A 56,015-nucleotide genomic window follows, 5' to 3' on the forward strand; every position below is an offset into this window, starting at 1 on the left:
CGGATAGTTTCCGCCGCGGATACGCTCGAGCAACTGGTCGAAGACGCGGTCGACCAGCTTCACGGCCTTGCCGCGTTCGGGCTTGCCCGGCGGGCCGGCTACCGCGTTCAAAGATTCGCCATTCACTTCAGCCACGTCATTCTCCCCGGCGGTATCTTACTATGCCGCCCGATTCCAAAGGACTAGTCTTAGCAAACTATCGGGCTTGCCGAAGCCCCCCGACTTCACCGCGCACCGAAAATGCCGTCCGTCGGCTGCCGTGACATCGAACCACGGCACGCCGGCTTCGATTTCACCCTGCGGCGCCAACACTCTCACCCCGAGCGCCTGGAAAACGGCAAGGGCCGTATCGCCGCCACCGACCATCAGCATATCAGGCCTGGTATCGTCGATAACCGATCTGACGCCCGCCGCAAAACGGCGGGCGACCAATGCCGCATCGGTTGCCATATCGCCGGAGCAGCGCAGCAGCGCCGGCAGCGCCATACCCTCCCCGACTTCGACCTGCCCCATCGGCGCGTCCACCACCATGCGCAGGACACCCGAGGCTTGGAGCCGCTCCATCTGGATAGCGGTAATCGGGTCGCGCGAGCCAAAGGCAAACAGGGTGCGCCGGGTCGCCGCAAATTCCGGCACCGGCTGCCGCCCCATTTCGCCGAGCTGGCGGGCAAGCGCGGCCCCGAGGCCCCTTGCGCCGACCGCAAGTGTCGTCAGCCAGTCATGCCCCTCTGCGATCTGGTCGAGATCGCCATCGTCCTCGGCATCGGCAATCACGACGCCTTCCGCGCTGATTTCGAACAGCTCAGCGATCGGCAGCGGCTGGTTGATGCCGCGGCCGACGACACACCCTCGGTAGGTCAACCGCTCCTGATCGGGAATGGCGGGCGCTACTAGGATGGTCTTCCGATCGAATGCCTTCGCCAGCGCAAGGCTCTCGGCCGCGACATTTCCCTTGAGCCGGGAATCGATCTTCTTCATGACGACCGCGGGCTTCTCGCCACGAAACACCGCCGCCGCCGACCGTACTCTTTCGGCGGCTTCGCGCTCATCCAGCGCGCGGGAGGCGGTGTTGATGACGACAACGTCACAGCCGGTGGCGATCGCATCCTCTGCTGCCTCGACATCGACGGCAACCGCAACCGAAAGACCGGCTTCGACGAAGGGTGTGCCGGTATCGAGCGCGCCCGTCAGATCATCGGCAATGATGGCGGCCTTCAGCGTCATGCGGTCTGTCCGGTGTTGACCGCATGACAGGCGACGAGATGGCCGGGTTTTGTTTCCTGCCACGCGGGGACGACCTTGCTGCAGACATCCATGGCGATTGGGCAGCGCGTATGGAAACGGCAGCCGGATGGCGGGTTCAGCGGGCTCGGCACATCGCCCTGCAGGATCTGGCGCTGGCGGGTGCGCTCATGCTCGGGATCGATCTCCGGAACAGCCGACAGCAGCGCCCTGGTATAGGGATGCAGCGGATTGTCGAAGAGTTCCTCGCGGGTGGCAAGCTCTGCGAGCCGCCCGAGATACATGACGCCGACACGGGTGCTGATATGGCGCACGACCGCGAGATCATGGGCGATGAACAGATAGGTCAGCCCGTATTTTTCCTGCAGATCGAGCAGCAAGTTTATGATCTGTGCCTGGATCGACACGTCGAGCGCCGAGATCGCCTCGTCGCAGACGATGAATTTCGGCTGGCAGGCAAGCGCGCGGGCGATGACGACGCGCTGGCGCTGACCGCCGGAAAGCTCGTGCGGATAACGTTGGGCAAACCGAGTCGGCAGGCCTACATCAGTCAAAAGTGTCGCGACCCTGTCCTTCAGCTCGGCCTTGGTGCAGAGCTTGTGGAAGAGGATCGGCTCACCGATCGCCTCGCCCACCGTCATGCGCGGATTGAGTGTCGAATAGGGATCCTGGAAGACGATCTGCAGGTCGCGGCGAAACGGCCGCATCTGCTTCTCGTCGAGCGCCGCGAGATCCTGGCCCTTGTAGACGACCTTGCCGCTGGTCGCCTTGTAGAGGTTGAGAATGGTGAAACCGGTCGTCGACTTGCCGCAGCCGGATTCGCCGACCAGGCTCAGCGTCTCGCCTTCCATGATGTCGAGATTGACATTGTCGAGGGCATAGACGGTTGCTGAGCGTTCGCCGAAGGCGCCGAGCTTGACGTGGAAATGCTTGACCAGATTTTCGATCTTGAGCAGTGGTTGAGCGCCCATCACGCGGCCTCCTGCATTCTCTGGACGACGAAACAGGCGGCGCGGTGGTTGGCGCTGCCGCTCAACGGTTCGAGCTGCGGCACCTTCTCGTGACAGATGTTCTCGGCAAGCGGGCAGCGCGGCGCAAATGGGCAACCCTTCGGCCGGCGGCCAGGCTCCGGCGGCGTGCCGCCAATCGAGCTCAGCCGGCTTGCCGGCGGGTCCGAGAGCTTCGGGATCGAAGAAAGCAGACCGCGTGTGTAGGGATGGCTCGGTCGGGCATAGAGCTCGTCGACCGGCGCATCCTCGACCACCGTGCCGGCATAAAGCACGGCGACGCGATCGACGAGGCCGGCGATCAGCGCCAGATCATGGGTGATCCAGACGACCGACATGCCGAGCTTGGTCCTGAGATCCTTCACCAGATCGACGATCTGGGCCTGAATAGTGACGTCCAGCGCCGTTGTCGGCTCGTCGGCAATCAAAAGCTTCGGATTGCAGGCAAGGCCGATCGCGATCATCACGCGCTGGCGCATGCCGCCGGAAAGCTCGTGCGGATAGGCCTGCAGCCGTTCTTCCGGACCGGGAATGCCGACGAGACGCAAGAGCTCGACGGCGCGGGTGCGGGCCGCCGCCTTTTTCATTCCGCGATGATAGACCAGCGGCTCGCAGATCTGGTCGCCGACGCGCATGACCGGATTGAGCGAAGTCATCGGATCCTGGAAGACGAAGCCGATTTCGCCGCCGCGCACCTTGCGCAGCTCGCGATTCGACATCGTCTGCAGATCGCGGCCGTCGAATGTCGCCGATCCCTTGGTGACCTTGATCTTGTTCGGCAGCAGCCGCATCAGGCTCAGCATCGTCAGGCTCTTGCCGCAGCCGGATTCGCCGACCACACCAAGCGTCTCACCCTTGTTGACATGCAGATCGATGCCATCGACGACCACGGCCGGGCCGTTGCGGCCATCGATCTCGACGGTGAGGTTCCTGACATCGAGCAGGCGGTCGGTGCTTTTCGTATCCATCATTTGCTGCCCCGCGGATTGAGCGCGTCGTTGAGGCCATCGCCAAGGAAGCTGAAGGCAACAGAGGCAAGGCCGAGCACGGCCGCCGGAGCGGCGAGAAGGTGGGGATAATGCTGCCAGACACGCAGGCCGTCGGAGATCATGTTGCCCCAGCTCGGCGTTGGCGGATTGACCCCGACGCCAAGGAAGCTGAAGGCGCTTTCCAGCACCATCGCCGTGCCGAGACCGGCGCTGACCGAGACGATCAGCGGTCCCAGCGCATTCGGAATGACATAACGCTTGATGATGATCCAGTTCGACAGGCCGAGCGCCTGGGCCGCGGTGATATAGGGTCGGCTGCGGATCGACAGCACCTGGGCGCGCACGAGACGGGCATAAGGCGGCCAGGAGATCAACGCCATCGAGCCGAAGACGAGGATGAAATCCACCCACATGGTTTCGCGGTAGAAGGGATTGAGGGTCGCGAGGTAACGCGCCTCCATCCATTTGCTGATCGGCGATTTCAGCGAGGCGTTGATGACGACGACGAGCAGCAGGTTGGGAACCGACATCGTCACGTCGGTCAGCCACATGATGGCGCGATCGAACGGATTGCCGAAGAAACCGGCAACGGCACCGAGCACGAGACCGATCAGCACGGCGAAGACGGTGACGATGACGGCGACGAGGAAAGCGGTACGCGTGCCGAAGACCACACGGCTGAAGACGTCGCGGCCGAGATCGTCGGTTCCGAAGAGGTGGCTCATCGACGGCAGGACGTTGCGGGCGTTGAGATCCTGGCTGAGATAATCATAGGGGGTAAGATAAGGCCCGAAGATCGCCGTGAAGGCGAGGATCACGACGATGACGAGGCCGAAGATGGCAAGCCTGTTGCGCTTCAGCCGATACCAGGCGTCGCGCCACAGACTGACCGGCTCTTCGTCGGCTTCGATGGTGGAAAGAGGGATGGCGGACATGGTCAGCGGCTCCTTCTTGAATCATTGGCGCGCGGATCGAGCAGCGGATAGAGCACATCCACCAGGAGGTTCGACACCATCACCAGGAACGATCCGATCAGCGTGATCGCCAGAATGACGGGATAATCGGAATTGATCAGCGCCTGCACCGTCAACCGGCCGAGGCCCGGCAGGCCGAAGACGAGTTCGACGAAGATCGCGCCGTTGACGATGGTGATCATGATCAGGCCGAGCTGCGTGACGACGGGAGTCAGCACCGGCCGCAGGATATGGCGCAATGCCACGATGATCTCGGGCACGCCCTTGGCGCGGGCGGTGCGAACGAAATCCTCCGACAATACCTCGATGACGGCAGCACGCGTCTGACGCACGATCAACGCGATCGGCTGGAAGGAAAGGACGGTGAGCGGCAGCAGGATGCGGACATCAAAGATGCCGCCCCAGCCATAGGGCACGCTCGCACCCGGCAGCAGCACGATGAGGCCGACCATCAGCAGTGGACCGGCGACATAGGCTGGGATCGCCCAGAGGAAGAGTGCGGAGCCCAGAATGGCATAGTCGATGCGCGAATTCTGGTTGAGCGCGGCGATCATGCCGAGCGGGATCGCGATGACGGCGGTCAGGATGATGGAACAGAGGGCAAGCTGGAAGGAGACGGGTGCGGCAGCCGAGACCATCGCCCAGACGGAGCGGCCCGATGTCAGCGAATTGCCGAACTGGCCGTGCAGCAGGTTCCAGATGTAAAGGCCGAACTGGACGATGAAGGGTTTGTTGAGGCCGGCACTTTCGCGAATGGCTTCGATGCGCTGCGGATTATAGGCGACGTCGCCAGGCGCGCGCAGGAAGATCAGCTTGATCGGATCGCCGGCGCCATAGAAGGCCAGCGCGTAAACCGCCAGCATCACCACCAGAACGGACGGAATCCAGATGGCAAATCGGGTTAGCACGTAGCGCAGCAAGGCCACCTCCCACCTGTTGTTCGATGCGTTCCCGCTTTTAGCTGCGATCGCATCTCTTGTTCTTGAAACTTGCGCGAAGGCCTTGCGGCCTCCGCGCGGTTTATCGCCGACAGGGACGGTTTCCACCGATCAACCGATGGAAATGTTCCAGGGTTCTACGACCTGCCAGTCAAGGTTCTTTTCCAGGCCCTTGACGTCCTTGGTGGCCCAGCGCGACATCGCCTGAGAATACCATGGAATGAAGGCCCAATCCTCGCGGAACGCCTTCTGGGCTTCCTGGGCGAGAGTGATGCGCTGCGGATCATCTGCAGCCTTGGTCGTGGCTTCGGCAAGGGCACTGTCGACCTTGTCGTTCTTGTAGCCGCCGAGCTTGTTCTGCGCGTTCGACGAGGTCGAGGCGATGCAGCCCGCCAGATAGGAGACGGCATCCGGTACGCGAGTGCCGACGTCGTCGCGGAAGATCTGGACCGAATTCTGATCCGGACCCGCATAGGAATCCTGCTGCGGCTTCATGTCGACGGCTGTGATACCGAGATTCTGACGCCACTGCTCGGCGATGAACTGGGCGGCGGCCTGAATGGCCGGCGCCGAAATGCCGACGAACAGGATCTTCGGCAGGCGCTCCGGACCGCCGTAGGTCGATTCCGCAAGCAGCTTCTTGGCAGCCTCCGGATCATAGGGATAGGGCTCGAAGCCGGAATTCTCCGCACCCGGGACCGCATTGAGGATCTGGTCCGCCTTCTTATGCGGCCCGTCGGGATAGGAAGCCTTGAACAGGCCATCGCGATCGACGGCCATGATCAGTGCCTGACGAACCTTGGGATCGTCCATCGGCGCACGAGAGATGTTGAACCAGAAGTGCTGGCTGGTCGGGATCAGCGGGCCGGCGGAAAATTCCTGGCCGAGATCCTGGATGATGGTCGAGGTGATCAGCTCGGTATGGGCGTTGAACTCGCCCGACTTGATCAGCGATGTCGCCGTGACATTGTCCTCGATCGAGGTGATATCGATACGGGCAAGCTTCGGCTTCGGCCCGAAGAAGTTCTCATTCGGCTCGAAAGAGAGTTTGCCGGCGTCGATGTCGATGCTCGTGAGTTTAAAGGGACCGGAGAAGACCGGCTTGCTCTCTGGCTTGTACCAGTCGATGATCTCCTCGCCGTCGCTGCCGCGCGACTGCGATGCCTTGGTGATCGGCGCGATGTGGTTTGCCAGGCGCATGAAGAAGATCGGGTCTGCGGCAGCCAGCGTCACGACGACCGTTCCCTCGTCGGGTGTCGCGACACCGGTCAACTCGTTGCCGGAGCCAGCGGCGATTTCGGCGTAACCCTTGACCCTGCTCAGCACCTGGTCGGCGCGCTGGTTCTTAGTGTTCGGCATCGAGGAGACTTCCCACGATCCCTTGACATCCGCCGAGGTGATCTTGCTGCCGTCGGAAAAGACGGCCTTCGGGTCGATCTTGAAGGTCCAGACTGTGTTGTCGGCCGATTCCCAGTTGGTGAAGACGTAGGGCTTGATATTGCCTTGGCTATCGAAATACATCGGCGATGCCCACCAGATCGAATTCCAGCGGAACGTCCTGCCGCCGCCGCGCAGCGGCGACCAATCCTGGTCGAAGGCCGGATTTGCGACCTTCAGGACCTGGCCTTCATCGGCCATAACGATGCGGGCATTCATTCCGAATACGGTGAGGCCGACGCCGGCTGCAAGGCCGAGCTTCAGCGCGTTACGACGTGATATATTGGTTTTATCCGATTGATCAGACATGGCATTCCTCCCAGAGTGAATTCGGCAGCGCTCTCCCTGCACCTGCCAGGCGCAGCACAATCCGTTCCGTATCGTTCTCTCGTTATTGTAAATATGTCAACAAAAAATCGCAATTTTCATTCGAACAAAATTTTCCACTGAAAATATATAAGTTATAACAAATAGATAACTTTTTGCGGCGACATCACGGCATTTTGTCTTCTTGACAAAAGCGCGGCAATATAAAAGTTCTTTGCACTCCATCGCGACAGACGGATGTCAATTGCAATGCGCAGCGCCCCGGTCGAACACGGATCGGCAAGGCAGGACGCGCCGAGGAGGGCGGAATGAGCCATCATAGGATTACCGGCGTTTTCAGCGCCTCCGCAACGCCGCTGACGGCAGACAACAGGCCGGATTTCGCCCTTTTCACCGATCATTGCCGGCAGTTGCTGGCCGAGGGGTGCCATGGCGTGGCGCTGCTCGGCACCACAGGCGAGGCCAATTCCTTCTCCGGCGCCGAGCGCCGCGGCATTCTGGAAGCAGCACTGAAGGCCGGCATTCCCGCCGACAGGCTTTTGCCGGGCACCGGCGTCGTCGCCATTCCCGAGACTGTGGAATTGACCCGGCACGCGCTGTCGCTTGGCGTCACCAAGGTGGTGATGCTGCCACCCTTCTACTACAAAGGCGTCTCCGACGACGGTCTCTTCGCCGCCTATTCGCAGGTGCTGGAGAAGGTCGCCGACACGCGCTTGCAGGTCATCCTCTATCATATTCCGCAGGTCTCAGGCGTTCCGCTATCCATTCCGCTGATCGGGCGGCTGATTGCGGCCTTCCCGGAAACGGTCGTCGGCATCAAGGAATCTGCTGGAGATTTCAACAACATGCAGGCGATCATCGCCGCCTATCCCGGCTTCTCGGTGCTGGCGGGCGCCGATCCGCTGCTGCTGCCGTTGCTGAAGGCGGGCGGTGCTGGCTGCATCACCGCCACCTCCAATCTCGTGGCGAATTCGCTGCGCACCGTCTACGACCATGTCCATGACGAGGCGCGCGCCGCCGATGTCGAGGCGGCGCAAGCGCGCATCAACGCCTATCGCACGCTTTCCAATTCCTACGTCCAGATCCCGACCATCAAGGCGATGGTGGGGCTGAAGACCGGCAATCCCGCCTGGAAGCGCACGCGCGCGCCGTTGATGCCGCTCGGCGATGCCGACTATGCCGCACTCGCCGAAAGCTATGCCAAGCTGCCCTGAGGAGATCCGTCATGAGTTTTACCGGCCTGCCTTCGGAAGCCGTTCCGGCCCTGATGACCGGGGCCATCGCCCCTCACCCCGCCCTCGAGGGTCGTGCGGACGCCTATCTGCCCTCCCCTTGCATCCAGAACCATGCCGCAAATCTCGCTTTTCTGCCCGACGGCACGCTAACCTGCGTCTGGTTCGGCGGCACGATGGAGGGCATGGGTGATATCTCGATTTACATGTCGCGGCTGGCGCCGGGCTCCGAGCGCTGGTCCGTGCCGGAAAAGATGAGCGACGATCCAGAGAAATCCGAACAGAACCCGTTGATTTTCAACGCTCCGGACGGAAAAGTATGGCTGCTCTATACCTCGCAGACCTCGGGCAATCAGGACGGCTCGGTTGTCAAATGCCGGATTTCAGGCGATGGCGGCCAGACCTTCGGCCCGGTTCGTATCCTCTGCGACAGCCCCGGCACATTCGTTCGCCAGCAGATCGTCGTCAACGGCAAAGGCGACTGGCTACTTCCGGTGTTCCGCTGCGTCGGCCTGAATGGCCGGCGCTGGAGCGGCGATGCCGATACGGCTGCTGTGCTGATGTCGCGTGATGGCGGCGCCAGCTGGGAAATGCGCGATATTCCAGACAGCATCGGCGCGGTGCACATGAACATTCTGCCGCTCGGCGGCGACGAGATGATCGCCTTCTACCGCAACCGTTTTGCCGAAAACATCCTGTCCAGCCGATCATCCGACGGCGGCGAGACATGGAGTGCGCCCGAGCCCGCCGAATTGCCGAACAACAACTCCTCGATCCAGGCAACGATCCTGAATGACGGAGCAATCGCAATGGTTTACAACCATTCGAACGCCGGCATGTCGGACGCACGGCGCCAGTCTCTCTATGACGAAATCGAGGGTGGCGAGGCTGGAGAGACAGCCGTCGTTGCCGATACCAGCGCACGTAAGGCCGTCTGGGGTGTCCCGCGTGCGCCGCTGAGCCTTGCGATATCAAGGGATGGCGGCAAGAGCTTTCCGCGTCGCATCGATCTCGATACCGGTGACGGCTTCTGTCTCAGCAACAATTCGAAGGAGTCGCTGAACCGCGAATTCTCCTATCCCTCGATCGTCCAGGGCGGCGACGGCACGCTCCATATCGCCTACACCTACTACCGGCGCGCCATCAAATATGTGCGCCTCGCCCCGCAATTCCTGCCGTAAACAAAGCGGCAGCCGGAAAATTGTCATCCTGCATCCGCTCGCATGCGAAAGCATGCAGGATGACAACGGCTGCGTGTTGACTGACGAACGATTTGACAACAGGGTCGGATAATTCACCGTCGCCACAAAGAGATGGCCAGCCGGTGTCTGACATGTAGTTTTCATCATGACGGATTTCATAACACACTGATATCTTTATCGATACGCGCAGGACAACGCCGCCTTGAAGCGCGCGACCGAGCGCATATCAGATGATAAAAAATTCCGCTCGCTGGAATGTCGGCTTGACATTGATCTTACAACTTTACATTAAAGAGGGCAACGATAGTGCCGCAAGATCTTGCAGGGAGGACCGGTTCATGGCCAGCTTGGATTCGCCGATCACGATAGTTCGGCCGCATCTGATCGAATTCGGGGTCGGTACGGCGGGAAAGCTCGGCCAATGGGCTGCCGAAAAGGGCTATCGGCGCACGCTCGTCATCTCCGATGCGTTCAACGCCTCGCGCATCGACGTGCTGGATCTCAAAGGCGAGGTATCCGTCTTTGCCGAAGTGACGCCCGAGCCGGATACCGCCAATCTCGAAAAGGTCCTGGCGGCGGCAAACGCCGCCGATGCCGAGCTGATCGTCGGCTTCGGCGGCGGCAGCGCCATGGATCTGGCAAAACTTGCCGCAGTGCTTGCCGGTTCCGCCCAGACGCTGCAGGAGGTCGTCGGTCCGAACAAGGTGCATGGGCCGCGCAAGGTGGCGCTCGCCCAGGTGCCGACGACATCGGGCACCGGCAGCGAGGCCGGCATCCGTGCGCTCGTCACCGATCCGGCGACGATGGCAAAGCTTGCCGTCGAAAGCCTGCATATGCTGGCCGATATCGCCGTCATCGATCCTGCTTTGACCTTCAGCGTCCCTGCCCGCACGACGGCCGCCACCGGCGTCGATGCCATGGCCCATTGCGTCGAGGCCTTCACCAACCGCAAGGCCCATCCGATGGTCGACATCTATGCGATCGAGGGAACGCGCCTGGTCGGCAAATATCTCGCCCGTGCGGTCAGGGACGGCAATGACGCCGAGGCGCGCGCCGGCCTCTCGCTCGCCTCGCTTTATGGCGGTTTATGCCTCGGGCCAGTCAACACAGCTGGCGGCCATGCGCTTGCCTATCCCCTCGGCACGCGCTGGCATGTCGCCCATGGCGCGGCCAATGCGCTGATTTTTCCGCATGTTCTCGCCTTCAATACGCCGTCCGCGCCTGAGAAAACCAGGGCGGTGATGGAAGCGCTTGGGCGCGAAACCTCCGGGAACATCACCTCCGTCTTCGATGCGGCTTACGCTTTCTGCGCCGAACTCGGTATCGAGATGAAGCTTTCCGGTCTCGGCGTGCCGGAAAGCGATCTCGACGCCATGGCCGAAGACGCCTTTGCCATTCGCCGTCTGCTCGATAACAATCCGCGCGATCTCACGCGCGCCGACATTCGCTCGATTTATGCGGCCGCTTTCTAGGCCAAAAAGTTTTCAGAAGGAATTCGATCGATGGACAGGAATGCGAAAGTCGCGGTAACGCTCGGCGATCCGGCCGGCGTCGGCCCCGAGGTGATCGTCAAGGCCTTGGCAGCCCTTCCAAGAGAAGAGCGCCGCGATTTCGTCATCGTCGGCAATGTCGAAGCGCTGGAGCGCGCCGACCGCGTCAGCGGCACCGGACTGCGGTTCGGGCCTGCCGATGCACCTGATGACGACAGGATCGCCGTCGACGAAGTCGCGCTCGGCGCGGCCCTCCCCGAAATCGGCAGGGTCAGCCCCGTCGCCGGCGATGCCTCGGTGCGCTATATCACCCGCGCTGTCGATCTCGCCATGTCTGGTCAAGCCGATGTCATCGTGACCGCGCCGATCAACAAGGAAGCGATGAACCTCGCCGGCCATCACCATGACGGCCATACCGGGCTGCTCGCGCATCTCACCGGCTCGAAGAGCTCCTTCATGCTGCTTGCCTCCGAGCGGCTGAACACCATCCACGTCTCCACCCATATCTCGCTTAAGGGCGCGATCGAGCGCGCCAAGACCGAGCGGGTGCTCGCAACCATCGAAGCCGGCCATAGGCACTTCCTGCGGCTCGGCCGCAAGGCGCGCATCGCCGTCGCCGGCCTCAATCCCCATTGCGGCGAAAACGGCCTGTTCGGCACCGAAGACATGGAATTCCTGGCGCCCGCCGTCGAGCAGGCGCAGGCAAAGGGCATCGACGTCGTCGGCCCGATCTCGGCCGATACGGTGTTTGCCCGCGCCTATAACGGCGCTTTCGATCTGGTCATCGCTCAGTATCACGACCAGGGCCATATCCCGATCAAGCTCGTCGCCTTCGACACGGCGGTCAACGTCTCGCTCGGCCTGCCGATCGACCGCGTCTCGGTCGACCACGGCACCGCCTTCGACATTGCCGGCACCGGCAAAGCCAACCACGTCAACATGCTCTCGGCCATCGCCTATGCCAGGCTGATGGCCCGCTCGCCGCGGCGAGAGGGGTGATCGCGGCTTTCCAGAAGGACCGACAGGCGCCGATCGCCGACACAACGATGTCGAGCTTCGTTATGACACCTAATAGCAGAACCGGACTCTGTCGTTCAGGAACGTCCCGCCGTTGACGCACGAGCATTCCGCGCGTACATAGCTAGACAGTCTAGCCAGGAGCGGATTCGATTGAATGGCAACTGCAGGACGCCAAAAACCAATTTTCGAAGGTCGTGCAGAAGGCCCGACAAGAAGGGCCGCAGGTGGTGACCGTACGTGGCGAGCGCACGGCCGTCGTTCTGTCCGCCCGCGACTACGACGCCTTGCGCGCCGGTAGGCCGACGCTCGTCGACGACCTGCTCGGTGGCCCCGCCTGGGACGATGAGTTCGCCGATGCGGTCGAAGCACGCAACAAGACTCCGAGCCGCGACGTTGCGTTCTGATGTATCTGGTCGACACCAACATGGTCTCGGAGGCGCGACGCGGCACGCCGCAGGCGGTCTCCTGGCTGCGCTCCGTCGATCCGCTCAGCATCCACCTGAGCGCGCTGACGCTTGGCGAGATCATGCGCGGCATTGCCCTCAAACAGAAGTCGGATCCGAAGACCGCGGCGCATCTCACCGAGTGGCTGCGCAAGCTGCGTTATGATCATGGCGACCGGATCCTGCCGGTGACCGACGAGATCGCCGTCGAATGGGGCCGCATCGCCGCCATCCCGCCGCGTGGCGATATCGACGGGCTGATCGCCGCAACCGCAATCGTCCATGATCTGATTGTCGTCACTCGCAATGTCGGCGATTTCGACGACACCGGTGCAGCGGTGATAAATCCATGGGAGACGGACGCGTGAGCAGTCGAGGCAGCCACCTCCTCGTTTAAAATGGCCTCCTGTGCAGTGTGACCAAGCCCCATCTGTCCGGCGTTTTGATTTGCTCTGCGAAAACGTTAATTGCACCGCCAACCCATCACATGCCGAACAAACGGCGATCCCAGAAAACCGGTTGGTGAAGGCTTGTCGTGATCGACGGGAATTCCGGGTGGGCCGGATTGATCAGCACGTTGCGGTCGACGCGGGCGACGACGCTTGGCACCAGCAGGATGGCGCTGCGCTTTTCCTGGCGCCACCGCTCGCCGAAAGCCTTGCTGACGTTTGCCGGCATGCTGTCCCAGCCGGGCAGCGCGGGCTCGGAGAAGACCTCGTAGCTTAGCCCCCGCGGTAGGGTGATCGTGACATAGTGCTGGTTGGGCGGCAGCCGCCCGCTGCCATGGACGAGCTTTTCGAGCAGCGCCGTCGAATAGTGCTCGCTCGTATAGATGATCGGGCTGCCCGAAGTGTTCCACCGCCCCGGCGCGATGGTCGAGCCGGTGGCGTCGAAGATCGGATAGGTTCCATGGGGATCTCCGATGCGGATGGATGTCAGCGTTCGGTCGAGATGCTGTGCGCTCACGCAGCACTGCCGTATTTCAGGCTTCCGAGGATATCGAGCACGAGCTCGCCACCGATCTCGCTCTGGATGACCACGTCGATCGGCCGCCTGTCCTCCAGCATTGCATGCGGGCGAAACAGGAAATCACGTGCCTCGGTCTCGGTCTGCCAGACATCGAGTGCCGATCCCCAGACACGCGCGAGGCGGGCGAGTTTTATGCCCTCGTCGGAAGAGAGCCGATGCTTGGATTTGCGCCGCTCATAGGTGGCCTTCGGAACGAGCCTATATTTGAACTGGGTATCATCAGGCGCCAGAAGCAGCGCCATGCGATCAAGCGCCTTGACCGGCAAGCCTTCCTCGATGCTGGAGAGCAGGCCAAAGGCGGAACGCGACGCCGGTTCCCTGGCGGGCAGTCCGAGAACGTCGGCGATGACTGCAAATCCCATCATGGCAAAGCTCCTTTTCACTTGAGGTTATATTTAGCCTCAAGTGAGCAAATGTTCAAGAGTGCCATTCAGACAACGCGGGAGGCCTTGTCATATCCTGGAAGCGTCAGCGTTTCGGTGCCCGCACTGAACGGCTTTCAGTTTCGCCCCAGCTGCAGCCGACGGAAAATCCGCTCGATCTGGGCAACAGCGGCAAAAAAGACGATGCCGGAGAAAGAGGCGAGCACGACGGCGGCAAAGAGCCTTTCCGCCTGATAGTTGAATGTCGACTGGATGATGACGGCCCCGAGCCCCTGGTTCGAACCGATCCACTCCCCGACGATCGCGCCGATCACACAGGTGGTTGCAGAAATGCGCAGCGACGCAAAAAGCAAGGGGGCAGATCGTGGCGCGCGCAGGCGCCAGAACGTCTCCCACCCGCTCGCCGAAAGCACATGCATCAGGTCAAGCTCGCTCGTCGTCGCCAGATTGAGGCCCCGGGCCGTATTCACCAGGGTTGGGAAGAAGCAGATGAGAGCGGCGATGATGACCTTTGGCAGCATACCGAGGCCGAAGATGAGGATGATGATCGGCGCAAGCGCCAGCACGGGGATGGTGTTGAAGAGCAGGACAACGGGAAAATAGGCGGCCTGGAACCGCGGATTATAGACAAAGGCAATTGCCATGATCACGGCGAGACTGTTGCCCAGGAGGAAGCCGAGGCCCGCCTCACCCCATGTCGGGATCGCATTCGACAGAAGGAAGCGCCATTCCGTTCCGAGCGTACGCAGGATCGCCAGCGGTGTTGGAACGATATAGCTGGGAATACCGAGAGCCGGCACCAGCCATTGCCAGGCGAGAAGCAGCGAAAGGGCGCCGATAACGGGAAGGCCGATTGCCTCGGTGAGGGATAGCCGACGATGCGTCATGCAGCCGAACTCCCCTGCTGCAGCAATTGGCGCAGATGGGCTGCGGTCTCCTGGACATCAAGGCTCTCGCGCCGACAGAGGCCACGCTCGTCTTTCAACGGTGCAAGGTCGATCAGTGCCTGGACGCGGCCCGGATTGGCCGCCAGAACCAGCACGCGTCCGCCGAGATAGATCGCCTCGATGACGCTGTGGGTCACGAAAAGGATGGTCGTGCCGGTCCGGCGCCAGACGTCCAGAAGCTCGTCGTTCAGTCGTTCGCGCGTGATCTCGTCGAGCGCACCGAAGGGTTCATCCATGAGCAGGATATCCGGCTCGCATTGAAGCGCGCGCGCTATGGCGACGCGTTGGCGCTGGCCCCCTGACAGTTGGTGCGGGTACCGATCGGCCAGATGCGACAGGCCGACCAGTTCAATCCAATGGTCGGGCCGCGGATCGACCGATCGCGAGACGCTGTTCTTCCCCACCTGCAGCGGCAGCGCGACATTCTCCCTCACGGTCCGCCAGGGCAACAGCGTCGCGTCCTGAAAGACGAAGGCGACCTCGCGGCGCCGGCGCGCCTCCGACGCCGTTCTGCCGAGCACCGCCAGCTGCCCGTCAAGCGGCGGGAGAAGATCCGCCACCGCCCGCAGCAAGGTCGACTTGCCGCAGCCGGAAGGGCCGAGAATGGTCAAAAACTCGCCCCTGCCGACGCTGAGGTCGACGCCGGACAGAATGCGGGTCGTCTCGCCGGCGCCGGCATAACCGACAGCCAGATCCTTGGTTTCGATGGCCGCTGCTTCAGGCAAATCCGCTCTCACGCAATCTTCGGACGGTCGTCCGCCGTCATGTCGAGGATCCTGGTCGTATAGCAGTCCTCCAGCTTCGGCGCGCCGCTCTTGAACTGACCGATCTTGTCGTAGACGGAAATCTGCTCGGCAAGCGCGGCCGGATCGAAGCTGCCCCAACCATCCTTGCCGGTCGCTGCGTCGAAGCTCAGCGACAGGATGCGCGGCACCGTCTTCAGCTCTACGGCAAGGTCGAGCTGCGGATAGGCTTCCACCGTCAGTTTGACCGCCTCTTCAGGATGTTCATGCGTCCAGGCCCAGCCCTTGGCGACGGCACGCAGCACCTTTGCCAGTGTCTCGGCATGGCCGCTCACGGCATCGTCGGTGGCAAAATAGACATTGGCGTAGGAGGGCAGGCCCGTGTCCTTCATCATCAGATCGATGCGGTCGGGACCGATGATGGAAAGCGCCTGCGTGTTGGTGATCCACCCGGTGACTGCATCGACCTGGCCGGTCATCAGCGGCGTCATGTCGAAGCCGATATTGGTGATGGTCAGGCTCGATGGATCGATATCGTTCTTCAGCAGGATGGCATCGAGCACATAACGGGCTGTCGGCTGGATGCCGATGCGCTTGCCGACCATATCCTTGACGGTGCGGATCGGCGCCTTCGGCAGCGAATAGAAGGCGAAAGGCGCCATGCGGAAACCGCAGGCGAAGATCCTGATCGGCACGCCGGATGAACGGGCTAGAAGAAGCTGTGCCGAATCCGAGAACTGTCCGAGCTGCGCATCACCCGTGATCACGGGCGGCACCGTCGCCGAATTGGGACCGCCTGGGGAAAACTCGACGTCGAGACCCTCGGCCTGGAACAGTCCCCGCTTGACTGCGACGATATCGCCGATCTGTCCGTTGCTCATCAGCCAGTCATATTTGATGACGACCTTGGATGCGGCGGCTTTCGAGTGACGCGGCACGAACACGCTGATCCCTGCCGTCGCTGCAGCAAGGGCAAAGGCTCCGCCCTTCAGGACGGTACGCCTGCCGACCACGATTTGTTTGTCATCCCCGCTCATTTGCTTGCCTTTCCCCTTGTTGGATTGTTGGACGACCGGCCGATTGCGCTCGCTATTGCGGATCGATGTCACCGATCGGGCCGCCTGCGGACCACGCATAGATTTCCCAGAGATTGTCGTCAGGATCGGCGAAATAGACGCATCGCGCGTTCCAGACATAATCCTGCGGCGGCGCGTGGAAGAGCACGCCCGCAGCTTTCAGCTCCGCATAGGCAGCATCGACCTGCTCTGGCGAGGCGAGCTCGATGGCCGCGCAGGCCTTGTGCGCACCTGGAGGGGCACGGCGGCTTGAGACACCGGTATTCTCGGCAATATGCTCGATCTCCCACAGCGCCAATGTCACGCCCGCCCCTTTGAAATCGGCAAAGCCGGGAGCCCGGCGGCGAGGTTTGAAGCCAAGACGCTCGACATAGAAAGCCGATGCTTTGTCGATATCCTCGACCAGGAAGCAAATGTCGGTAATCGGATTGGTTTGGGCAAAAGCGGTCATATGGGCCTCCTGATGGGAAAAGCCTCGCAGACCGCAGCCTCAAGAGATTTCAAATTCGTGCGGTTGTCTTTCGCAAAGCTGCTGATCTGTCATCGGCAAGAGCCGGCTCAAAGACGGACCGAACGCTGGTATTCTTTCGGCGTCGCCCCGATCAGACGACGAAAGACGCTGGAGAAATGCGCCTGGCTGGAAAAGCCCGTGGCATAAGCGATGTTTGCAAGCGTCTCCTTGCCATCGGCGAGGTAGAGCCGTGCTCGTTCGATCCTGCGTTCGAGAACGAAGCGATGCGGCGCCATGCCGGCCGCCCGTTTGAATTCCCGGCTGAAGTGAAAGGGGCTCATATGGGCCACGCCGGCCAGCTCCTCGACACTCAGATCGGATTTGCCAAGCAGGTTCTCGATGTAATCGATCACACGCCGGAGATTGTCCGATGTCAGCGGACGGTCGCCGGCTTCAGGTTTGGCGCCCAGCAGTTTTACGACGCAGCAGGCGAGCGCCATCCCCAGATGCTGCATCAAAAGCAGGTCGGCGCGCCCGCTCTTCTCGGCGGCAAATGCGAGGGAGAGTGCGACCTGCAGCGTTGTCGGATCAGTCGTCGCGCTGAGCGCGTCACTATCCCAATGTTCGGGATCGAAGCGAGAGCCGCCGATGCCGCTGTAAAGCGCAGGTGACTGGAAGATCGAGATATAATCCGCCGCATCGCCATCGACTTCAAGGACGGTGGCGGCCGGTTGAAATCCCAGGGTGAACGGCGGCCTCTCAACTTTGCGGAATGCCCCGCTTCCAAGCCGATAGGCATATTTGCCGTGCGCCGTGCGGTTGATCGAAATTCTATGAAGGGAGCCCCTCGAAACCATTTGCCCCGCGGCGCTACGATAGGTCTCGACGATCATGTCGCGTTGAACAAAGGCCTTGTAGCCTCCGAGGGATGGCCGGCTTATTGAGAAAATCTGCGGGTCGATGTCGGGCATTGTTTCATTCTCCCTAGCAGGAGAGAGGCAAGTTGCGCGCCAAGTGGCGCGAAGCTTCGCGCTAGATATCAACGTCGCAGCATAAAACCCGACGGTGCCCAGAAAATCGTCATTTTACGCCTGCTGTCGCGCCACACGGCACCGCGGCCTAGCAGAGTTCGCCTTCGGCAAATTTGGTCGCATGCGCAAGAATTATGCAGTGCATGTTTCTTGATCGGTGGCCGTAGACCATCTGACCGCTCTGAAGACCGCCGAGGCATCCGAAATCATTCCCGGTTGGAGGAAACCGCGGCCAGGGATGAGCTTTCGCTCCATCCACTCTTTTCCCCGGAGATGGTTCTTTTGGAAATTCGTTCCTATCCACCGGCATTAATCCATTTAATCTATAGACATAATAATTGGAGAGAAATTGCGATGAGTATCGAAAAGTCCGAGAACGGTCTCGGAAGACGAGATCTGCTGAAACTGTCTGCCGCAGCCGGGGTCGCCGTCGCCGGTGCTTCGCTCATCGGGCAGAAGCCGGCTTTTGCCGCCGGCGAAGAACTGTCGCTGAAAGGCAAGCGCATCGCCATCAGCGCAACCGGCACCGATCACTTCTTCGACCTGCAGGCCTATAATGCCCAGATCGAGGAGGTAAAGCGCCTCGGTGGCGAGCCGATCGCCGTCGATGCCGGACGCAATGATGGCAAGCTGGTCTCGCAGCTGCAGACGCTGATTGCCCAGAAGCCGGATGCGATCGTTCAAATCCTCGGTACGCTCAGTGTCATCGATCCCTGGCTGAAGAAGGCGCGCGATGCCGGAATCCCGGTTCTGACCGTCGACGTCGGTTCGACCAATTCGATCAACAACACCACCTCCGATAACTGGGGCATCGGCAAGGATCTGGCGCTGCAGCTCGTCTCCGATATCGGCGGCGAAGGCAATATCGTCGTTTTCAACGGCTTCTACGGCGTAACCCCCTGCGCGATCCGCTACGACCAGTTGGTCAATGTCGTCAAATATTTCCCGAAGGTGAAAATCCTCCAGCCGGAACTGCGCGACGTCATCCCGAACACCGTGCAGGACGCCTTCACGCAGATCACGGCCATCCTCAACAAATATCCCGAAAAAGGTTCGATCAAGGCGATCTGGTCGGCCTGGGACATTCCGCAGCTTGGTGCGACCCAGGCTTTGGCTGCCGCCGGACGCACGGAGATCCGCACCTACGGTGTCGATGGCAGCCCGGAAGTGCTGCAACTCATCGCCGATCCGAATTCGCCGGCCGGCGCCGATGTCGCCCAGCAGCCGGCGGAAATTGGCCGCACCGCCATCCGCAACGTCGCCAAGCTGCTCGCCGGCCAGACCCTGCCGCGCGAGACCTATGTTCCGGCCCTGCTCGCCAACAAGACCAATGTCGGCGAAGTCACCAAGAAGCTCGGCATCGGCTGACACCGAACACGAGCGATCCTGCCATGCCGGATCGCTCGGAATCTGCCCACCCGGAGAGATCGACATGACGGCCATTTCGTTGAAGCAGCCGGTGACGGCACGCGACGACATCATTCGCTTTGAAGGCATCGTCAAGCATTTCGGCGGCGCGCAGGCGCTTGCCGGTGCGTCGCTGATCGTCAGGCGCGGCACCATCCACGGTCTCGTCGGCCAGAACGGCGCCGGCAAATCGACGCTGATCAAGCTGCTGGCCGGTCTTCATCAGCCCGATGGCGGCCGGATCGAGATCGAAGGGCAAACATTCGACAGACTGACGCCGCATCTAGCCGAAGAGCTCGGTATCCACTTCATTCACCAGGATCGGCTGCTGGTGCCGACCTTCACTGTCGGCGAAGCCCTGTTCCTTGGCCGGGAACCGCGGATATCGGGCACGCCGTTCCTCGATCGCCGACTGATGCAGCGCCGGGCATCTGACATTCTCAACGACTATTTCGGTATCCGGTTGCCGAACGCCGCCTTGATCGGCGAATTGTCGACGGCCGAAAAGCAGATCGTGCAAATCACCCGCGCCCTCCTCAATCAGCCGAAGGTGCTCGTCTTCGACGAGCCGACGGCCGCATTGGTGCGCCGCGAGGCCGATATCCTTTTCCGGCTGATCCGCCGTCTGCGCGACGAGGGCGTCACCATCATCTATATCTCGCATTACCTGAACGAAATCGAAGAGCTCTGCGACCACGTCACCGTGCTGCGCAACGGGCTCGACGTGGCCTCCCTGCCGATCGGGGAGACTTCCGCCGGTGCGATTGCCCGGCTGATGGTCGAGCGCGACATCAAGGAAATGTTTCCGAAGCCGCAAGTGACGCCCGGCGAAGACATCCTCAAGGTCGAGCAGCTGTCGGCGCCGGGGAAATATAGCGACATCAGTTTCACGCTTCGCCGCGGCGAGGTGCTCGGCCTTACCGGCCTGCTCGGCTCCGGCGCAAAGGAGCTGGTCCGCGCGCTCTTCGGTCTGGAGACCCCGGCTTCCGGCCATATCGAGATCAACGGCAAGGCTGCCCGTTTCACCAATCCCACCCAGGCGGCCGGCCGCGAAATCGCCCTAGTGCCGGAAGATCGACGTCGCCATGGCGTCGCGCTCGACCTCAGCGTCGCGGAAAATATCAGCCTTTCGAGCCTTGGCCGCTTCACACGTTTCGGCTTTCTCGATCGCAGGCGCGAACAGAGAGAAGTCGACGCTCTGATTTCGCGGCTGCAGGTGAAGACCAATGGGCGAGATGCTCTGCTGCGTACGCTTTCGGGCGGCAACCAGCAGAAGGTGGCCATCGCCAAGTGGCTGAGCCGCCGTTCCGAGGTCTATCTGCTCGACGAGCCGACGGTCGGCGTTGATATCGGCTCCAAGGTCGAGATCTACACGCTGATCGGCGAACTCGCGTCGCGCGGCGCCGGCGTCATCGTGCTGTCTTCGGATCTGCCCGAACTGATCGGCATCACCGATCGCATCCTGGTGCTCTTCCGCGGCCGCGTGGCGCGGGAATTCATCTCGTCGGAGACCACGGCAGATGCGGTGCTGGCTCAATCGACCGGATCATCCGAGGGACAACGCCATGTCGGCTGAAGTGGAATTCGCGCCTTCCGGTTTTTCCGCTGCCGAACTGCCTCCCCGGCCGGCCGGCAATATTGCAGCTGCGGCATTGCGCTTCGGATCGCTGATCGCATTTGCCGCCATCCTGATCATTTTTTCGCTGACCGCACCCTATTTCCTCAGCATCGGCAATATCGGCAACGTGCTCGGCCAATCGGCCATCTCAGGTGTGCTTGCCATCGGTCTGACGATCGTGCTGATCGCCGGCGGCTCCAATGTCGTCACCGGCGGGATCGACCTGTCGCTCGCGGCCAATATGGGCCTGAGCGCCGCCGTCTACGCGAGCCTGACACAGTTCGGCTACGGCGATGCGACGGCGGTTGCCGCTGCGATCCTCACCGGCGCGTTGATCGGCACGGTCAATGCCATTGCCGTCGTCTATGCCGGCATCGTGCCGCTGCTGGCCACGCTGGCCGTCATGAACGTCGTCGCCGGCCTGGAATTGGTGCTGACCGGCAATACCGTCCTGCCGGCTTCGACGCCATTCCTGTCGGCGCTCTCGGCCTCGGACGCTTTCGGCATCCCGGTTCTCGCCTATGTGCTCCTCGCCTTCACGGCCATCACCACGGCGATCGTGCAATATACGCCGCTCGGCCTGCGTCTCTATGCCGTCGGTGAATTTCCGGATGCAGCGCGTGCCGCGGGTCTGCCGCTTCGACGGCTACTCGCCGGCGCCTTCGTCGCCAGCGGCGTCTCCGGCGGCATCGCCGGCATCCTGTGGGTTTCCTATCTGAGCGGCAGCACGACCGGCGCCGGCGAGATGCTGTTGCCGGTCGTCGTGACGGCCCTACTCGGCTCGGTCTTTTCGCGCCGGCTGGTTCCAACGGTCACCGGGACGCTGCTTTCGGCCCTTTTGGTCGGCTTCCTGGTTAACGGTTTCCAGCTGCTGAACATTTCGAGCACGCTGGTCAGCGGCGTCCAGGGTGTGCTCATTCTCATCGTCGTTTCCGCGACCACGCTGCTGCGCCGGCAGGAGGCCTGACCATGTCGCTCCAGACCCCTCCCCTCGCCACCATAGGCTTGCCGCGTCTGATCGCCGGCGGCCTGGTGCGCTATGGGCTGATCCTCGCCCTGATTGCGGTGTTTGCCGCCTTTTCCGCGGCAACGCCGACGTTCCTGACGCCCGCGAACTTGCAGAGCATCCTGGTCAACAATTTCACGCTGCTTGCCATCGTCTCCATCGCCATGACCTTCGCCGTCGCGTCGGGCGGCATCGATCTTTCGGTGGGAACGGCAATGGATTTTGCCAGCTTCGCCTTGGTTTCGCTCGTCCTCGCCGGACAGCCGGTGGCAGTCGCCGCACTCGCGGGACTGGCCGCCGGAGCGTTCGTCGGGGCCTTCAACGCGCTCTTGATTTCAGGGATCGGTGTGTCGCCGTTCCTCGCCACGCTCGGCACGCTGTTCATCGGCCGCAGCGTGCAGCAGCTGCTGACCAATGGCGGCAATCCGGTCTATCTGCCGCCGAACGGCGTGCCGGAAGCCTTCCGTTTCCTCGGCCATGGGACGATTGCCGGCTTTCCGGTACCGCTTGCCGCTGCCATCGTCGTCATCGCGGCGGCTGCCGTTGTCTTTGCCCGCACGCGCTTCGGCCGCGTCATCCTGTCGATCGGCATCCAGCCGGGCGTCGTGCGCTATTCCGGCATCGCCGCGCCGGCCCATGTCGCGGTGACTTTCATGCTGGTCGGGTTGATCGCGGCAATCGCCGGACTGATCCTGACCGCAACCGTCACCACCTACATCCCCTCCTCGGGCAATGCCTTCCTGCTGAATGCGATCGGCGCGACCTTCATCGGCACGACGCTCAGCCCGCTCGGACGGCCGAATGTGGGCGGGACCGTTCTCGGCGCGCTGCTGCTCAGCATCGTCGCCAATGGGCTGCTGCTGACCGATCTGAACTTCTATTGGCAGCAGGTCGGCACGGGAACGCTGATCTTCGCCGTGCTCGCCCTCAGCTTCATCAACAGAAAGGCCGCCGGCGCCGCTTAAGAGAAGTTGCGTCTCCTCGGAAGTGGTTCTATCCCGCCGAGGCGTCCGAAATCATTCTGGATACGGCATTCTTCCAGCCGATGATCTTGCCCTGCCGCTCGGTCTCATCCATCGAAGGGCTGAAGCGGCGGTCGCAGGCCCAGGCTTTCGCAAAATCCCGCTTGCCGGGCCAGATGCCGGCTTTCGAGCCGGCAAGCCAGGCTGCGCCGAGCGCCGTCGTCTCGCGGATCGCCGAGCGGTCGACAGGGTTTCCGGTCATGTCGGCTAGGCACTGCATCGTCCAATCCGAATCCGCCATGCCGCCATCAACGCGCAGCACCGTTTCCAGCTGGTTGGCGCCCCAGTCCTTCTTCATCGCCACCAGCAGATCGAGCGTCTGGTAGGCGACGGATTCAAGCACGGCGCGGGCAAATTCCGCCGGCCCGCTGTTTCGCGTCAGACCGAAGATCGCGCCCCGCGCCGCCGGATCCCAGTAAGGGGCGCCGAGGCCGGTGAAGGCCGGAACGATATAGACTTGCTGTCCGGGATCGGCCTTGGCGGCAAGCACCCCTGCATCGGATGCCCGACCGATGATGCCGAGGCCGTCGCGCAGCCATTGCACGGCAGCACCGGCGATGAAGATCGAGCCTTCGAGCGCATAGGTCGTCTCGCCGTCGAGCCGGCAGGCGATCGTCGTCAACATCCGGTTGGAGGAGGAAACACGATCCCGGCCGGTGTTCAACAGGGCAAAGCAGCCGGTGCCATAGGTGGATTTCATCATGCCGGGCTCGAAGCAGGCGTTGCCCAGCGCGGCCGCCTGCTGGTCACCGGCGACCCCGAGGATCGGAAGCTCCGCGCCGAACAGTGTCTTGTCGACGCGGCCGAAATCATCGGCACATTCCCTGACGTCAGGAAGCATGGCGGACGGAATGCGAAGAATGCCGAGAAGCTCCTCGTCCCAGGCACCGTCATCGATATTGTAGAGCAGCGTTCTCGACGCATTGGTCGCATCGGTGGCATGCAGGCGTCCATGAGTCAGATTGTAGATCAGCCAGCTGTCGATCGTGCCGAAGCAGACATCGCCGGCCTCGGCCTTCTCACGCAGGCCGTCGACATTGTCGAGCAGCCAGCGCAGCTTCGTCCCGGAGAAATAGGGGTCGAGCAGCAGCCCCGTCTTGGCGCTGAACAGCCTCTCGTAGCCGTCTGCCTTCAGGCTCTCGCACATTTCTGCGGTGCGCCTGTCCTGCCAGACGATCGCGCGGTGAAGCGGCTTTCCTGACCCGCGATCCCAGACGACCGCCGTCTCACGCTGGTTGGTGATGCCGATCGCGGTGATATCGGCCGCATCAAGTCCAGCATCGGCGATCGCCTTGCGCACCGTATCGACAACGGATCGCCAGATTTCGGCGGCGTCGTGCTCGACCCATCCGGGCTGCGGATAATATTGGGTGATCTCCGCCTGCGCCGAGCCGGCCATTTTCATGTCGCCATCGAAGATGATGGCGCGCGACGATGTCGTGCCCTGGTCGATTGAAAGAATATAGCCGCTCATATCCGTCTCCGGCTCGCACGAAACCGCTCCGCCTGCAGAAGACAGCAGGACGCGGACGTTTCATGAGAGAAAGATTGTGGGTGCCACCGGCTTGTTGCCGGTGGCAGGAAGTGATGGCCGGAAGCCTCGTCGCCTCCGGCCTGGTCCGCCTTACTACTTCTGCCAGCTCTTGACGAGTTCGTCGTAGTTGACAGTGACCGGCTTGTCCTTCTCGTTCTCGATCTTCAGCTGCGGGGCAAGGTTGCCGTTCTTCACCGCATCCGCGTTCCAATAGGCGAGATCATGCTCCTCGGCGAGCTTCGGGCCGATGTCACCCTGGACCTTGGCGCGTTCCAGTCGTTGCAGCACCTTTTCCTGTTCGGCGCAGAGCGAGTCCATCGCCCCCTGCGCCGTCTTGGCGCCGGAAGAGGCATCACCAATCGCCTGCCACCAAAGCTGAGCGAGCTTCGGATAGTCAGGAACGTTCGTACCGGTCGGCGACCACTGCAGGCGGGCCGGCGAACGATAGAACTCGATCAGACCGCCGAGTTTCGGCGCACGATCGGTGAAGGATTTGTGATCCAGCGTCGACTGGCGAATGAAGGTCAAGCCCATGTGGCTCTTCTTCACGTCGACGGTCTTCGAGGTGACGAACTGGGCATAGAGCCAGGCCGCCTTGGCGCGGTCGTCAGGCGTAGACTTCATCAGCGTCCACGAACCGGCATCCTGATAGCCGAGCTTCATGCCGTCCTTCCAGTAGACACCATGCGGGCTCGGTGCGAAACGCCATTTCGGCGTGCCGTCCGCATTGACGACCGGCAGGCCTTCCTTGACGAAATCGGCTGTGAAGGCCGTGTAGGTGAACATCTGCTGGGCGACTTCGCCCTGCGATGGGACCGGGCCGGACTCGGAGAAGGTCATGCCCTGGGCGGCAGCCGGTGCATAGGCCTTCATCCAGTCCAGATATTTCTGGATGGAATAGACCGCAGCAGGGCCGTTGGTATCGCCGCCGCGCGCGACGCACGAGCCGACCGGACGGGAGTTCTCGTCGACCTTGATGCCCCATTCATCGACCGGCTTGCCGTTCGGGATGCCCTTGTCGCCGTTGCCGGCCATAGACAGCCAGGCATCGGTGAAGCGCCATCCGAGCGATGGGTCCTTCTTGCCGTAGTCCATATGACCGAAGACCTTCTTGCCGTCGATCTCGCGGCCGGTGAAGAACTCGGCAATATCCTCATAGGCCGACCAGTTGACCGGCACGCCGAGATCGTAGCCGTACTTCGCCTTGAAGTCCGCCTTGTTCTTCTCGTCGTTGAACCAGTCGTAACGGAACCAATAGAGGTTCGCGAACTGCTGGTCAGGCAGCTGGTAGAGCTTGCCGTCAGGCGCCGTGGTGAAGGACTTGCCGATGAAGTCGTCGATGTCGAGGCCGGGATTGGTGACATCCTTGCCTTCGTTGGCCATCCAGTCGGTCAGCGAGCGGGCCTGCTGATAGCGCCAATGGGTGCCGATCAGGTCGCTATCGTTGATATAGGCGTCATAGATGTTTTCGCCCGATTGCATCTGCGTCTGCAGCTTCTCGACCACGTCGCCTTCGCCGATGAGGTCGTGCGTGATTTTGATGCCGGTGATCGCCGTGAAGGCGGGCGCCAGCACCTTCGATTCGTATTCATGGGTCGTGATAGTTTCGGACACGACCTTGATGTCCAGGCCGGCGAAAGGCTTTGCAGCATCAACGAACCACTGCATTTCCTTTTCCTGGTCGGCGCGCGGAAGCGCCGAGAGATCACCGACTTCCTTGTCGAGGAACGTCTTGGCCTCGTCCATGCCGGCATAAGCCGATGCTGTCATTGCCAGCAGCAAGCCTGCTGTCGTCGTCAATAAGTGCCTTCGCATAATATCCTCCCAGGGTTTGCGATTGCAGTCACGTCTCAGGCGGCCGGTACCCCCGGCCATCTGTCTTCTCCTTGCCGTCACACGTAGCGGAAGACGCCGATGGCGTAGACCACGGAGATGGCGAGAGCCCACCACAGGTTAGGCCCACCGAGCCCAAGCCATGCAAGATGAATGAACGCTGCTCCCAGCAGCGAAATGAAGAGCCGGTCGCCGCGGGTCGTCTCGAAACGCAGCACGCCCGTGCGCGGCGAGCCGCCCGGCGAAAAATATTCCCAGACACTCATGGCGATCAGAAGCGCCAGGATCGTCAGGAAGAACAGCGTCGTCGGCAGCGTCCAGGCCATCCAGGAAAAATTCATGACCGTCTCCTCCTCAAACGCGCCCGAGCGCGAAGCCCTTGGCGATGTAGTTGCGGACGAAATAGATGACGAGTGCGCCCGGAATGATGGTGAGCACGCCGGCCGCTGCCAGCACGCCCCAGTCCATGCCCGAGGCGGAGACCGTTCGCGTCATGATCGCCGAGATCGGCTTTGCCGCCGTCGTCGTCAGCGTGCGGGCCAGCAGCAGCTCGACCCACGAAAACATGAAGCAGAAGAAGCCCGCGACACCGACGCCGCTGGCGATCAGCGGAATGAAGATCTTGATGAAGAAACGCGGGAAGGAATAACCGTCGATATAGGCGGTCTCGTCGATCTCCTTCGGCACACCGGACATGAAGCCTTCGAGGATCCAGACGGCGAGCGGCACGTTGAACAGGCAGTGTGCAAGGGCCACGGCGATGTGCGTGTCGATCAGGCCGAAGGCCGAATAGAGCTGGAAGAACGGCAGCGCGAAGACCGCCGGCGGCGCCATGCGGTTGGTCAGCAGCCAGAAGAACAGGTGCTTGTCGCCGAGGAAACGGTAGCGCGAGAAGGCGTAGGCTGCCGGCAGCGCCGCAGCAACCGAGATCACCGTGTTCATCACCACATAGATGATCGAGTTGATATAGCCATTATACCAGGACGGATCGGTAAAGATGACCGTGTAGTTGCGCAGCGTCGGGTTCGTCGGCCAGAGCGAGAAGGCGCCGGTGATCTCGGAATTCTCTTTGAAGCTCATATTGACGAGCCAGTAGATCGGCAGGATCAGGAAGATGATGTAGATCGTCGGAACGAGCCAGGAGAGGCTGCCTGCAGGTTTGTATTTGTTGGTCATATTCTCGCCCTCCCTTTTAGCTCGCGTCGCTGCTGGTCATCACGGTGTAGAATACCCATGAAAGCAGCAGGATGATGAGGAAGTAGATGATCGACATCGCCGCCGCCGGGCCAAGGTCGAATTGGCCGACGGCCATCTTCACGAGGTCGATGGAGAGGAAGGTCGTCGAATTGCCGGGCCCGCCGCCGGTGACCACGAAAGGCTCGGTATAGATCATGAAGCTGTCCATGAAGCGCAGGAGCACGGCAATCAGCAGTACCCGCTTCATCTTCGGCAGCTGGATGTAGCGGAAGACGGACCAGCGCGAGGCGCCGTCGATCTTGGCGGCCTGGTAATAGGCGTCCGGGATCGACACCAGGCCCGCATAGCAAAGCAGCACGACGAGGCTTGTCCAGTGCCAGACATCCATGACGATAACCGTCACCCAGGCATCGATGGGATCGCGGACATAATTATAGTCGAGGCCGATGGCTTCGAGCGTGTGGCCGAGCAAGCCGATATCGACGCGTCCGAAGACCTGCCAGATGGTGCCGACGACGTTCCACGGAATGAGCAGCGGCAGCGCCATCAGCACCAGGCAGACGGGAACGCCCGGTCCTGATTTCGGCATGTTGAGCGCGATGAAGATGCCAAGCGGAATCTCCAGCGCCAGGATGATGAAGGAGAACAGCAGATTTCGCTGGAGCGATTCCCAGAAGCGGTCGGAATGCAGGGTCTGGACGAACCAGTCGGTACCGGCCCAGAAGAACTCGTTGTTGCCGAACGTATCCTGCACTGAATAATTGACGACGGTCATCAGCGGGATGACGGCCGAAAACGCCACGAGCAGCAGCACCGGCAGGACCAGAAACCAGGCTTTGTTATTCCACGTCTTCTGCATGGTTCAGGCCTCCCTGCCGACACGCCAACTGTCGGCGTAGATGCTGATGGCGGACGGATCAAAGGTGACGCGGGCGTCCGCGGGAATGTCGGCGTCTTCAGTCACGACGATGGCGATCGGCTGGCCGGCAAAGCGGGCGCGCACGATCTTCTGCCGACCGATATCCTCGACCTTGCTGATCGTGACCTGCATGCCCTCCCGTCCGAGGCGAATGAATTCGGGACGGATTCCGAGTTCGGTTTTGGCCGTGCCTGACGTCTTCGGCGCGTAATCCAGCGTCAGGGTCTCGTCTCCGACCTTAACAGCGCTGCCCTCGATCCTGGCCGGCATGAAATTCATGCCCGGCGAACCGATGAAATATCCGACGAAGGTATGGCTCGGCCGCTCGAAGAGCTCGGCCGGCGTGCCGATCTGGACGATCTGGCCGTCATACATGACGACGACCTTCTCGGCGAAAGTCAGCGCCTCGGTCTGGTCGTGGGTGACATAGACCATGGTGAAGCCGAACTGCTTGTGCAGCCGCTTCAGCTGCGAGCGCAGCACCCATTTCATATGCGGGTCGATAACGGTCAGCGGCTCATCGAACAGGATGGCGTTGACGTCGTTGCGCACCAGTCCGCGGCCGAGCGAGATCTTCTGCTTCTGGTCAGCGGTCAGGCCCTGCGCCTTGCGCCTGGCCCAGCCGGCGAGATCGATCATTTCGAGGATATCGCGGACACGCCGGTCGACATCCGCCTCGGCCACACCGCGGTTGCGCAGGGGAAAGGCGAGATTGTCGTAAACGGTCATCGTGTCGTAGATGACGGGGAACTGGAAGACCTGGGCGATGTTGCGGCTCTGCGTCGAAAGGTTCGTGACATCGTTGCCGTCGAAGAGGATGCGGCCGTGCGAGGGCTGTAGCAGCCCGGAGATGATGTTGAGCAGCGTGGTCTTGCCGCAGCCGGAAGGGCCGAGCAGCGCATAGGCGCCGCCATCGTTCCATTCGTGGTCGACTTCCTTCAGCGAATAATCCTTGTCGGACTTCGGATTGGCGCCGTAGGCGTGGCGGATATGGTCGAGGGTGATGCGTGCCATTGTGCTCTCCTACGCCTTTCCAGCTGCTGCAGTAGCGCGGCCGGCCGCAGCGATGGCGCGGCCGTCGCTGCCGAAGGCCATCAGGTGGCGAGTGTCGAGAAAGGCCTCAACTTCCATGTCGGGATCGATGTCGTGAATGCCGTGCGCCAGCATCACCCAGCGCACACCGTCATATTCCAGGTGAACGAAGCTCTCCGAGCCGGTGATTTCGGAAACCAGCGTACGCGCCTGCAGGCGGGCCGCGTCGCCGGTCTGCGGCGCAAGGCCGAGATGATGCGGGTGAAAGGCGATGGTGGCGGGACCATCCGGCACGACGGCCAGATGCGAGGGAACCGAGATCGTCACCCCGCTCGGACGCGTGAACACATTGCCGGATTTCGTGACGTCGAGGGTGTTCAGCGGCGGATCGGCGAAAATGCCGGCGGTGGCGAGATCGACGGGTCGGCGATAGACCTCGATCGTCGGCCCGAACTGGGTCACCCGGCCCTGGTTCAGCGTTGCCGTATTGCCGCCAAGCAGGAGCGCCTCGGAAGGCTCGGTCGTCGCATAGACGAAGATCGCGCCGGATTGGGCAAAGATCTTCGGCAGTTCCTCGCGCAGTTCCTCGCGCAGCTTGTAATCGAGATTGGCGAGCGGCTCGTCCATCAGCACGAGGCTGGCATTCTTGACGAGTGCGCGCGCAAGCGCCGTGCGCTGCTGCTGGCCGCCGGACAGATTGAGCGGGGTGCGGTCGAGATAGGGCGTCAGCTTCAGCAGCTCGGCCGCCTTGCGCACCTCACGGTCGATCGTCGCGGCATCCTTGCCCGATATGCGCATCGGCGAGGCGATGTTGTCGTAGACGGTCAGCGCCGGATAGTTGATGAACTGTTGGTAGACCATAGCGACGTTGCGCTTCTGCACCGGCATGCCGGTGACGTCAGTGCCGTCGAAATGGATGGAGCCGCCGGTCGGCCGGTCGAGCCCCGCCATCAGCCGCATCAGCGAGGTCTTACCCGCGAGCGTCGGCCCGAGCAGGACGTTCAGCGTGCCCCGCTCGAGAACCAGGTCGGTCGGATAGATATGATAGTCCGCGCCCACCATCTTGGCGGCGTTTCGCAGTTCCAGCATTCCGATTCCCGTGCCTCCACGCATCGGGACCACATGGCTCCTACCCGGCCATCGCCGGCATGGCAGCCATGTACTCCTCCAGTGACTGGGCCTGCTCCCTCGAAAGGCGCAGACCATCCTTTGTTCTCCTCCACAGCACGTCTTCGGCGTGCCGGGCCCATTCCTGCTCGACGAGATAGGTGACCTCTGCCTCGTAGAGATCGCCGCCGAACAGCCGTCCGAGATCGTCGATGCCGCGGGCATCGCCAAGTAACAGCTCTGCCTTTGTACCGTAGCGGCGCACCAGCCGGCGGGCATGCCGATCGGCGAGGAACGAATAACGCCGCTTGAGCTTGTCAACCTGCGCCTCGTAACCCCGGACAGGGAAATCGCCGCCCGGCAGATGGCTTTTGGCCGTCCACGGGGCGCCTTTGGCGCCGATCGCAGCACCGATCTTCTCCAGCGCATGTTCGGAAAGCCGGCGATAGGTGGTGAGCTTGCCGCCGAAAACGTTGAGCAACGGCGCAGCGTCACCCTCGCCTTCCAGCTTCAGCACATAGTCGCGCGTCGCCTCCTGCGCCTTCGAGGCGCCGTCGTCATAAAGCGGCCTGACCGCAGAATAGGTCCAGACGATATCCTCCGGCCTGACCGGCTCCTTGAAATATTCCGACGCCGCATTGCAAAGATAGACGGTCTCTTCCTCGGAGATTCGGACATCCCGGGGATCGGCGGTGTAGTCGCGATCCGTGGTGCCGATCAGGGTGAAGTCACCCTCATAGGGAATGGCGAAGATGATGCGGTTGTCGGGATTCTGGAAGAAATAGGCTCTCACATCGTCGAATTTCTTCTTCACGACGATATGGCTACCCTGGACGAGGCGGACATGATGGGCTTCGTTCTGGCCAAAGGCGGAACGAATGACATGGTCGACCCAGGGACCGGCAGCATTGACCAGCATGCGGGCCTGATGGCTGTCATTGCGACCGGAGACGGTATCGGTGGTCTCGATCTGCCACAGCCCATTCTCGCGCCTTGCCGACACCACTTTGGTGCGCGGCATGATCTGCGCGCCTTTGTCGGCCGCGTCTCGGGCGTTCAGCACCACCATGCGGGCATCGTCGACCCAACCATCGGAATATTCAAAGGCCTTGGAAAACAGCGCTTTCAGCGGCTTTCCGGCCGGATCGCGGCGCATGTCGAGCACCGATGTCGGCGGCAACAGCTTGCGGCCGCCAAGATGGTCGTAGAGGAAGAGGCCGAGCCGGATCAGCCAGGCCGGGCGGATGCCACCCTTGTGGTAGGGCAGCACGAAGCGCAGCGGCCAAATGATGTGCGGGGCCATCGCCCAGAGGATCTCGCGCTCCATCAGCGATTCACGCACCAGCCGGAACTCGTAATGCTCGAGGTAACGCAGGCCGCCATGGATCAGCTTGGTGGCGCCCGACGAGGTACCCGAGGCGAAATCGTTCATCTCCGCCAGCGCCACCGAATAACCGCGCCCGACGGCATCGCGCGCAATGCCGCAGCCGTTGATGCCGCCACCGATGACGAATATGTCGTGAATATTTCGGCCCAATTCCCCCTCCGAGCCCGCAGTCAATTTCGCATCGCACAAAACTTGCGCAATTGCGAAAGTAACATCAGTTAAAACGAAAGGAATACGAATGTCAAACGAATGTTTGTGAGGGTCTGTTTGTCTAGCGAGATCTGCCGTTCGTTTCGATCAGTTTCACATTGTTTTCGAGGCAGAGATTGCGGATCGACGGCACAGGACAGCGATCGGTGATGAAGGTATGAACCTGGGAAAGCTGACCGATCCTGACCGGCGCGGTACGTTCGAACTTCGTCGAATCGGCAACGAGAATGACATGCCGGGCATTGGCGATGATGGCCTGGGCGACCTTCACTTCGCGAAAATCATAGTCAAGAAGCGCGCCATCGATATCGATCGCCGACGCGCCGATCACGGCGTAATCGACCTTGAACTGGCGGATGAAATCGACGGCCGCCTCGCCGACGATCCCGCCGTCCGAACCGCGCACGACCCCGCCTGCGATCACCACCTCGATCGCCGGCAGCAGACGTAACCTATTGGCAACATTTATATTGTTGGTGATCACCATCAGCTCGTGATGGTTGGCGAGCGCCTCGCCCACCGCCTCGGTCGTGGTTCCGATATTGATGAATAGCGAGGCCCCGCTCGGAATCAGCTCGACCGCGGCAATGCCGATCGCCTGCTTCTCGGAAGCGGCGATCTGACGGCGCGCTTCGTATTTGACATTCTCGGTCCCGCTCGGGAATGTGGCGCCGCCATGGATGCGCGTCAGCACCTGCGCATCGCAGAGATCGTTGAGGTCCTTGCGGATCGTCTGTGGCGTCACCGAAAAGCGGGAGGCGAGCTCCTCGACCAGAACCCTGCCGCTCGATTTCGCAATCGCCACGATTTCAATTTGCCGGTCGGTCAAGAACATGAGCGTGCGCCTTTCGATCTGCTTTCGTTTTAAAGAAAGCGAACCGCAGCGCAATGCCTATCTGTTACCGGGCCGCCTTCCCGGCCCGAATTCGACGCTACCGCTTCCGCATCACGTTGACGACGAGCACACCGAGGATTGCCATGACGCCACCGACCGCGCCGAGCACCGTCGGCGTTTCGCCCAACCAGACGAACCCGATCAGCGTGGCGACCGGGGGAACGCCGTAGAGGAAATTCGAGGCGCGGGCGGCCGTCAGCCGCTTCAGGGCGATTGCCCAGGTGAGATAGCCGATCGCGGTCGGGAAGATAACGAGATAGGCAACGCCCCAGTTCACCTCCGCCGGTGCGGCGGCCAGCGCCTCGATCGTCGCCGGAACGGCCGGAAACAGTGGCACGGAACCGATGAGCAGAATCCAGGCAGTGACGGCAAGCGCCGGCAACCGCCCGAGCAGCGGCTTCTGCAGCACGCTGGCGACTGCCGAGCAGAGCGCTGCGCCAAGGATGAGGACGGCATTCGGATCGAGCCTGAAGCCGCTGTCGGAGGCGACCGCGATCAGCGCCACGCCGCCGAAGGAAACTGCCGTGCCCACCCAGCCCCAGCGGCCGAAGCGCTCGCCGAGCGCGAATGTGGCAATAAGGGCAGTGAAGACGGGCATGGTGTTGATGATGAAGCTTGCCGGTCCCGCCGCAACGGTCTGCTCGCCAGTGTTCAGCAGAACCGCATAGGCGGCGATGAAAAGCACCGCGGCAACGGAGAGGCGGAAAAAATCGCGTTTTTCCGGCATCGGCCGATAGATGACGAGATAGACGAGGGCGATGACGCCGGCTGCCACATAACGCGCCGTCGCCAGTTCGATCGGCGTCAGCGGTCCGAGACAGATGCGGATCACCACGAAGGAGGAAGCCCAGGAGAGGATGGTGACGACGATCGCCGCAAAGGCGACCAGATCGAACCCGCCTTGCTGTTTCGTCGAAACCGGTACGCTTGCCACCATGCTCATTTTTGCCTCCATATGTTCCTGCGACAGTGATTAGGCCTTCGATGCGTGCTTGAAAAGCATCGCAATCGATGATCAAATGTGCGTATGGTTCACAGCTCGCCAGTGCTTCCGCCGCTCGATACGATCGAGACCTTTGCCCGCGCCGCCCGGCTCGGATCGTTTTCGGCTGCCGCCGAGGAAAGCGGCATCACCCACGGCGCGGTGTCGCGGCAGGTCTCGCGGCTGGAGCGCTGGATGGGCGTTCGCCTGTTTGCGCGCGAAGCCCGAGGCGTGCGCCTGACGCCGGAAGGCATGCGGTTTTTCGCGCGGGCGGAAGAAGCACTTACGCTGCTCGGCAATAGCGGCGAACGCTGGCTGCCTCGCCGCAACAAGGCGGTGGTACGCCTTTCGGTGACGCCCTCTGTCGCCTCTCTATGGCTGTTTCAACGCCTGCCGAAGCTCGAAGGAAACGAGCTGCATGTCGAGCTGACGCTCGAACACCGGCTGGCGGATTTCGGCGAAGGCGCGGATCTTGCCATTCGCTGCGGCAAGGGACCATGGGCCGGCGTGCGCGCCCTGCCGCTCTGGCAGGAGAAATCATTTCCGATCGCCGCCCCGGCGCTGGCGGAGCGGCTCGGGCAGCGCTCCGATGCCTTGGCGCTGCTCGATCTGCCGATCCTGCACGATTCGAATATTGAAGGCTGGCGGCGCTGGCTCTCTCGTGAGGGCGTCGACTATATACCACGCGGCCATGATCGGCGCTTCGAGGACTATAATCTGGTGATCGATGCCTGCGCGCAGGGCCTCGGGATCGCGCTCGCGCGGCCGCCGCTGTCGGATGCCGCGTTGGCCACCGGGCGCGTCGTCGCGGTGTCGGAGCGGACGCTCGATTATCATGTGGCCTTTCACCTGATTAGACCGGACGAGGCCCTTAGAAGTCCTGCCATCGAATTCGCCAGCCGCTTCCTGCGTGAGGCCGGCCATGACGAGGCGACGATCGCTACTTTTATCGCACCCGGCCGAGCGAAAGCGTAGGCGGAAAGCTGGGCGGCGGCTCCGGCGATCGCCGGTCGCTACTCCGCCGAAAACTTCAGGCGCATTTCTTTCGCCAGTTCGAAACCAGTGGCGTGATAGACGGGTTCGCCGGCATCGGAGGCATGAATGACAGCAGTCGTGCAGCCGATCGATTTCAGATAGTCGACAGCCTTGTTGGTTAACGCAAGTGCGATGCCGACGCCGGCGGAAGGCGTCGTCAACATAGACGGACCAGATGTAACCGTGCAGCCGCTGTTCCGGCCGGATGATCTCCGGAAACGGCGATTGGTGCAGCTGGCAGGATGCGGAACCGGCAATGTCACCGTCGACGATGGCGAGGAACGAGGTCAGGCGGCGCTCTTCGCGACCGCTTCTGATGAAAGACAATATCCGCGCCCCGGCATCAGGCCTGTAGTGTTCCGGTGGTGTGCCGTAGCTGTCCCAGATCTTTAGATAGTGCCCGACCAGGATCTCGTCCTCGCCAGGCGTTGCCATTCGAATATCCATCATGTCGTGATCCGGCCTGGGCATGCGAGGGTGCGAAATCGCGCCCCAGACGAGATGACATCCCCTGCCGCGACGCGGCAGGGGATGTCAAAAAGGCCATATCAATTGGCTGGTGTGAGCGTCATCGAGGCGCTGCCGGCCGCAACGTTGAGGCCGAGCTGACCGGTCAGGCTGACCGTCTGCAGATGGATCGAACCGGAAGTGCCACCAACCAGGAGATTGGCGCCGACACCGGCGCCGAGCGTCGCTTCGGCGGTGGCGCCGACGTAGAGGCCGGCGAGCGATCCGCGGTGATAGCCGGCCGTCGGCGCGAACACGGCCCAGATCAGGCGGCTGCGCGTGGTGAAGCCAAGGTCGATGCCGAGCTTTCTCATTTCACCCGTATAACGATCCGAAAGTTCGTTGCCGACGGTCGACTGGAAGATGCAGTCGGCCTCTTTGGAGGAACCGAGCACGTAACCCGTGCCGCCGCCGATATCGCAGGTGAGGTAACCGATCTTCACGCCATTGCGCAGGTCCGGCTCTTCATATGTCCTGTTGCCGAGGTCGGCGGCATTGACCGCCCCAGCGCCGACAAACGTCAACGATACCGCGGCAAACGCCGTCGCAAGAATTTTGTTCATAAGTCTCTCCTTCTCAAATCGTGACGGGAGCATACCCGGCTACTCGCCACCAGATTCGGCAACAGATAACGGACGGAACCGCAAAACGATCCCGAACCGGCATCATTTACGCATCGCATGTCAAAGCGCCTGGGAGGGCGCAAGCGACAAACACGCTTACGGTTCAGCTCCCATTGGGACATTTCGAAGGCACCTTTTCGCGTCATCCGGTTATTTCACGATCTTGTCAGGGATGGTTGCCGGAAAGGCACGATCTTGATCGCCGTCAACTCTCGACGAGCGGTATCATGCACATCGCAGGCGCCCCTATTTGGATAGGCGATCAATGATCGCGCAGGTTGCCATGCCGTATAGATAGCTGTACTATTTGAAAATACTCTCCATGCAGTACTGCAACTGGAGAGGAAACGGCATGATTGCTTGGCATTGCCGCAGAATTTCCGCTTGTTTTCCGGAATTCTGCTTCTGTTCGAACAGCAACTAAGTCTGAATTTGAGAAATATCATTAGGCGATATTTTCGCGGGGGCCGGACAATCGTACGCCTGCCGATCTCTATTGGAGATAACGGGTAATTTATCGGGAGGGAAAGATGCGCATACGCAGGACAAACATCATACTGGCGGGATGCCTTGCCGTCTCCGCCTGCCAGTCCGGCCCGACGTCGCAGGCCGTCGCAGATCGTAATTCAGAATTCGGCTGCATCGCTGGAACCGTCGGCGGCGCGATTGTCGGTGGCTTGATCGGCAGCACGATCGGCGCCGGAACCGGGCAGGTGCTTGCTGTCGGCGCCGGCATCGGCGGCGGCGGTTACGTCGGCAACCGTCTGGCTTGCCGCTAATTGGGGAGGGATATCAAGCGATGAAGACCTTGGCTTTGGTGACCACATTCATACTGTGCCAATGCGTTGGGGCAGCGGCGCAACAACAGCAACAGCCCGGATCGATGTATCAGGGCCACATGGATCGGCTTGACGCAAATACCAGCAAGACCGTCGACCGATCGGAATACGAGACCTTCATGGGCACGGCTTTCGGAAGTCTCGACAAGAACAAGGACGGCAGCCTGCAGTCCGACGAGACGGTGCAGATCCTGACGGTCGAGCAATTCACTTTGACCGACGCGAACAACAACGGCCGGATCAGCCGAAGCGAATTCATGCAGCGGGTGATGGCGGATTTCGCGACAGCCGACCACGACCGGGACGGAAACCTTCAGTGACGGAGACGTCAAACCGAATGTGGCAATAAAGAAAAACCCGGCGGATGTTTCGCCGGGTTTTTATACTTTAATCTGTTCGCGTTATACTTTTCGCATCAGTTGCATGACGAGCGATACGACGAACAGCACCAGGAAAATGAAGAACAGAACCTGGGCAATGGAAGCTGAAGCCCCTGCGATGCCGCCAAATCCGAGGACGCCGGCAATCAAGGCCACGACGAGAAACACCAGAGCGTAATAAAGCATCGCAATCTCCTTGTACGTTGCTGCGGAGATAACGGAGGCCGCCCCATTTGGTTCCCATCTGCCTAATGGCCGGGGCCTGCAACGTCGCAGCAGTTCCATTCAGCCGACGTGAAAGACGCCGCTATACATCCGGTCGCCTTCATTCGGCTCGGGAGGTTCGGCCGCGTCGAGATAGGCCTTGAGCGGCCCGGTCAGCACGAACCAGATGCTGGCTCCCAGCATGAAACAGGCTCCCACCGGATCGTCGATGCGGGCGATGAACGGAAGGCAGGCCGATGCGAAGAGGACGATGATCCGCACCGACCACTCTGCCTCACGTTTGGCGATGGCGCGTGCTCTCAGCGACTTGTACTCCCGGGCGCCGTAACTGCCTTGCCCTGCCTTCACAGCCGAAAGCAGCTTTCGCGCGGACGGCAGCGCCAGCATGACCAGCGCGGCAACAACGAGCGTGAAAGTCTCGCCGGCCATGACCTGCCCGCTCGCGATCAGGAGAAAGGAGAGCACAACGAGATTCCACGTCGGCTCCAGCAGCTCCGGCGGTTGCCGCGTGCGGAGATGCCAACTCCGCAGCAAACCCGCCGCGCCGTGCAGTAGCGGCTGATCGATATAACGATTGATCCAGTCCATGCCGATGCGCCCGTCCCCGATTGCATGAAGAGGCCTCCGAACACCACGGAATTTGGTCATCATCGTGGCGACAACCGTCGAATCCGTCCGCAACCGATCGAACCGCGTGTCGCAACACCTAAAATTTGGAGCCGATTTCAGACGCGCGGCAGCCGTCTAGCTCAATTCCTGCGCGACTTCCCAAACATGGCCGATGGATCCGCAAAGGCCGCGGTGCGTTTTCTCCTCCGTTGCCCCGAGCGGCCAATCGATGTCGCTAGCCGGCTCTTCACTGGTCGTTTCGACACTGACGGTTTCGACATGCCGGGCAAAATAACCGTCAGCTTCGCAGGCCGGGCGCCTCCTGACCGGTGCGCGCCACATATTCGGTATAGCCGCCGCCATATTGATGGATGCCGTCGGGCGTCAGCTCCAGCACCCGGTTGGAGAGTGCAGCCAGGAAATGCCGGTCGTGCGACACGAACAGCATCGTACCCTCATATTGCGACAGCGCCTTGATCAGCATTTCCTTGGTGTCGAGGTCGAGGTGGTTCGTCGGCTCGTCGAGCACGAGCAGGTTCGGCGGGTCGAACAGCATCATTGCCATGACCAGCCGCGCCTTCTCACCGCCTGACAGCACCCGACACCGCTTTTCGATATCGTCGCCGGAGAAGCCGAAACATCCGGCTAGCGCACGCAAAGGCCCCTGCCCTGCCTGGGGAAACCGGTGTTCCAACGATTGGAAGACGGTGTGCTCGCCGTCGAGAATATCCATGGCGTGCTGGGCGAAATAGCCCATCTTGACGCTGGCGCCGAGAGCGACGCTGCCTTCGTCAGGCTCGGCCGTGCCCGTCACCAATTTCAACAGCGTCGATTTCCCGGCGCCGTTGATACCCATGATGCACCAGCGTTCCCGGCGCCGCACCATGAAATCCAGCCCTTCATAAATGCTTCGACTGCCGTATTTCTTGTGGACGCCCTTCAGGCTGACTACGTCCTCGCCAGAGCGCGGTGCAGGCTGGAAATCGAAGGCGACCGACTGGCGGCGCTTAGGCGGCTCTACCCGGTCGATCTTCTCCAGCTTCTTGACGCGGCTCTGCACCTGCGAGGCATGCGAGGCGCGCGCCTTGAACCGCTCGATGAACTTGATTTCCTTGGCGAGCATCGCCTGCTGGCGCTCGAACTGGGCCTGCTGCTGTTTCTCGTTCTGCGCCCGCTGCTGCTCGTAGAATTCGTAGTCGCCGGAATAGGCCGTCAGCATGCCGCCGTCGATCTCGATGATCTTGGTGACGATGCGGTTCATGAACTCGCGGTCGTGCGAGGTCATCAGCAGCGCGCCCTCATACCCCTTCAGGAACTCTTCCAGCCAGATCAGGCTTTCCAGATCCAGATGGTTGCTCGGCTCGTCGAGCAGCATGACATCGGGGCGCATCAGCAGAATGCGGGCAAGCGCCACGCGCATCTTCCAGCCGCCCGACAGCGCGCCGACATCGCCGTCCATCATCTCCTGGCTGAAGCTCAGGCCCGCGAGCACTTCGCGGGCGCGTCCCTCGAGCGCGTAACCGTCCAGCTCCTCGTAGCGCGCCTGCACCTCGCCATAGCGCTCTATGATGTTGTCCATGTCGTCGGCCTGCTCGGGATCGGCCATGGCGGCTTCGAGCTCGCGCAACTCCGCAGCAACGATGCTGACCGGCCCGGCGCCGTTCATCACCTCGGCGACGGCGCTGTGGCCGGCCATCTCGCCGACGTCCTGGTTGAAATAGCCGATGGTGACGCCCTTCTCGCAGGAGACCTGCCCCTCGTCGGGCTGCTCCTCGCCGTTGATCATCCGGAAAACGGTCGTCTTGCCGGCGCCGTTCGGGCCGACGAGACCGATCTTCTCGCCTCTGTTGAGCGCTGCGGAAGCCTCGATGAAGAGGATGCGGTGGCTGAGCTGCTTGCTGATATTTTCGATACGGATCATGATTTACGCGGCGCCTGGAGAAGGAGATTTTGGCGCGCTTATGCCATGCGGGGAAACCGCAGGATAGCCCTGTTTCCCACCCTCTCGATCAAGAATATGATGCCGAAAAGCCTGAGCGGTTTTCGAACCACATCCCTTGCCGCCCTGAAGGCCTGGGCTCCCGATCGCCAGAGCGCCGAAGAACGCGAGAGACTTGTCAACGAAGCCTCCGACGCCGTCTGGGCGTTTTTCATCCAACGCGAGATCTGCGGCTTGCGGAACAACCGCGACGCCATTCAGCGCTACGGCATCCCGAACGAGGTGATCGCGAGATTGGGCGCGATGCGAAAATGACGCGGCGTCGGCTGGCACATCAGCCGTCGAGCCTCTCTATTGGGTGGAAATCCCCGGTGCGGAACGGTATGGCTTGGTGCCGCACCAATGCGAAAGGAAACGCGATGCCAATCTCCATCCGGATCGGGAATGAGGATCTCACAGTCGATGTCTCCTCTCTCGGCGCCGAGATGCAGGCGCTGAGGTCAAGCGACGGACGCTCGTGGTTATGGACCGGCGACGCAGCCTTCTGGACCGGGCGGTCGCCGATCCTGTTTCCGATCGTCGGCAAGGCGCCGGATGACAAGATCGCGATCGACGGCATGGTCTATCCGATGGCCCAGCATGGCTTTGCCCGCCGCAGCGAATTCGTGCTTGCGGCCTCCACTGAGACGATGTGCCGGTTCGAACTGGCCGCCTCGGATGCGACCCGGGCGGTCTATCCGTTCGAATTTCAGCTGGCCGTGGTGCATGCGGTCGAGGGCCGCGCGTTGACCGTCACGGCCGAGGTTACCAATCGCGACCATAAGCCGATGCCCTTCGGTCTCGGCTTCCATTCGGCCTTCGCCTGGCCATTGCCAGGTGCTTCCGGGCGCGACCATATCGTGACGCTCGACAATAAAGGCGAGCCGGCGCTTGTGCGGCTGGAAGGCGGTCTCATCAACCCCGCGACCCTACCCTCGCCGTTCGATGCCGGCCGGCTGGTGCTCGATCATGCCATGTTCGAGCAGGATGCGATGATTTTCCCTGATGGTGCGGGCGAAAGCTTGAGTTACGGCGCCGAAGGCGGGCCGACCATGCAGTTCCATTTCGAAAACCTGCCCAACCTTGCGCTGTGGACTAAGCCGGGTGCGCCCTTCCTCTGCATCGAGCCGTGGCATGGAACGGCTGCGGAAGCTGGAGGGTCGAGCGAGCTGTCGGCGAGGCCGTCGACCACGATCCTGGCGCCGGGTGCGGTGGCGAGCTTCGCCTTCACGGTCAAAATTCCGGAATAGGGACAGACAGAAAGCGCTCGCCGGGAAGCCGGGCGAGCGCCGATGTCTCAGTGAGCGCCGGCGCCACCGCCGGCCCGCGGTTTTTGGGTAAGCAGCAGGGCGACGGCTGCAATGGCGAGAACCACGCCGATGACGGCGAATGTATCGGCAAAACCGAGGATGAGGGCCTGGCGTTTGACGACCTGGCCAAGCGCCACGACGGCCTTCTGGGCTGCGACGGTATGGTCGGAGACCCCATGTTGGACGAAATAGGCTGTCAATTGGTCGAGACGGGTGCGGACTTCATCGCGGCCGAGCGTTACCGACTGGCCGATGATGTTCGAGTGGAACTGCTCGCGTTTGGTCAGCACCGTGCCGAGCGTTGCCGTGCCGACAGCGCCGCCGAGATTGCGCAGCATGTTGGTCAGGCCCGAGGCGGCGGCCGCATCTGAAGGCGCAATGCCGGCGGTGGTGATGGCGGTGATCGGCGTCAGCACGAGAGCCTGGCCGATGGCCCGGACGATATTCGGGATCCAGAACTGGTCACCTGCCGTGTCGGCGGACAACGTGATGTTCATGAAGCAGCTGATCGCGAAGATCGAGATGCCGAGGAAGCCGATATACCGCGCATCGAAGCGTTTCATCATCATCGGCACGAGAGGGATCAAAAGCAGCTGTGGCAGGCCGGTCCAGGCCAGCACGTTGCCGATCTGCTCGGCATTGTAGCGCTGCACCTGGCCGAGATATTGCGGCAGGATGTAGACCGTGCCGAAGAGGGCGACGCCGACCAGCACGTTGACGGCAACGCCGATGCCGAAATTGCGCTGCCTGAGCAGGCTGAGCTTGACCAGCGGCTTCTTCACCGTGAGCTCGATCCAAATGAAGGCGACGAGGAAGGCAAAGGCAACGATACTGAGCTTGACGATGAAGGGCGAGGAGAACCAGTCCTCCTTATTGCCTTCCTCGAGCACCGTCTGCAGTGCCGACAGGCCAATGGCCATGGTGAATATCCCCGCCCAGTCGCCTTCCCTCAAAAGGCCGAGCTGCATCGGCTGCTTGTCGAGCGTCAGGGCAAGGGCGACCGCCATGATGGCGCTCGGGACGGCATTGAGCGCAAGCGGAAGGGCAATATTGAGCGGTGTGCCGTGAAGCCCCCCTCATCGCCTCGCTATCGCTCCGGCACTTCTCCCCGCTGGGGAGAAGAGACAAGTGGCAACGTCTTGCCCCCTCCTCGGCCAGAGACAACACCTCAGTTTGGCGGAGCGCCCAGCGCATGCAGGATGCCGCGCAGTTCGGCGAGGCCGCGCATGCGCCCGATCGCCGGGTAGCCTGGTGTGACGACCTTGTCGAGGTCGTCGAGCATGCGATGGCCATGGTCCGATCGGAACACGATGGTGTCTTCGGGACTGCGGTGGCGGTCTTCGGCGACCAGTTCGCTGAGAACGGCGACCATGTCGACGTCGCCTTCCAGATGCGCGCTTTCATGGAATGTCCGGCCGTCACCCTCGCGCGTCGTGGCACGTAGATGGGCGAAGTGGATGCGCGAAGCAAAACGCCGGGCGATCGCCGGCAGGTCGTTTTCGGCGCGCACGCCGAGGCTGCCGGTGCAATAACACATACCGTTCGCCGCCGACGGCACCGCATCGAAGAGAGCGGTATAGTCGTCCGCCGTCGAGGCGATGCGCGGCAGGCCGAACAGCGAACGCGGCGGATCGTCGGGATGCAGCGTCAGCTTGACGCCGCGGGCTTCGGCAGCCGGCGTCACCGCCTCCAGGAATTCGATCAGGTGCCGGCGCAGTCTTGCGGCATCGATGCCACTATAGGCGACGAGCTTTTCGCGGAAAGCCGGAATGGTCAGAGGTTCGGTGGTCGACCCCGGCAGAGCCGAGGTGATGATGCGGGTGATGTCGGCGACCTCGTCATCCGTCATCGCCTCGAAGACGATACGCGCCCGTTCACGGTCTTCGCTGGAATAGTGCTGCGCCGCATCCGGCCGTTCCAGAATGAAGAGATCGAAGGCTGCAAAACGCTCGTGGTCGAAGCGCATGGCAGTGGCGCCGGTCGGCGTCACGAAATCGAGTTCGGTGCGGGTCCAGTCCACCACCGGCATGAAATTATAGCAGACGATCGGAATACCACAGGCGGCGACCGCTTCGAGACTGGCGATCCACGCCTCGATTTCGGCCTTCGCCTCCCCGCCCTTGCGCTTGACGGCATCGGGGATCGGGATGCTCTCGACCACCGACCAGACGAGCGGCGAGCGGTCGCCGGGTGTCGTCTCGATCAGAGCCTGCCGTTCGCGCACTTCCTTCTCCGTCCAGGCCCTCCCGATCGGCACCTGATGCAATGAAGAGACGATATTCGTCGCGCCCGTCTGGCGGACATCATCTAGCGTCACCGGCGCTTCCGGTCCGAACCATCTCCAACCCTGTCGCATCCTTCTTCCTTCCCTCTCGCTTTTCGTTTCGTGTTGGTCTGCCGTCAGCAGAAATAATCGGGGTAACGCGCGTGCAACTCGTCGACATCGGGAATGACGGCACTCAGATGATGGGTCATCGCGCTGCGTGCAACCGCCGCATCATGGGCGGCGAGCGCATCGCGGATGATCATGTGTTCCTGCACGACATTATCCGTGCGCCCAAGCGCCGGCAAAGTCAGGCGCCGAGCCCGGTCGATCTGCACCTTAACCGTTTTCAGGATTGCCCAGATGCCGGGATAACCTGAGATCTGCGCGATCGCCTCATGAAAGGCCTCGTCCTCCTCATGGAAGCTCGAGGCATTGCCGGTCGCGGCATGCGCCCGCTGCCGGGCTATGATGGCGTCGAGACGGGCGATATCGGCGGCCGTCGCGGTCAAAGCCGCAGCCTCGACGGTCGCGCCTTCGAGCGCCTTGCGCACGACGACCGCCTCAGGGATCGCCGAGACCGGCACCCGCGACACGACGGTGCCCGACTGCGGGTAGATATCGACCAGTCCGCCTTCGGAAAGCCGGAGCAGCGCCTCGCGTACCGGCGTGCGGCTGACGCCGAAATCATCGGCGATCCGCTTTTCCTGCAGCAGCATGCCGGGCGGCATCCGCAGCGACACGATGTCGGCATAAAGGCGATCGTAGATGGCGCCGGCCGTGGTGATACGGCGCAGCCTGCCCCCGGGCTCCCGCGACGTCGGGACGACCAAAACTTCGGTTTCTGATGCTTGCCGCATGGATATACCGGGACGCTGAAACTCCGTGGCATACTAGTATATCAGCTTTATCGCCGTGCCAAGAGACGCTGCTCAAGGTTCGACGCTTCGCGAAGCAAGTCGACCCGCGGGCCACGGGCTCGAGGCAAAAACATGGAACGGCAATTACAGTGCGCAAGCGCGGGTGAACGGCATAGACCTCGCGGAAATGAAAAGCTGATCTCTACGCCGAGGCACTCTTTGTTTGGAACTTAGATCGGCCAAGTTGGTTGAGATCCGCAAGGAGACCCTCATGAAAAAGCCAGCACCACGCAAGACAAACGAAAATACGACTGACGGCGGCCGGCCGAAAACTCCACCCGCCGCGGACGCTGGCGGACGGAAGATGGTTCGGCGAGCCGCAAACCAAATCGACAGGCCGAGCGGCGGGTCGCCGGCAGCCAGCCGCGAGGAGGAGATCCGAGGAAGGGCATATTCCCTGTGGGAGAAAGAAGGCAGGCCGGAAGGCAAGCACGGGCATCACTGGACCCTGGCCGAACATGAACTCGATGCGCAGCAGGGCGAAGCCGACAATCCTCCAAACCTCGCAGCATTGCGAGAGGCCTCGCGCGAACATACGGATGCCTTCCTCGTCAAGACCGATCTCGAGGACGCCGATCAACGCGAAGCCTCCCCCGGCACACGCGAGCAGGATTGAACTTCCGCCTCGCGCCAATCTCAGACCTCTTGCCATTCAGAAAGGTGCCCGACATGACCGACAAACAGAACTTGAACGCCGGATTCACCGGAACGCCCGCTGAGCAGCCGGAGGGATTGACCAAGGTCGCGAAGTCGGCAGCCAAAGAGATGAAACGTGAGGCTTATGCCGTCGCCTTGGGTGCCAGAGAGCACCCGCATACCGCAAGCGCATTGCTGCTCACCACCGGCATTGTCGCATTCGGGCTTGGCTATCTCCTTGGTCGATCGTCGGCGGAAGGTTCGACACGCCCATATTGGCGATAGCGGCAGCCGCGTCACTTCAACGAGGCGCATGCATCGGTTCTTCGACTAGCCATGCCGATCCCGATGGCGCCGCCTTCTCTTTTCTCGGAGCGCCCCGTCGGGCTGCTTGCTACACCGTCACATCAAGCTCGCACCTCAGACGTGTTTTCTGCTCAAGCTGGCCTTACCGTCGCACGCACTTGCCACCCATCATCGAAAAGAACTACGTCTGTCCGGATGCCTGTTGCCGGAATACCACGTCGAATAAAGCCATAGATTGCACCGTTATCACAGCTTGACAGCTGTGATGACGATCCTTAGCGAGGCAGCATCGACACGGTCAGGACCGGCAAAGTGAATTATTTTAGACAACTCAAGATGGCAGTGCTTTATCCGGGGGACGAGGCCGGAAGCGCACTCGACCGAAACAACCGCATTGCCGTCTTTCTCTTTGCAATCCTTCCAGGGCTTTCGCCGAACTTTAACTCCTTCATCCTCCTCGCGTCGATGGTGTGGGGCGTCTACTGTCTGGCGACAGGCAGCCTCGCCTTGAACCTGTCGAAATCCGACCGGCTCGTTGCCATTTTCATGTCGATCTATCCGCTGGTGATGATCGCCAGCATTTTCATCAATCCGCCTTACTCCGAAGTACCGGACTGGATATTCCGGCTCCTGCCTTTCTTTTCCATCTGGCTGATATTGCCGCGAATGCGCCAATCTCCCGATGGCCGTCTAGTGCCGCTCTTTATCCTCGGCGCAGGCATCGGCATGATTGTCACCTTTCTTTTCAGTCTCCTGCAGATCATGTTTCTGATGGAGAGAGCAGAGGCTGGAACGTCGAACGCTGCACTCCTCGGCGTGATAGGTATTCTGTTCGGCGGCATTGCGCTTCTCAACATTCAATCTCCCAGAAGCGTGGAGCAAAGAATTGCGATATTGGGATATGCCGCGGGTCTAGGCTGCGTTCTGCTTTCCGGAACGCGCTCGGCCTGGCTGGTCATTCCCATCCATATCGTCATCTTTCTCTGGTATTTTCGCAAACACAGCTTCCATCTGAGTTTGCGCAGCCTGGCTATTACCAGCTCTCTGCTGTTGGTGGGACTTCTCACCCTGGGCAGCGGCCAGATCCTCCATCGCATCCAGGCGCTTCAGGAAAATCTGACGTCGCTCGAACGCACCGACGGCGAGATCACGTCGCTGAGTGCCCGGTTCGCCTTGTACAAAGGCGCACTATCAGCAATCAGTAAGGACCCGTTGACAGGTTATGGCCCGCAGAACCGGATGAGTTCGGTTTTGGCAGAGCTTCCCGATAATATAAGGCCGCAGTTGCCTTACTCGCATGTCCATAACGGCTTTCTGACCGCGGGAATCGACGCCGGCGTTTTCGGCATTGCAGCGCTATCGCTGATGCTGCTGACGCCCGTGATCGGCGCGTGGAGAAAAGAACCGGGACCGGGCCGGGATTTGGCGATTGCGCTCGCTCTTCTGCTCGTCAGCAGCTACGTCATAACAGGCAGCTTTGGCATCATGTTCAATCAGAAAGCTTTGGATCCGATCTTCGCCTACATGGTTGCCCTTATTTGTGCGGATCGCGGCAGCACGGGCTTTGCACCCGTCGTTCGGAGCTGACGTCCGGTACCCCTTGAGCCTGCAGACCCTACAGCGTGCCTTGAATTGTCTGAGGCAGCCGTATTGGCTCGGCGCCGGTGAATGCTAGATCAGAAACCTCACCCGTTGACGAATAGCCGGAAACAAGCTCCGCCAATGTCGCACGTGCAGCGATCATATCGTTCCGGTCCAATGCCGCGTTGAGCGTGTTGAGCCTTCGCGACAGCTCCGGCCAGGACAGGAAATCCTCGCGCGCCTTCATAATCCGAGGATGTTCGGTTGTTTCAGGGTTGTCCCCGATCAACAGTTCTTCAAAGAGCTTCTCGCCGGGCCGAAGACCGGTAACGGATAGCTCGATATCGCCTTCGGGATTGTCTTCGTCGCGGACGGCCAGCCCGGAAAGCTCCACCATCTTGCGGGCGAGATCTGCGATGCGAACCGGCTCTCCCATGTCGAGCAGGAAGACATCTCCGCCCTCCGCCATCGCGCCGGCCTGTATGACGAGTTGAGAAGCCTCCGAAATGGTCATGAAATAGCGGGTTATATCAGGATGTGTCAGCGTCACCGGGCCGCCCTCCTTGATCTGCTGCCGGAAAAGCGGCACGACGGATCCGGAGGAGCCGAGGACGTTTCCGAAACGGACCATGGAGAAATTCGTTCGCATTCTGTCGATAGCCGATTCCGCCGCAAGCGCCTGCAGAACCATCTCTGCCAGCCTTTTGCTGGCGCCCATCACATTCGTCGGACGCACGGCTTTGTCTGTGCTGATCAGCACGAAATTCGAGACGCCGCATTTATTCGCCGCGCGTGCCGCGACCAGCGTACCCATCACATTGTTCTTGATGCCTTCCACGGCATTGTGTTCGACAAGGGGAACATGCTTGTAAGCGGCTGCATGATAGAGCGTCTGAGGTCGCCAGCTCTGCATGACATGTTCCATGCGATCCTGATCGCGAACGGAACACAGAATCGGAACGATCTGCATACTTTCATGCTTGTACAGTTCGGCGAGCTTCTGCAATTCGGCATGGATATTATAAAGCGCAAACTCATTCTGATCGATGAGGATCAGGCTGGAAGGCCCGGTGCGCAATATCTGACGGCATAACTCGCCGCCGATCGAGCCGCCAGCGCCGGTAACCATCACCACCTTGTTGCGCATCGACTTGTCGAGTAGCTCCTGGCGCGGCGCGACCGCTTCTCTTCCCAGCAGATCTTCGATTTCCAGCTCGCGGATGTCGGAGACGGCGATGCGTCCCTGAGCCAGGGCAGTGAGATCCGGCAACGTGCGAACATTGACCCTGGCTTTACGGATGTGCTCCAGGATTTCGTTGCGACGCTGCCGCGATGCGGAGGGAAGAGCAAGAAGCACGTTGTGCACGCCGAGAGATTCGGCAAGTACCGGAAGATCCGAGGGGTCGTAGATCGGCAAACCACCCATGACGCCGCCCTTGAGACGCGGATCATCATCCAGATAGCCGACGACATTGAGTTCGGCACTGTTGATCAAGGCACCGGCCAGTTGCCGCCCGGCCGTCCCTGCCCCATAGATCAGCACCTTGGCGAGCATATTCTTGTGAAGGATGCGCTGGTAGGCATCCCCGAGCCAGTAGCGGATACTCAACCTCGACAGCCCGATCGCAATCAACAGAAGGAAGGGCTGGAGGATGCCGACGGTTCTCGGAACACCGGGGACGCTGAGTGCTGTAAATATCGTCATGAAGGCGACGCCGTAGATCGCAATCGCCTTCAGAACAGTAATGAAAGCAGCCATATTGGCATAACGGAAGATCGCCCGATACATGCCCATGACGATAAAGATGGGAAGGGCCATGCACAGTGAAACGAAGACCGGCAGCCACTGCACACCTGTCAGCACCGTCCATTCGTTCAGTCGGAAACAATAAGCCAGCCAGATCGTCAGAACACAAAAGCTGGAATCCAGCAGCAAGGCCAGAGCGCGTTTGGCAACCCGCGGCATCGCCAGCAGAGGGGCGACGAGCGCTTGCATCGGCATTAAGAACCATCCTGAGCGCGGCGTCTCAGTGGGGGTATTTTCGGGCATTGCTTACCAGCGTCTCGCGGATCAATCAGACAACCACCTTCTTGTCATTTTCTGCAACGAGCGCAACTGAAATAATCGGAAAGTAAGGTCTCCCGCACTGCTTTATCTATCAGAAGTAGGTAGCTTAATGCCTTATTCCCTTACGGCGAATGACCTTCTCGGCCGTCATAAACAGGATGCTTATGTCGAAGCCGAACGAGCGGCGTTCGAGATATTCGACATCGAATTTTACCTTCTCCGGAATCGGCAATTCGTCCCGGCCATTGATCTGCGCCCATCCCGTCAGTCCGGGCAGGAGCCTGTCGACACCATGGGCCGTCCGCAACTCTATCAGATCATGCTGATTGTAGAGTGCCGGGCGCGGGCCGACGAAACTCATCTTCCCTTCGAGAATGCACCAGAGTTGCGGCAGTTCGTCGAGGCTGGATTTGCGGAGAAACGAGCCGATGGGTGTCAGAAACCGATCCGGACTTTCGAGCAGATGCGTGGCAACTGTCGGTGTGTCGACGCGCATGCTGCGAAATTTGGGCATCAGGAAGATCTGATTGAAACGGCCGACACGTTTTGACCAATAGAGGATCGGTCCCGGAGAGGTCAGGCGAACACAAAGAGCGACGACAAGGATTGGAACAAGCAGAATCGCCACCGCAATCAAAGCCAAGACAAAATCCACCGCCCGTTTCAAACCCATGCTCCGCAGCTCTTCCGCCCTATCGTCCGGCCATCCGCCATTCGCGCTATCGCGTTGCCGTATCGTCAAAAAGCGTTTCGCGTCAACTGCAGGGATGTAGTGTTTTTTCCATGGATCGGCTTGGTCGATCATCCCTGCAGGGCAGTAATTGGAGCAGATCTGGTGGCACGGCGGATTGAACGAAGCCGCTTGCGCGGCATTTGGAGCTCGGGATTTGCATGATGCGCTTCTGATTTGAAGGATTGGGTTGTTTGCCCAACTTTCAGAACAGGAGATGACGATGACAGAGATAAGCCCGCTGCGCCGGCGCATGATCGATGACATGACGATCCGCAATCTTTCGCCAGCGACGCAACGATCGTATTTGCATGCGGTGACGAAGTTCTCGCGCTATTTCGGGCGATCGCCAGACCGTCTTGGACTGGAAGACGTGGCGCGTTTCAGGTGCATCTGGTCTCATCGGGCCTATCATGGCCGGCCTTGAACCAGACAGTTTGTGCCCCGCGGTTCTTCTTTGGCATCACGCTTGGTCATGGCGAGATACCGGAGCGCATTGCCTATGCCCGGACACCCGCCAAGCTTCCGACGATCCTAAACGGCGACGACATCGTGCGGTTTCTGGAAGTGGTTCCGAGCCTGAGGACCCGCACCGCACTGACGACAGCTTATGCGGCGGGGCTGCGCGCCTCGGAAGCTGTCCATCTCAAGGTTCGCGACATTGCCTCGATCCAAGACGGCTGGTCTTCATCGATGAAACCTGGATCAAGACCAACATGGCGCCGCTTCGAGGCTGGGGGTCGAAGGGCAAACGCCTGCGCAGCTTCGCCCCGCACGGACATTGGCGCACCCTGACTTTCCTCGGCGCGTTGCGCTGCGATCGGCCTACCGCACCCTGTGTCTTCGATGGACCGATCAACGGTGAGTGCTTTCGCGCCTATGTCGAGCAGCAACTCCTACCGGTGCTCAAACCCGGCGACATCGTCGTGATGGATAATCTCGGCTCCCACAAGTCGGTCGCCATCCGTCAGATGATCCGCAACGCTGGTGCTCGGCTCTGGTACTTGCCGCCATACTCCCCGACCTCAATCCGATCGAACAGGCTTTCGCCAAAATCAAGCACTGGATGCGCCTGGCTCAGAAGCGAACCATCCACCTGGCGCCACATCGGACACCTCGTCACAACCATCGAGCCCAGCGAATGCAGCAACTACTTCGCCAATACAGGATACGCTTCCGTCAAAACCTGAAACGCTCTAAAGGCCCTAGCGCTTGCGAATGCAGTCATGGACACGGTACCTGCGGCCGAACTCGGAAATGCGCTGGCGGCAGGAAAAATGCGTCAGGAGGAACTGAACCGACAGCTCGCAGAGGTTGTCTAGCACCGAACAAATCGGATGCCGCTGTCTGGTATCCGCAGAAGAATGTACAGCGCCGGTTGCAACCATCCAGTTACCCTCCGACCATTCGTCCGGCTGACGACGTCTGCATTTAGGGATGAGCGGCGGGAGAGCAGTGGAGCTGCCCTCCTCGCAGGTTCAGGCGGCTTCGGCTGAGAATCGGTCGAACAGCGGCTTGAGGCGGGGATGACGGGCGGCCCGGGGCGGGTGGATCTCGACGATTCGGCCAGATTTCGTCTCGCGCCGCAGCCATTCGCTAATCGTCTCAGCGCTGGTGTGATCCATGTAAAACAGGTGTTTGCCGATGATATTGACTTTGCGGCCGTCGGGTAGCCCTTCGAATGTGCTGAGTAGCGCCGGCACGTCTTTGCAGGTGACCGCTCCGCGCAAACGGACATGAATTTCGTCGTCGATCTCAGCATGCCTGATCACAAGCTTTCGGCGCAGATAGGGGAGAATTTCCAGAATCGACAACGCAAGACCGAGCGCCACGCCGACCAGCAAATCCTGCAGGACGACCATGGCCACCGTCACTGCCCAGATTCCGACCGGTACGAGACCATGGTGCTCGAACAAGTGACGCACATGGTGGAGACTGATCAGCCTCCAGCCAGTGACGAGCAGGACGGCGGCAAGCGCCGTCAACGGCACCATTCCCAACACGCCCGGTAAAAGCACCACCAACGCCAGGATCCAAACGCCATGTAATATTGCCGAGGTGCGCGTGCGAGCTCCAGCCTGGATATTGGCCGATGATCGAACAATGACACCCGTGATCGGCAAGGCCCCGAGCAATCCACAAAGGCCGTTACCGACGCCTTGGGCGAATAGTTCCTTGTTGAAGCGGGTACGTTCTCCATCGTGCATTCGGTCGACGGCGGCCGCGGAAAGAAGCGTTTCGGCGCTTGCAATGACGGCAATCATCAACGTCATTAAAATAATGCCCGGCTGCACAAGCTGGGCGAAATTCCCCGCCGTCGGAAAGGATATGCTGTCAACTAGAGAGGCGGGCACGTCCACGCGGGCGATCGGGAGTTCAAGCGTGGTTGTCAAGATCGTAGCGGCAGCAACACCGACAAGAGCTCCCGGGACCAGCGACAGTGATTTCGGGCGGAATTTCTCCCAACACACCATCGCAAGAAGAGCGATAAGGCCGACCAACAGTGCGACGGCCTCGTTGGTGACATTGGTGCCCGTTAACCGTCTGACACTCTCGTCGATGGCGGTGACGTTCTCTATGCCACCTGCTGCGGGCTTGGCACCCATGAGAACATGGATCTGTCCCAGGATGATCAAAATGCCGATGCCGGCCAGCATCCCATGAACCACCGCCGGAGAAATCGCTCTGAACCAGGAGCCGATTCTCAGGAAACCCGCCACGATCTGCAGAAGTCCGACAACGAGCAGCACAGGACCGAGCATGGCAATGCCATGCTGTTCGACGAAGCCGAAGACGATCACGGCAAGACCGGCGGCAGGCCCGGAGACCTGAAGAGGTGAGCCAGCGAGAAGGCCGACGGCCAAGCCGCCGACAATACCGGAGATCAGGCCCATGGCTGCGGGCACTCCTGAGGCGATCGCAATTCCCAGGCAAAGTGGAATGGCGACAAGAAAAACGACCACAGAAGAAGCGAGGTCGCGCGACAAGGTAGAGCCGTTGTTTATCATGGCACTATTCTCCGGCGAGCGCAGCCGCGACGCGCGGCATGACATGCGGGCGATCACGCCCCGTAACAGCGACTGGCAGCGGCTCATTCTCCCTCACCTCGGTAAATGCTGCCAATGCTCCGTCATAGACCTGGACCTCACCCGTCTCGATGTCGAAGAACCAGCCGTGGAGTGTGATTTCGTTGGTTGCGAGCTTTGCCGCCACTGATGGATGGGTCTTCAGGTGGTCAATCTGTACGACAACATTTTCCATCGCTACTGCACGCACACGCTCAGTGTCGGAAAGGTCGTCGGGATAGGCCTGGCATACGACCGAATAGGCGGCGTGGCTGTGGCGCAGCCAGGCTGCGACATTGGGCATCGGCTCAAGCATTTCCGGATGGCACAGCCCTTTCATCGCTCCGCAATCAGAGTGACCGCAGACGACAATGTCACTGACGCCGAGCGCCAGAATGGCGTATTCGATCGCGGAAGAGACCCCACCATTGAGGGTCGAGAAGGGGGGAACGATATTGCCTGCATTGCGGCAGACGAAGAGATCGCCGGGGCCGGACTGCGTTATCGTTTCCGGCATCACGCGGCTGTCGGCGCAAGATATCATCAGGGCATGGGGCTGCTGACCTTCGCGAGCGAGTTTGCGGTAAAGCGCCGAATGGGTCGGGAATACGGCGCCGCGAAAACTGGAGATACCTTTCAGGAGATCACCCATATTCGGATCCTCTTTCTGGCCGGACGTCGGAGCGGGAAATCTCTCATCCGGCGGGTTGCAGAAGCGATCTGTTCGCACGCGCACAATAAGGGGTGGCGAGAACCCGATAAAAGAGGCTCTCCGGATTTTGCATCGCAACATTTTTTGAACGAGAAGTGATCCGGCTGATTATCCTATCGGCGAAGACCTGACCCTCGTGCCGCCCAGGGCCTTCAGGCCAGGTTCGATCGGATTTTTTCCATCCGCACCGGTTATGACGATCTCGACAATCTGCTGTTTCGGCTGAGACGCCGCAAGGCCGAACGGTTGCGGGTTCTGGAGCGGCCTGAAACCCCGCTCCATACCAATGCGTCGGAAAGAGATCTGCGCGGATTTGTCATCAAGCGAAAGATCTCCGGCGGCACGGTCAGTCGCAACGGTCGGCAGGCGCGCGACAGCATGCTCGGCCTGATGAAGACCTGCCAAAAGCTCGGCCTGTCGTTCTGGCACTACCTCGACGATCGGCTGGGGATCGGTGACGAGGATCATCTTATTGCGCCCCTCGCCTCCCTGGTTGCTGCACGCGCCTGAACGCCCTCGACCCTTGCGCACGAGCACCCTGCTCTGCGTCAGACATGCTGATTGTGTCGGCACGGCCACCACATCAGCCCCGCTTACCGCGGGGCTCTTCCGTCTCTCGAAATTTTCGCGGCCCTAACCTCCTGATCCGAAAGCGGGAAGCTGCCAACCAGAAACTATTTCGGCCTTTATTTCCGTTACACTCTGTTAACCATAATTGTTCGTATCAAAAGACCGTGAAGCGGGCAACCGGCGTTATAACGCCGATGGCTTAGTGTCGCTGCTGCTTTCACAAAGCCTGCTTGCGTTTAGAAGCCCCCAACCGAACACCGGGTCTTTCCCTGGCTTCCCAATGTCGTCGGTAAATTGCCTTATCTTTGCCTCCAGACTTTCAAGCGACATATCAGGATCGCCAGCGATCAGCACCGAGACCGCCGCCGTGATGAAGGGCGCAGCGAAGGATGTGCCGGTTTTTTGTCGGGCGCCGGAGATGGACGCCGCAGTCCAGACCCCCACGCCAGGAGCGGCAATGTCAATATAATCGCCACGCACGGCTCGGCGATAAGGGTTGCGCCCCCTGTCAACTGCCGTCACGGCAATCACGTCGTCATAGGCCGCAGGGTAAACAGGCTTTGCGTTCGGGCCATCATTGCCGGCGGCGGCCACCAGGATCATCCCGCTTTCGGTCGCCGCTTTCACGGATTTTTCGAGCACCGCGTTCGCCGGGCCGGTCAAGCTCAGGTTGACGACCTTGACGTCGCGCTGAACGAGCATATCCAGCGCCCGCACGAGGTCGTAAATGTTGGCGATATCCGCAGATTTTCCGGGTCGCTGAAAGGCATCGACGGCGATGAGTTCCGCCCCAGGCAGGAGGCCGGGGACGCGGCTGTCCGATGCACCGATCAAAAGGGCAGCAACGGCAGTACCATGCTGCGCCCCCGATTTTGTCGCCTCCCCTTCGCTGAGGCGAATGACCTCCAACCGCGTATTCGTCAGGGTCATATGATCGATATTGATCGCCGTGTCGATGAGACCGATGCGGGGCGGCTTGGCGCATCGGCTGACCTCACCGGTCGGCCACCCGACGATCTCGCGGACGAGTGCGCACCCCTCCCCCGAGCAGCCTGCCTTGTTCTCCGATTGCGGCTGGTAGAAATGGTTGAGATCGACCACGGCCGTCGCACTGCGGGCCACGACGGCAGCGCGCGCCGAATCGAGCGTCATGCCCGCCGGCACGATGAGCCTCACCATTTCGCCGCCGATGAGCGAAACCTGGATGCGATCATCAACGGCAAAGCCCTCCTGGGTCAATCCGGCAATCGCCTCTTCTTCAAGACCAATCGCGACGAGCTCGTTAGGCGCCTGTTCCGGCGTTGGGGCTGGGCGGCGCATGGGTATACGACGCTCGCGGGATGGCCAGCGAAAGAGCGAGCGTAGATCATGGAAGCCGCCTCCGCCCCGATGGTATGCGGGATTGTCGCGGTCTCCACCGCGGCCGTTATCGTCGCCACCACCACTGCCGCCGTCATCGTCATCTCCATCATCGTCATCGGCAAGCGCAGCGGGAATGGTGAACCCGGCGTCACCCGACGGCAGGGGCAGAACAGTAAGTACCCCGCC

Annotated in this window: 52 protein-coding genes and 6 pseudogenes (2 of these 58 cut by a window edge); 21 read left to right on the forward strand and 37 right to left on the reverse strand. The window is 61.1% G+C overall.

Annotation, left to right across the window (positions count from 1 at the left end):
* From RWJ89_RS22465 to RWJ89_RS22495, 7 genes are all read right to left on the reverse strand, one after another.
* A protein-coding gene (locus RWJ89_RS22465; RefSeq protein ID WP_316031463.1) for a FadR/GntR family transcriptional regulator crosses the window boundary here: on the reverse strand, nt 1–135 show its 5' end (the start). It extends 630 nt beyond the left edge of the window; 135 of the gene's 765 nt are visible here — the first part of the coding sequence; it begins with the start codon at nt 133–135; its stop codon lies beyond the left edge, outside the window.
* A gap of 24 nt (nt 136–159) precedes the next feature.
* Nucleotides 160–1,224 (reverse strand): four-carbon acid sugar kinase family protein, encoded by a 1,065-nt coding sequence (locus tag RWJ89_RS22470; protein ID WP_131641752.1) that lies wholly within the window; start codon nt 1,222–1,224, stop codon nt 160–162.
* A complete protein-coding gene (locus RWJ89_RS22475) occupies nt 1,221–2,213 on the reverse strand; it encodes an ABC transporter ATP-binding protein (RefSeq protein WP_170269352.1) in 993 nt (330 codons plus the stop codon). Before RWJ89_RS22475 ends, RWJ89_RS22470 begins: the two co-directional genes overlap by 4 nt.
* Nucleotides 2,213–3,220, reverse strand: a complete 1,008-nt coding sequence (locus tag RWJ89_RS22480; protein ID WP_168336186.1) for an ABC transporter ATP-binding protein — start codon at nt 3,218–3,220, stop codon at nt 2,213–2,215. The genes RWJ89_RS22475 and RWJ89_RS22480 overlap by 1 nt, the downstream gene beginning before the upstream one ends.
* Nucleotides 3,217–4,173 (reverse strand): ABC transporter permease, encoded by a 957-nt coding sequence (locus tag RWJ89_RS22485; protein ID WP_077979709.1) that lies wholly within the window; start codon nt 4,171–4,173, stop codon nt 3,217–3,219. Before RWJ89_RS22485 ends, RWJ89_RS22480 begins: the two co-directional genes overlap by 4 nt.
* 2 nt (nt 4,174–4,175) lie before the next feature.
* Complete coding sequence (locus RWJ89_RS22490) at nt 4,176–5,132, reverse strand: ABC transporter permease (protein WP_168336187.1); 957 nt, start codon at nt 5,130–5,132, stop codon at nt 4,176–4,178.
* 129 nt (nt 5,133–5,261) lie between these two features.
* Nucleotides 5,262–6,896 carry an ABC transporter substrate-binding protein gene (locus tag RWJ89_RS22495; protein ID WP_131665615.1) on the reverse strand — a complete coding sequence of 545 codons (1,635 nt, stop codon included), beginning with the start codon at nt 6,894–6,896 and terminating at the stop codon, nt 5,262–5,264.
* A gap of 326 nt (nt 6,897–7,222) precedes the next feature.
* Between RWJ89_RS22495 and RWJ89_RS22500 the strand changes: the two genes are divergently transcribed.
* From RWJ89_RS22500 to RWJ89_RS22525, 6 genes are all read left to right on the forward strand, one after another.
* Nucleotides 7,223–8,128: a dihydrodipicolinate synthase family protein gene (locus RWJ89_RS22500; RefSeq protein WP_131665614.1), complete on the forward strand. Its 906-nt coding sequence runs from the start codon at nt 7,223–7,225 to the stop codon at nt 8,126–8,128.
* An 11-nt stretch (nt 8,129–8,139) separates the two neighbouring features.
* Nucleotides 8,140–9,327: a sialidase family protein gene (locus tag RWJ89_RS22505; RefSeq protein WP_131665613.1), complete on the forward strand. Its 1,188-nt coding sequence runs from the start codon at nt 8,140–8,142 to the stop codon at nt 9,325–9,327.
* A 359-nt stretch (nt 9,328–9,686) separates the two neighbouring features.
* The gene (locus tag RWJ89_RS22510) at nt 9,687–10,820 is read left to right on the forward strand and encodes an iron-containing alcohol dehydrogenase (RefSeq protein ID WP_168282872.1); all 1,134 of its coding nucleotides are present in this window, start codon (nt 9,687–9,689) and stop codon (nt 10,818–10,820) included.
* 30 nt (nt 10,821–10,850) lie between these two features.
* On the forward strand, nt 10,851–11,837 hold the full coding sequence (gene pdxA, locus RWJ89_RS22515) for a 4-hydroxythreonine-4-phosphate dehydrogenase PdxA (protein WP_316031464.1): 987 nt from the start codon (nt 10,851–10,853) through the stop codon (nt 11,835–11,837).
* A 170-nt stretch (nt 11,838–12,007) separates the two neighbouring features.
* Entirely contained in the window at nt 12,008–12,262 is a 255-nt protein-coding gene (locus RWJ89_RS22520; RefSeq protein ID WP_011649626.1) for a type II toxin-antitoxin system Phd/YefM family antitoxin, read from the forward strand.
* Entirely contained in the window at nt 12,262–12,669 is a 408-nt protein-coding gene (locus RWJ89_RS22525) for a type II toxin-antitoxin system VapC family toxin (protein ID WP_316031465.1), read from the forward strand. The genes RWJ89_RS22520 and RWJ89_RS22525 overlap by 1 nt, the downstream gene beginning before the upstream one ends.
* A gap of 115 nt (nt 12,670–12,784) precedes the next feature.
* On the opposite strand, the gene RWJ89_RS22530 is transcribed toward RWJ89_RS22525, so the two are convergent.
* The 7 genes from RWJ89_RS22530 to RWJ89_RS22560 form a co-directional block, all read right to left on the reverse strand.
* Nucleotides 12,785–13,267, reverse strand: coding sequence for an RES family NAD+ phosphorylase (locus tag RWJ89_RS22530; protein WP_168282866.1), 483 nt, complete (start codon nt 13,265–13,267; stop codon nt 12,785–12,787).
* Complete coding sequence (locus RWJ89_RS22535) at nt 13,264–13,695, reverse strand: antitoxin Xre-like helix-turn-helix domain-containing protein (protein WP_018070805.1); 432 nt, start codon at nt 13,693–13,695, stop codon at nt 13,264–13,266. Before RWJ89_RS22535 ends, RWJ89_RS22530 begins: the two co-directional genes overlap by 4 nt.
* A gap of 134 nt (nt 13,696–13,829) precedes the next feature.
* Nucleotides 13,830–14,600: an ABC transporter permease gene (locus RWJ89_RS22540; protein ID WP_077979718.1), complete on the reverse strand. Its 771-nt coding sequence runs from the start codon at nt 14,598–14,600 to the stop codon at nt 13,830–13,832.
* The gene (locus RWJ89_RS22545; RefSeq protein WP_077979719.1) at nt 14,597–15,385 is read right to left on the reverse strand and encodes an ABC transporter ATP-binding protein; all 789 of its coding nucleotides are present in this window, start codon (nt 15,383–15,385) and stop codon (nt 14,597–14,599) included. Before RWJ89_RS22545 ends, RWJ89_RS22540 begins: the two co-directional genes overlap by 4 nt.
* 8 nt (nt 15,386–15,393) lie before the next feature.
* On the reverse strand, nt 15,394–16,440 hold the full coding sequence (locus tag RWJ89_RS22550; protein ID WP_077979854.1) for an ABC transporter substrate-binding protein: 1,047 nt from the start codon (nt 16,438–16,440) through the stop codon (nt 15,394–15,396).
* A 52-nt stretch (nt 16,441–16,492) separates the two neighbouring features.
* Nucleotides 16,493–16,930, reverse strand: coding sequence for a VOC family protein (locus RWJ89_RS22555; RefSeq protein WP_003549520.1), 438 nt, complete (start codon nt 16,928–16,930; stop codon nt 16,493–16,495).
* Between the two features lie 107 nt (nt 16,931–17,037).
* A complete protein-coding gene (locus RWJ89_RS22560) occupies nt 17,038–17,901 on the reverse strand; it encodes a helix-turn-helix transcriptional regulator (protein ID WP_131665608.1) in 864 nt (287 codons plus the stop codon).
* A 414-nt stretch (nt 17,902–18,315) separates the two neighbouring features.
* On the opposite strand from RWJ89_RS22560, the gene RWJ89_RS22565 reads away from it, so the two are divergent.
* The 4 genes from RWJ89_RS22565 to RWJ89_RS22580 all read left to right on the forward strand — a co-directional run bounded on the left by RWJ89_RS22565 (nt 18,316) and on the right by RWJ89_RS22580 (nt 22,957).
* The gene (locus RWJ89_RS22565; protein ID WP_027667038.1) at nt 18,316–19,329 is read left to right on the forward strand and encodes a sugar ABC transporter substrate-binding protein; all 1,014 of its coding nucleotides are present in this window, start codon (nt 18,316–18,318) and stop codon (nt 19,327–19,329) included.
* Between the two features lie 64 nt (nt 19,330–19,393).
* On the forward strand, nt 19,394–20,944 hold the full coding sequence (locus tag RWJ89_RS22570; RefSeq protein ID WP_168282862.1) for a sugar ABC transporter ATP-binding protein: 1,551 nt from the start codon (nt 19,394–19,396) through the stop codon (nt 20,942–20,944).
* Nucleotides 20,934–21,953 carry an ABC transporter permease gene (locus RWJ89_RS22575; protein ID WP_170269360.1) on the forward strand — a complete coding sequence of 340 codons (1,020 nt, stop codon included), beginning with the start codon at nt 20,934–20,936 and terminating at the stop codon, nt 21,951–21,953. Before RWJ89_RS22570 ends, RWJ89_RS22575 begins: the two co-directional genes overlap by 11 nt.
* Before the next feature lie 2 nt (nt 21,954–21,955).
* Entirely contained in the window at nt 21,956–22,957 is a 1,002-nt protein-coding gene (locus RWJ89_RS22580; protein ID WP_316031466.1) for an ABC transporter permease, read from the forward strand.
* 28 nt (nt 22,958–22,985) lie between these two features.
* Here RWJ89_RS22580 and glpK read toward each other — a convergent pair whose 3' ends face one another.
* From glpK to RWJ89_RS22630, 10 genes are all read right to left on the reverse strand, one after another.
* Nucleotides 22,986–24,488 (reverse strand): glycerol kinase GlpK, encoded by a 1,503-nt coding sequence (gene glpK, locus RWJ89_RS22585; RefSeq protein ID WP_316031467.1) that lies wholly within the window; start codon nt 24,486–24,488, stop codon nt 22,986–22,988.
* Between the two features lie 153 nt (nt 24,489–24,641).
* Nucleotides 24,642–26,363 carry an ABC transporter substrate-binding protein gene (locus RWJ89_RS22590; protein WP_027667043.1) on the reverse strand — a complete coding sequence of 574 codons (1,722 nt, stop codon included), beginning with the start codon at nt 26,361–26,363 and terminating at the stop codon, nt 24,642–24,644.
* 77 nt (nt 26,364–26,440) lie between these two features.
* A complete protein-coding gene (locus tag RWJ89_RS22595; RefSeq protein WP_168271143.1) occupies nt 26,441–26,722 on the reverse strand; it encodes a DUF2160 domain-containing protein in 282 nt (93 codons plus the stop codon).
* 13 nt (nt 26,723–26,735) lie between these two features.
* Nucleotides 26,736–27,557 carry a carbohydrate ABC transporter permease gene (locus tag RWJ89_RS22600; RefSeq protein ID WP_131629873.1) on the reverse strand — a complete coding sequence of 274 codons (822 nt, stop codon included), beginning with the start codon at nt 27,555–27,557 and terminating at the stop codon, nt 26,736–26,738.
* 16 nt (nt 27,558–27,573) lie between these two features.
* On the reverse strand, nt 27,574–28,437 hold the full coding sequence (locus RWJ89_RS22605) for a carbohydrate ABC transporter permease (protein WP_020047583.1): 864 nt from the start codon (nt 28,435–28,437) through the stop codon (nt 27,574–27,576).
* A gap of 3 nt (nt 28,438–28,440) precedes the next feature.
* Nucleotides 28,441–29,511, reverse strand: coding sequence for an ABC transporter ATP-binding protein (locus tag RWJ89_RS22610; RefSeq protein WP_017957586.1), 1,071 nt, complete (start codon nt 29,509–29,511; stop codon nt 28,441–28,443).
* Between the two features lie 9 nt (nt 29,512–29,520).
* Complete coding sequence (locus RWJ89_RS22615) at nt 29,521–30,618, reverse strand: ABC transporter ATP-binding protein (protein ID WP_222061907.1); 1,098 nt, start codon at nt 30,616–30,618, stop codon at nt 29,521–29,523.
* 40 nt (nt 30,619–30,658) lie between these two features.
* Nucleotides 30,659–32,173, reverse strand: coding sequence for a glycerol-3-phosphate dehydrogenase (gene glpD / locus RWJ89_RS22620; protein ID WP_316031468.1), 1,515 nt, complete (start codon nt 32,171–32,173; stop codon nt 30,659–30,661).
* A gap of 121 nt (nt 32,174–32,294) precedes the next feature.
* Nucleotides 32,295–33,068, reverse strand: a complete 774-nt coding sequence (locus RWJ89_RS22625) for a DeoR/GlpR family DNA-binding transcription regulator (RefSeq protein ID WP_168282856.1) — start codon at nt 33,066–33,068, stop codon at nt 32,295–32,297.
* A gap of 97 nt (nt 33,069–33,165) precedes the next feature.
* Complete coding sequence (locus RWJ89_RS22630) at nt 33,166–34,083, reverse strand: DMT family transporter (RefSeq protein ID WP_316031469.1); 918 nt, start codon at nt 34,081–34,083, stop codon at nt 33,166–33,168.
* Nucleotides 34,084–34,155: 72 nt separating this feature from the next.
* Between RWJ89_RS22630 and RWJ89_RS22635 the strand changes: the two genes are divergently transcribed.
* Complete coding sequence (locus tag RWJ89_RS22635; protein WP_168282852.1) at nt 34,156–35,085, forward strand: LysR family transcriptional regulator; 930 nt, start codon at nt 34,156–34,158, stop codon at nt 35,083–35,085.
* A gap of 38 nt (nt 35,086–35,123) precedes the next feature.
* On the opposite strand, the pseudogene RWJ89_RS22640 reads toward RWJ89_RS22635, so the two are convergent.
* Together RWJ89_RS22640 and RWJ89_RS22645 are read right to left on the reverse strand one after the other, a co-directional pair.
* A pseudogene (locus RWJ89_RS22640) lies at nt 35,124–35,616 on the reverse strand (GNAT family N-acetyltransferase).
* 77 nt (nt 35,617–35,693) lie between these two features.
* A complete protein-coding gene (locus tag RWJ89_RS22645) occupies nt 35,694–36,215 on the reverse strand; it encodes a DUF992 domain-containing protein (protein ID WP_168282850.1) in 522 nt (173 codons plus the stop codon).
* A gap of 590 nt (nt 36,216–36,805) precedes the next feature.
* Between RWJ89_RS22645 and RWJ89_RS22650 the strand changes: the two genes are divergently transcribed.
* Together RWJ89_RS22650 and RWJ89_RS22655 are read left to right on the forward strand one after the other, a co-directional pair.
* Nucleotides 36,806–37,054: a hypothetical protein gene (locus tag RWJ89_RS22650; RefSeq protein ID WP_316031470.1), complete on the forward strand. Its 249-nt coding sequence runs from the start codon at nt 36,806–36,808 to the stop codon at nt 37,052–37,054.
* A gap of 20 nt (nt 37,055–37,074) precedes the next feature.
* A complete protein-coding gene (locus RWJ89_RS22655) occupies nt 37,075–37,434 on the forward strand; it encodes an EF-hand domain-containing protein (protein ID WP_316031471.1) in 360 nt (119 codons plus the stop codon).
* A gap of 81 nt (nt 37,435–37,515) precedes the next feature.
* Here the strand turns inward: RWJ89_RS22655 and RWJ89_RS22660 are convergent, their stop codons facing one another.
* From RWJ89_RS22660 to abc-f, 3 genes are all read right to left on the reverse strand, one after another.
* Nucleotides 37,516–37,680, reverse strand: a complete 165-nt coding sequence (locus tag RWJ89_RS22660) for a DUF1328 domain-containing protein (protein WP_017969338.1) — start codon at nt 37,678–37,680, stop codon at nt 37,516–37,518.
* Between the two features lie 99 nt (nt 37,681–37,779).
* Nucleotides 37,780–38,370, reverse strand: a complete 591-nt coding sequence (locus tag RWJ89_RS22665; RefSeq protein ID WP_316031472.1) for a hypothetical protein — start codon at nt 38,368–38,370, stop codon at nt 37,780–37,782.
* A 256-nt stretch (nt 38,371–38,626) separates the two neighbouring features.
* On the reverse strand, nt 38,627–40,249 hold the full coding sequence (gene abc-f / locus RWJ89_RS22670; RefSeq protein WP_221946811.1) for a ribosomal protection-like ABC-F family protein: 1,623 nt from the start codon (nt 40,247–40,249) through the stop codon (nt 38,627–38,629).
* 132 nt (nt 40,250–40,381) lie between these two features.
* Between abc-f and RWJ89_RS22675 the strand changes: the two are divergent.
* Nucleotides 40,382–40,582 (forward strand): annotated as a pseudogene (locus tag RWJ89_RS22675) (DUF6665 family protein); the annotation flags it as partial.
* Between the two features lie 104 nt (nt 40,583–40,686).
* Entirely contained in the window at nt 40,687–41,556 is an 870-nt protein-coding gene (locus tag RWJ89_RS22680; protein WP_316031473.1) for an aldose 1-epimerase family protein, read from the forward strand.
* A gap of 47 nt (nt 41,557–41,603) precedes the next feature.
* On the opposite strand, the pseudogene RWJ89_RS22685 reads toward RWJ89_RS22680, so the two are convergent.
* The 3 genes and pseudogenes from RWJ89_RS22685 to RWJ89_RS22695 form a co-directional block, all read right to left on the reverse strand.
* Nucleotides 41,604–42,647, reverse strand: a pseudogene (locus RWJ89_RS22685) (MFS transporter); the annotation flags it as partial.
* Nucleotides 42,648–42,784: 137 nt separating this feature from the next.
* Complete coding sequence (uxuA, locus tag RWJ89_RS22690) at nt 42,785–43,972, reverse strand: mannonate dehydratase (RefSeq protein ID WP_221946813.1); 1,188 nt, start codon at nt 43,970–43,972, stop codon at nt 42,785–42,787.
* Between the two features lie 44 nt (nt 43,973–44,016).
* Nucleotides 44,017–44,739: a GntR family transcriptional regulator gene (locus RWJ89_RS22695; RefSeq protein ID WP_316031474.1), complete on the reverse strand. Its 723-nt coding sequence runs from the start codon at nt 44,737–44,739 to the stop codon at nt 44,017–44,019.
* A 271-nt stretch (nt 44,740–45,010) separates the two neighbouring features.
* On the opposite strand from RWJ89_RS22695, the gene RWJ89_RS22700 reads away from it, so the two are divergent.
* The 3 genes from RWJ89_RS22700 (at nt 45,011) to RWJ89_RS22710 (ending at nt 47,328) form a co-directional block, all read left to right on the forward strand.
* Nucleotides 45,011–45,415 carry a DUF2934 domain-containing protein gene (locus RWJ89_RS22700; RefSeq protein WP_025398492.1) on the forward strand — a complete coding sequence of 135 codons (405 nt, stop codon included), beginning with the start codon at nt 45,011–45,013 and terminating at the stop codon, nt 45,413–45,415.
* Nucleotides 45,416–45,468: 53 nt separating this feature from the next.
* A complete protein-coding gene (locus tag RWJ89_RS22705; protein ID WP_025398493.1) occupies nt 45,469–45,720 on the forward strand; it encodes a hypothetical protein in 252 nt (83 codons plus the stop codon).
* A gap of 333 nt (nt 45,721–46,053) precedes the next feature.
* The gene (locus RWJ89_RS22710) at nt 46,054–47,328 is read left to right on the forward strand and encodes an O-antigen ligase family protein (RefSeq protein WP_131665593.1); all 1,275 of its coding nucleotides are present in this window, start codon (nt 46,054–46,056) and stop codon (nt 47,326–47,328) included.
* A gap of 28 nt (nt 47,329–47,356) precedes the next feature.
* Here RWJ89_RS22710 and RWJ89_RS22715 read toward each other — a convergent pair whose 3' ends face one another.
* Both RWJ89_RS22715 and RWJ89_RS22720 read right to left on the reverse strand, forming a co-directional pair.
* The gene (locus RWJ89_RS22715; protein WP_131665592.1) at nt 47,357–49,372 is read right to left on the reverse strand and encodes a polysaccharide biosynthesis protein; all 2,016 of its coding nucleotides are present in this window, start codon (nt 49,370–49,372) and stop codon (nt 47,357–47,359) included.
* A 124-nt stretch (nt 49,373–49,496) separates the two neighbouring features.
* The gene (locus RWJ89_RS22720; RefSeq protein ID WP_131665650.1) at nt 49,497–50,063 is read right to left on the reverse strand and encodes a sugar transferase; all 567 of its coding nucleotides are present in this window, start codon (nt 50,061–50,063) and stop codon (nt 49,497–49,499) included.
* 280 nt (nt 50,064–50,343) lie between these two features.
* Between RWJ89_RS22720 and RWJ89_RS22725 the strand changes: the two are divergent.
* Together RWJ89_RS22725 and RWJ89_RS22730 are read left to right on the forward strand one after the other, a co-directional pair.
* Nucleotides 50,344–50,783, forward strand: a pseudogene (locus RWJ89_RS22725) (tyrosine-type recombinase/integrase); the annotation flags it as partial.
* Nucleotides 50,784–50,785: 2 nt separating this feature from the next.
* Nucleotides 50,786–51,310 (forward strand): annotated as a pseudogene (locus RWJ89_RS22730) (IS630 family transposase); the annotation flags it as partial.
* Nucleotides 51,311–51,598: 288 nt separating this feature from the next.
* Here RWJ89_RS22730 and RWJ89_RS22735 read toward each other — a convergent pair.
* Both RWJ89_RS22735 and RWJ89_RS22740 read right to left on the reverse strand, forming a co-directional pair.
* Complete coding sequence (locus RWJ89_RS22735) at nt 51,599–53,128, reverse strand: SulP family inorganic anion transporter (RefSeq protein WP_168282834.1); 1,530 nt, start codon at nt 53,126–53,128, stop codon at nt 51,599–51,601.
* A 4-nt stretch (nt 53,129–53,132) separates the two neighbouring features.
* Nucleotides 53,133–53,837 (reverse strand): carbonic anhydrase, encoded by a 705-nt coding sequence (locus tag RWJ89_RS22740; protein WP_131665590.1) that lies wholly within the window; start codon nt 53,835–53,837, stop codon nt 53,133–53,135.
* Between the two features lie 171 nt (nt 53,838–54,008).
* Between RWJ89_RS22740 and RWJ89_RS22745 the strand changes: the two are divergent.
* Nucleotides 54,009–54,407: pseudogene (locus tag RWJ89_RS22745) on the forward strand (IS66 family transposase); the annotation flags it as partial.
* 243 nt (nt 54,408–54,650) lie between these two features.
* On the opposite strand, the gene RWJ89_RS22750 reads toward RWJ89_RS22745, so the two are convergent.
* Nucleotides 54,651–56,015, reverse strand: partial view of a S8 family serine peptidase gene (locus RWJ89_RS22750; RefSeq protein ID WP_260692921.1) — the 3' portion only. Its footprint extends 54 nt past the window's final position; 1,365 of the gene's 1,419 nt are visible here — the last part of the coding sequence; its start codon lies beyond the right edge, outside the window; the stop codon is at nt 54,651–54,653.

The organism is Rhizobium sp. 10PS4 (assembly GCF_032464805.1).
In the GTDB taxonomy this organism is placed as follows: Bacteria; Pseudomonadota; Alphaproteobacteria; order Rhizobiales; family Rhizobiaceae; genus Rhizobium; species Rhizobium laguerreae.

What these genes read in the sequence shown, in the direction of transcription:
- RWJ89_RS22470 (WP_131641752.1), bottom strand. Translation starts at nt 1,224, where the DNA reads ATGACGCTGAAGGCCGCCATCATTGCCGATGATCTGACGGGCGCGCTC.
- RWJ89_RS22475 (WP_170269352.1), bottom strand. Translation starts at nt 2,213, where the DNA reads ATGGGCGCTCAACCACTGCTCAAGATCGAAAATCTGGTCAAGCATTTC.
- RWJ89_RS22480 (WP_168336186.1), bottom strand. Translation starts at nt 3,220, where the DNA reads ATGATGGATACGAAAAGCACCGACCGCCTGCTCGATGTCAGGAACCTC.
- RWJ89_RS22485 (WP_077979709.1), bottom strand. Translation starts at nt 4,173, where the DNA reads ATGTCCGCCATCCCTCTTTCCACCATCGAAGCCGACGAAGAGCCGGTC.
- RWJ89_RS22495 (WP_131665615.1), bottom strand. Translation starts at nt 6,896, where the DNA reads ATGTCTGATCAATCGGATAAAACCAATATATCACGTCGTAACGCGCTG.
- RWJ89_RS22500 (WP_131665614.1), top strand. Translation starts at nt 7,223, where the DNA reads ATGAGCCATCATAGGATTACCGGCGTTTTCAGCGCCTCCGCAACGCCG.
- RWJ89_RS22505 (WP_131665613.1), top strand. Translation starts at nt 8,140, where the DNA reads ATGAGTTTTACCGGCCTGCCTTCGGAAGCCGTTCCGGCCCTGATGACC.
- RWJ89_RS22510 (WP_168282872.1), top strand. Translation starts at nt 9,687, where the DNA reads ATGGCCAGCTTGGATTCGCCGATCACGATAGTTCGGCCGCATCTGATC.
- pdxA (WP_316031464.1), top strand. Translation starts at nt 10,851, where the DNA reads ATGGACAGGAATGCGAAAGTCGCGGTAACGCTCGGCGATCCGGCCGGC.
- RWJ89_RS22525 (WP_316031465.1), top strand. Translation starts at nt 12,262, where the DNA reads ATGTATCTGGTCGACACCAACATGGTCTCGGAGGCGCGACGCGGCACG.
- RWJ89_RS22535 (WP_018070805.1), bottom strand. Translation starts at nt 13,695, where the DNA reads ATGATGGGATTTGCAGTCATCGCCGACGTTCTCGGACTGCCCGCCAGG.
- RWJ89_RS22540 (WP_077979718.1), bottom strand. Translation starts at nt 14,600, where the DNA reads ATGACGCATCGTCGGCTATCCCTCACCGAGGCAATCGGCCTTCCCGTT.
- RWJ89_RS22550 (WP_077979854.1), bottom strand. Translation starts at nt 16,440, where the DNA reads ATGAGCGGGGATGACAAACAAATCGTGGTCGGCAGGCGTACCGTCCTG.
- RWJ89_RS22555 (WP_003549520.1), bottom strand. Translation starts at nt 16,930, where the DNA reads ATGACCGCTTTTGCCCAAACCAATCCGATTACCGACATTTGCTTCCTG.
- RWJ89_RS22560 (WP_131665608.1), bottom strand. Translation starts at nt 17,901, where the DNA reads ATGCCCGACATCGACCCGCAGATTTTCTCAATAAGCCGGCCATCCCTC.
- RWJ89_RS22565 (WP_027667038.1), top strand. Translation starts at nt 18,316, where the DNA reads ATGAGTATCGAAAAGTCCGAGAACGGTCTCGGAAGACGAGATCTGCTG.
- RWJ89_RS22570 (WP_168282862.1), top strand. Translation starts at nt 19,394, where the DNA reads ATGACGGCCATTTCGTTGAAGCAGCCGGTGACGGCACGCGACGACATC.
- RWJ89_RS22575 (WP_170269360.1), top strand. Translation starts at nt 20,934, where the DNA reads ATGTCGGCTGAAGTGGAATTCGCGCCTTCCGGTTTTTCCGCTGCCGAA.
- RWJ89_RS22580 (WP_316031466.1), top strand. Translation starts at nt 21,956, where the DNA reads ATGTCGCTCCAGACCCCTCCCCTCGCCACCATAGGCTTGCCGCGTCTG.
- glpK (WP_316031467.1), bottom strand. Translation starts at nt 24,488, where the DNA reads ATGAGCGGCTATATTCTTTCAATCGACCAGGGCACGACATCGTCGCGC.
- RWJ89_RS22590 (WP_027667043.1), bottom strand. Translation starts at nt 26,363, where the DNA reads ATGCGAAGGCACTTATTGACGACGACAGCAGGCTTGCTGCTGGCAATG.
- RWJ89_RS22595 (WP_168271143.1), bottom strand. Translation starts at nt 26,722, where the DNA reads ATGAATTTTTCCTGGATGGCCTGGACGCTGCCGACGACGCTGTTCTTC.
- RWJ89_RS22600 (WP_131629873.1), bottom strand. Translation starts at nt 27,557, where the DNA reads ATGACCAACAAATACAAACCTGCAGGCAGCCTCTCCTGGCTCGTTCCG.
- RWJ89_RS22605 (WP_020047583.1), bottom strand. Translation starts at nt 28,437, where the DNA reads ATGCAGAAGACGTGGAATAACAAAGCCTGGTTTCTGGTCCTGCCGGTG.
- RWJ89_RS22610 (WP_017957586.1), bottom strand. Translation starts at nt 29,511, where the DNA reads ATGGCACGCATCACCCTCGACCATATCCGCCACGCCTACGGCGCCAAT.
- RWJ89_RS22615 (WP_222061907.1), bottom strand. Translation starts at nt 30,618, where the DNA reads ATGCTGGAACTGCGAAACGCCGCCAAGATGGTGGGCGCGGACTATCAT.
- RWJ89_RS22625 (WP_168282856.1), bottom strand. Translation starts at nt 33,068, where the DNA reads ATGTTCTTGACCGACCGGCAAATTGAAATCGTGGCGATTGCGAAATCG.
- RWJ89_RS22630 (WP_316031469.1), bottom strand. Translation starts at nt 34,083, where the DNA reads ATGGAGGCAAAAATGAGCATGGTGGCAAGCGTACCGGTTTCGACGAAA.
- RWJ89_RS22635 (WP_168282852.1), top strand. Translation starts at nt 34,156, where the DNA reads ATGGTTCACAGCTCGCCAGTGCTTCCGCCGCTCGATACGATCGAGACC.
- RWJ89_RS22645 (WP_168282850.1), bottom strand. Translation starts at nt 36,215, where the DNA reads ATGAACAAAATTCTTGCGACGGCGTTTGCCGCGGTATCGTTGACGTTT.
- RWJ89_RS22650 (WP_316031470.1), top strand. Translation starts at nt 36,806, where the DNA reads ATGCGCATACGCAGGACAAACATCATACTGGCGGGATGCCTTGCCGTC.
- RWJ89_RS22655 (WP_316031471.1), top strand. Translation starts at nt 37,075, where the DNA reads ATGAAGACCTTGGCTTTGGTGACCACATTCATACTGTGCCAATGCGTT.
- RWJ89_RS22660 (WP_017969338.1), bottom strand. Translation starts at nt 37,680, where the DNA reads ATGCTTTATTACGCTCTGGTGTTTCTCGTCGTGGCCTTGATTGCCGGC.
- RWJ89_RS22665 (WP_316031472.1), bottom strand. Translation starts at nt 38,370, where the DNA reads ATGATGACCAAATTCCGTGGTGTTCGGAGGCCTCTTCATGCAATCGGG.
- abc-f (WP_221946811.1), bottom strand. Translation starts at nt 40,249, where the DNA reads ATGATCCGTATCGAAAATATCAGCAAGCAGCTCAGCCACCGCATCCTC.
- RWJ89_RS22680 (WP_316031473.1), top strand. Translation starts at nt 40,687, where the DNA reads ATGCCAATCTCCATCCGGATCGGGAATGAGGATCTCACAGTCGATGTC.
- uxuA (WP_221946813.1), bottom strand. Translation starts at nt 43,972, where the DNA reads ATGCGACAGGGTTGGAGATGGTTCGGACCGGAAGCGCCGGTGACGCTA.
- RWJ89_RS22695 (WP_316031474.1), bottom strand. Translation starts at nt 44,739, where the DNA reads ATGCGGCAAGCATCAGAAACCGAAGTTTTGGTCGTCCCGACGTCGCGG.
- RWJ89_RS22700 (WP_025398492.1), top strand. Translation starts at nt 45,011, where the DNA reads ATGAAAAAGCCAGCACCACGCAAGACAAACGAAAATACGACTGACGGC.
- RWJ89_RS22705 (WP_025398493.1), top strand. Translation starts at nt 45,469, where the DNA reads ATGACCGACAAACAGAACTTGAACGCCGGATTCACCGGAACGCCCGCT.
- RWJ89_RS22715 (WP_131665592.1), bottom strand. Translation starts at nt 49,372, where the DNA reads ATGCCCGAAAATACCCCCACTGAGACGCCGCGCTCAGGATGGTTCTTA.
- RWJ89_RS22720 (WP_131665650.1), bottom strand. Translation starts at nt 50,063, where the DNA reads ATGGGTTTGAAACGGGCGGTGGATTTTGTCTTGGCTTTGATTGCGGTG.
- RWJ89_RS22735 (WP_168282834.1), bottom strand. Translation starts at nt 53,128, where the DNA reads ATGATAAACAACGGCTCTACCTTGTCGCGCGACCTCGCTTCTTCTGTG.
- RWJ89_RS22740 (WP_131665590.1), bottom strand. Translation starts at nt 53,837, where the DNA reads ATGGGTGATCTCCTGAAAGGTATCTCCAGTTTTCGCGGCGCCGTATTC.